Here is a 57,671-nt window from a genome sequence, read left to right on the forward strand (position 1 = left end):
TTTGCCGACATATCCATTGAATATTTCCCCGGAAGCCGTCAAAATAGCCAACTCCCCCAAACGTACAGCCATTAGGACAACATCCATGTGAGAACGGTGGAACCCGCCCACGGTCGGCAGCTTCACGATGCTTTGCGCCGTCTTCAGCGGTAGGGAGGAAACCTCCGACATTCGTCCCATCGCTTCGGCAATATCGCCGCGCAGCTTCCGTCCCGCCTCGACGGCAAACGGATAAGTATCCTCTTTCATCCCGCTGGTAGGACCGCATAGGAGCGGGCCGACATCCCCGGTGAATCCTTGCAGGAACAGCGAGACAAAGCCGTCTCCAAAATCGTTCTCGACCGAGTTCATCGCGAGTCCGACCATCTCCGAACTGATCCTATTTGCGCTATTCCACACCATCGTTGGATGCACGGCGCAATTGACGATGCTTGCAAGCGGTTTGCCGTCCAACGATTCGAAGAGGAGTACGTAGAGCGACTTGTCGACCGGAAGTTCAGGGTTCGCTTTTAGTCCGGGTCTGCGGTTCGCGGAGATGCTGCAACACCCTGAACCAACTTTCAGTCGCACGGGCACAAGGGATTGCGTTAACTCGCGAATCTTGTCGCGAATGCGGGACGTGTATTTCACGCTGAAGTGAACCGGGGCGCTATGCGTATGCGTCGCATTCACGGTCACGTGTTCTTCCGCAACGCCTGCGGCTTCCGCCCAGGACCGGCGGGTACCGGATGGAAACGTATTGCTGAACCCGCGATAAAGCCATGGACGTCCGGACGGATCGGGCACCTCCACGAAATCTTCATTGGACAGGCCGCAGTCCGGGCTGACGATCACGCATCGGTTTTGTCCATCGTCCAATATGGCGATTCTGGCATACAGCTCATCCAAAATATCCGTTGCCGGATCAGCCGCGAATTGCCTCGGGTCGTATCCTTGCAAAGGCATCGTTTCTTCGGGCGTAATATTTACTTTTCCGAAAGCGGCTTTCAACGTTCCGGTCATATCGATCACCCCTTCATATAATTTATTTATTTAAATATATTATGAATAAATGATGTTGTAAATTAATTATTTGAATTTAAATGCGAGCTTCCTTGCCTCCTCTCCAGATTTGAACGAAGAGAGGTAGTCGTGATATGCTTTATAGAATAAATTATATTGAAGGCCGGAAGGATGAACCGACACCATGCGTGAAGAGATCATGAACGATACTATGAAAGCATTAAACGAACGCGAAATCGAGGCTCTTCGATGGATTCGCCGGCATGACGGCATATCGCGCAAGGCGCTCGCCGAGGCGATGGGTTTATCGCAAGCCAGCATAACCAATATGAGCAAAGAGCTGATAGACCGGCAATATGTTGTGGAGGGCGAGCGGGTCGGCCAAGGCATGGGCAGAAAAGAAGTGATGCTGCAAATCAATCCAAACAAGTTTCGTTACTTGGGGATCGATATCGGAGGTTACCTTTTCCGAATAGCTTTATCCGACAGCAACCTTACGATCATTCGGGAGCAAGTTTGTTTAATTGAAGAGTTCAAGCGCGATAAGGACCCTCTACCGGCCATGCTCGATAAAATCAGCCGGTTTCTTGAAGATGCGGGCATATCGGCATCCGAGATCGATGCGGCGGGGATTGGAGTAAGCGGCATTGTGGATGCCGCTCGAAGACGCATCGTTAATGTGCCTAATATCGCAGATTGGGAAGAGCTGGATATCGTATCGGTATTGGAGCGCCATCTGGGATGCCCTGTTTTTTTGGACGAAAGCGGACGGGCCATGGCAGTCGCCGAGAAAGTGTTCGGGCAGGCCAAATTGGTTAACGATTTTATTATCGTACATATTGCTTACAGTATCGTAGCTGGAATTACGATTAACGGGCAACTGCTGCGGGGTTTTAACAACGTAGGCGGACTTCTGGGCCATATTACGGCGGACGAACGCGCCGGAAGATGCTTATGCGGCAACTACGGATGTCTGGAAAACCTTGTCACGTTTCCGATGATCGAGTCGGCGTACCAGCGTGAATCGGGCAACCAAGAGTCGGTTCTGGATGCGATCAAGAAGAACGACAAGACCGCGATCGACGTTTGTATCTCCGCCGGCAAAGCGATCGGAATCGCTTTGAGCAATACGGTCAATTTATTTAATCCCGAAGTCATCTATATAAGCGGTCCCGTATTCGAGAATCTGCCGATCGTCTTCGAGGAAACGAAACGAACGATTCTGCTGCGTGCCAATCGCTATGCTACCGTAAATTTACGGCTGCTTACCAGTTCTTACGGCCACAATCAAGGCATGATGGGCGCGCTCGCCTTGGCTGGTACATCGATTCTGGCGTAAGGGTGGAAGCTACTTCATACATTCCTGATCATGAAGGAACTTTTTTCGCTAATCGTTTATTCTCGAGCAACAGAATAGACGAAGTAACGGAAAGGAGTTCCTTTATTTCATCGTGGAAAAGGCCTCGAATAGAAGCTATTCTTTTAACTGCTGATAACGAACATATTTTTGAAGATATAATTTATATTTTGTATTTACTAAAATGATTATCTGTTATATAATTTAAAATATAAATTAAATTAAATCTTCTAGGAGTGATCCCGATGGAAGCGAGCAAATGTAATGACCGCAAACCCGTGCGGACAAAGCCTTGGTCATTCGGGCTGATAAGTTCAGAAGAGATTGGGGACTTGGAGAAAGACTACGTGCTGCGAGTCCTGCAGAAGAAACGCTTGTTCCGTTACGGCGGCAGACAGGATCAGTCGGAAGCTTACGCACTCGAGCAAATGTATAAGGAACGGACAAAAGTGAAGCACGGTTTGGCTGTTAATGCCGGCACATCCGCCCTCATCTCGGCTTTGATCGGGGCTGGAGTCGGTCCGGGGGACGAAGTTATAATTCCTTCCTATACGTATATCGCCACGGCAACAGCTGTACTGATCGCTCGAGCCGTTCCGATCATCGTCGAAGTGGACGATAGTTTGACGATGGACCCGCAAGCTTTCGAGGCTGCCATTACGCCGCATACAAAAGCTGTCATTCCGGTGCATATGCGAGGCGTTCCTTGCCAGATGGACGAGATATTGGCGATTGCGGACAAAGCTGGTCTGACCGTAATCGAGGATGTGGCTCAAGCGAACGGCGGATCGTATAAAGGAAGGGCCCTCGGTTCGCTAGGCCATGCCGGCTGCCTCAGCTTTCAGCAATACAAGCTGGTTACGGCTGGCGAAGGCGGGATGCTGCTGACGAGCGATTATTCGGTTTATGCCCGGGCGAGTATTTACCATGATTCGGCGTTTACGTTTTGGGGCAAAGACCGCTTCGCGCGCTGGGGGACAGAAAGCAGCGTCGACTTTGATCCGTTCCCCGGGGAGAATTACCGGATGAGCGAGCTGAATGCCGCTCTGGCCATGGCTCAATCACAGCGAATCGATTCGCTCGTAGATCGGCTGAAGAGGCTGAAAGGCCGGATCGTGGAAGGGATTCGCGATATTCCGAACATCCAGCTGCAACGTATACCGGACCCGGCAGGGGATGTCTCGTACAGTCTCGTGTTTTACTTGCCGACAGTGGCGCAAGCGCAGCGGTTCTCAAGTGAATTGCAGCAGGAAGGAATCCCGAACGGTACGATCGATAATAACGGCTTCGCAGACCGGCACATCTATAAAAACTGGACTTACGTGATGAATAAGGTAGCGATATCGGACAAAGACAATCCATGGACGAATGAGCATTATAAAGGCCATGTGGAATACGCTCCAGATATGTGCCCGCGTACGCTGGATTGGCTAAGCAGGGCGATATCCGTATCGCTTCATCAATCGATGACGGACGAAGATGCCGACGATCTGATCGAGGCTGTACGTAAGGTGGCTGCGTCTTTTTAATAGTTGGCGGAAATGAACTTCAACGAAATGACAGCCTGTCTGACAATGAGCTGCTCTTATAGAGGGAAGTGGATAAATAGATGGCTGAAAGCGCTGGAATCGTTTGCAGGGCCGCATTTGGATGCGGTTCTTTTTTTTCGTATGACGTAACTACCGCGGGAATCGCCGGTTATCCTTCTTGTAGCGGAAGAATGACTTCCGTTATTCGCGCAAGATGCGTAATTTTCACCATCCCTTCCAACGATCAAACGTGCAGGTTGACCATGCTGAAGGACCGTTCGGATGTTTCCCGGACGGTTTTCCTGATCGGACCGATTCGGCTGACAGGCTCTCCGATAACCCCCACCGTAAAAAAGGATAAGAACGGGTTAAAAACCGTCATATCCGAAAGGAGGTCATCCGAGGTATCCTCTTCTCAGGAGGGGACGATACTTATGAGGCAATTAGAGGAGCATATCGAACAGGGGGAGGGGAAGCGCAGTACACAACCAAAACAAAATCCGATACGTGCCGTTATTATCGGTGCCGGACACCGGAGTATGCTGTATGCGTCGTATTCCGTCTCGCATGCCGACGAGCTGGAGATCGTAGGGGTCGTTGAACCGGACGACGTACGGAGGAAGATGGCGATGGACGCCTACCGTCTCCCGCCGGAGCGCTGCTATACGTCGATCGAACAAATGACAGCCGGACCGCTCATTGCGGATGTCGCCTTTAACGGCACGATGGATTATCTGCACGTGGCGACGACGCTGCCTTTACTGGAAGCGGGCTACGATGTCCTTCTGGAGAAGCCGATCGGAGTGTCCGAGGAGGAAGTACGCGAACTGCAGGCGGCGGCGAACCGGTTGGGGCGCACGGTAATGATTTGCCACGAATTGAGATTCGCGCCGTTCTACGCGGAGATTCGCAAGCGGATTCTCGAAGGAGCGATCGGCGAAATCATCAACATGCAGTTTGCGGAAAACGTAAGCTACCACCATATTGCCAGCGCGTACGTGCGCGGCAAGTGGAACAGCCAGAAGAGCGGCGGTTCCTCGATGTTGATGGCCAAATGCTGTCACGATCTGGATTTGATGGTATGGATGAAAGCGGGCATCCGGCCGAAGCATGTCTCCAGTATGGGGGGGCGGATGTTTTTCCGCGAAGAGCAAAAGCCGGCCGGGGCGGGCACGAGATGTCTCGTGGACTGTCCGCTCGTCGACAGCTGTGAATATTCCGCCAAAAAGATGTATCTGGAACTCAACCTGTGGGGCGCCTATGTATGGCACGGGATTGAGCATCTGGGCGAGCGGCCTACCGAGGAGCAAAAACGGGAATCGCTTTGCACGGACAATCCGTTCGGAAGATGTGTATGGGCAAGCGATAACGATGTCGTCGATCATCAAGCGGTTGTTGTGGAGTTTGCGGACGGAGGGACGGGCACGTTCAGCTTGAACGGCAATACCGCCAAACCGTGCCGCCGCCTGCATCTGGTCGGCACCCGCGGCGAGATTGAAGGCGTGTTGGAAGACGGCTTTTTCACGCTCCGTTATCCGGACTTGTCGGCAACCCACGGTTACCGGGAAGAGCAGGTGAACGTCGATGTGACCGATAATATGCATGGCGGCGGCGATATGCGGCTTGTAACCGATTTCCTGCGCGTCGTCCGGGGCGAGGAGCCGTCCCTGTCTACGACCACTCTCGACGATTCGGTGTACGGCCATTTTGTCGGATTTGCGGCAGATCGGTCCCGAGTCGGCGGACAGCAGGTTCAACTGTAGATTAACCGTAGATTAACTGTACCGTTTCCCCCAAAGTGACGAATGTGTTGAGTGCTAACGCCGGGTCCTTTCGGGGGACTCCAAACTCCATAAGCTGAGAACGCTTTCATCTTTGCATTTTCATGCAGATTTACTTGTATCGCAAATTCACTTTGAACAAAACAAGGGGGATCAACCATGAAACTTTGGAAAAAAACGATGGTGCTCGGTTTGTGCTTGCCTGCTCTGGCTTTATCCGCATGTTCGTCCGGTTCGGGCGGCGGCAAGGCGGCGGGAGACCCGACTGCGCCGGAAGCGCCAAAACAAATAAGCAACGATCCGGTTACGCTAACGATCTACTATTATGGCGGAGACTTGACGGATGAAGAGTTTCAAACGTATTTCGTAAAACCAGTCGGCCAGAAATATCCGCACATCACGCTAAACCTGGTGAGAAATGCGCCGGGAACCAAGCTGGAGGATCTGGTCGCAACCGGAGCTTCGCCGGACTTGATCTATTCGCCGAAAGGGTACATGGAAGATTTCTTCAGCTTGAACATCGTGCAAGATCTGGACAGTTACGTTCGCGAGCAGAAGATGGATCTGGGCCGGTTCGAGAACGTGACGATCGACAGTCTCCGGTCGTATGCGCCGAAATTCAAATTGGCAGCGCTGCCATTCTCGTATAACAGCTCGGCGTTGTTTTATAATAAAGATATTTTCGATAAATTCGGTGTCGCCTACCCCGTCGACAAAATGACCTGGGACGATGTGATTGAGCTTGGTAAGCGGGTATCTCGCAAGGACGGGGACGTGTTCTACAAAGCGATTTATCCGTCATTGCTGACCCAATTCGCTTCGCAGCTGGCCGTATCGTATACCGATCCGAAGACGGGAGCGCCGGCGCTGGACCAGGACAGCTGGAAAAAAGCCGCGACCACGTTCAAGCAGCTGTACGACTTGCCTGAAAACCGGACGACGAAGCTGAACAACTTTTTCGTGGAGCGGGATGTGGCGATGTATGCCGGTGTAACGACGTATACGTTCGGTCAAGTGAAAGAGCTGGCAAGCAAAGGTACGCCGCTTAACTGGGACCTGGTCTCTTATCCGAACTACGCGGAGACCCGGGGACAGTTGATGGCGCTGGATTCGCTCGTGCTGATCATGACTTCCGCAAGCAAGCACAAGGATCAAGTATTCCGCGTGATGGACGTCGTGACGAGCACCGACAGCCAGCTTGCACTGAGCAAGGTCGGCCGTCTGCCTGCGCTGAAAGATCCGAAGCTGAAAGAAGAGTTCGGCAGCAGCAATCCTGCGCTGCAGGGCAAAAACGTCAAAGCGCTGTTCCTGAATACGCCGCCGATTCAAAATATGGGGCCGTACGATCTCGAGGTCGCCCGCCTGCTGAACTCGATCCAAGCGAAGCTGACCAACGGAGAAGAGGATGTGAACACGTTTTTGCGCAATGCCAGCGAGCAGGCGAAGCTGAAGATTGCCGAGAAAAAATCGACGGGCGGCTGAACCAAGCCGTATCCCGTAACCGTTCTTTTATGATAGATTGAAGTAACAGATCATCTATTATAGGGAAGTTGGCATGGCGCAGTCTGAAGTCGATACGGCACATGCGGACATGCACGGGAAGGGGAGACGGATGATTCATCTGAACGATCATGTGGAACCGATCCATTATCAGAGCGACTTGCTGGCGATCAAGATCATCGAGGTGAGGAACGACTGGGAGCTTGGCCTCTTGAGGTGGCATTATCACAAAGAGCTTGAGTTCATCTATGTCAAGAAAGGGTCCGTCGTGTTCCATACGGTCGATCAAAGCTATCGGCTGCATAAGGGGGACGTCCTGCTGATCGGCTCGAACCAGCTGCATGCCAACCAGCGATCCGATTGCGACGAAGCCGTCTATCTCGTGATGCATGTAAAGCTGCTTCCCTATTTTGAACCGGCGATTACGCCCTACTACCATTACTTCTCCGAGTATCATCGTCCGCTTAGCGAGCTGAATGTTATCTTTCGCGAAAGTGACGAAGTGAGACGTTTGGCCGGACAGAACATCCGGCATATTTTCAAGGAAATGCAGTCCCAGGCGGACGGTTTTGAAATCGCGGTTAGTCTGTACTTGAAGCAGATATTGCTCAGCCTGTACCGGAACGACCGAAAACGGGCCGATGTGCGCAACCGGACGGACCTGCACGCGCTCCAGCCTGTGTTCCAGTATATCGACCGGCAGTTGACGGACAAAATCGAGATGAAAGAGGCGTGCAAGCTGCTGAACATGAGCTACAGTTACTTTTCGAAGCATTTCAAGGAAGTCGTGGGGACGTCGTTCATCGAATACGTCAATTTCAAACGGATTCATATGGCCGAGCGGCATCTCGCGACGAAATCCGCCAGCATTAACGAAGTGGCACGTATGGTCGGGCTTGAGAACATTACCCACTTTTACCGGCTGTTCCAGAAGTATAACGGCTGTACGCCCAAACAGTATGTAGCGCGGTTAAGACAGCGCGGGTAGGCGAAGCGGGGGAGCGGCAGGCCGTATCCTCGATCTGGAAAAGTCCAAGACCTTCGCTGTTGTACGGGAATCTAAAAAAACCTCTCGGCACCTCAGATGAGCCGGGAGGTTTTTTGCCGTGCCCACGCCGGAAAGAGGGGTACAACTGCAAGGCGATACTTCGTCTAGAAGCTAATCTTACGATGAGGCAGATCGGCAACCGCAACCCGGTTTCCGCCGGGAATACGGCGATATGCTATGTTCAATCGGTACGGCATATCATTTGCCGAGATTGTTCGAGTTTTTTTATACAAGTTCGTAAGATTCCAGTATGTGCCAATACCTGGCATAATAACATTATCCAAGTACAAGGAGTTGAATAGAATGTCGAATTCGAAGCCGATTATTAGAGAGGTCCGGCAAGACGACGATTTTGAGCAGATGGCCAGCTGGTTAAAGGCAAACGGAAGGTCTGCGGCGCTTCATGCCGATCAAGTGAGAACTATGTTTTTCCCCAAAACATGGCCGTTCCCGCGGAAAAGTTATGTGACCGAGGTGGAGTCGAAGATTGTAGCTATGATGCTGCTTGACCTGAGGGATCGGCATGGGGTTATCACGTGTACAATCCAGGAGGCTGATGTCGATCATCTCGAAGTTCTGAACGGGATGCTGGAAAAGTGTGCAGACGATATCATCGAGCGGGGAGGCACGTATCTGGCGTATTTTGCCCAAACGGAATTCGGGCAGTTGCAGAACCGGGAGCTTTATCTGCTCGAACGGCTGGGCTTTCGCACAGCGGATGAATATATGCGCGTCTCCGCCCGTCTTTCCATGGACGAATGGGAGGCGCCTGAAGAACTGGACACCGCTTCTATTTGCGTCGATATATTGAGTTTGGAAGAGGTACATCGGATTTTGACCGATGACGGCAATGCTCCGAATGCGATCATTTTTCAACACCAGTTTCAAACGGTCGAGACCAGCAACGTGATCCTGACATTACGCAACGATCAGCAGGAGATCACCGCCATTGCCTATTATAAGGTGAAAAAGGTAGACCCGAGCAGCGACGTTTTGTCGGCGACTGCCTTCAACCTACACTTTCGTCCGACATTCGAATTGACGAAGCAAGAGAAAAGGCGGTTTCTGCAAGGTGTCTTGCACTCGATGAAGCAGCTGGATATTCGCAAGGTCAACTCCTTAATGTCTATGAAACATGTGGATGTGTTTACGCTAATGGTCCGGGAAGGATTCGACGAGATCCGCAGCAGTTTTTTTGCCTTAACCAAAGCGATCGGGAGCGGACATGAAACGGTATAAAAACGCGCGCGATGTGCTGCCGGAAAGTCTCATACGGGAGATTCAGAAATACGTCAGAGGCGCGCATCTGTATATTCCGCAGACCGAACGGAAGGGTTGGGGAGAAACAAGCGGAGCGCGGGACGAGATGGAGCGTCGGAACAAAGAAATATACCAGAAATATATGGACGGGATCGGAGTAACGGAGTTGTCTGAAATTTATCATCTGAGCGAAGAGCGGATACGAGGGATTTTGTATGAGCTGCATACGGAGTAGACGGTGAGAGTAACAGGGGAACAGGGGAAGTAGCGATACTTCAGGAGGCTGGCGATGCCCAGCAGCTTTTGTTGAAAAGCCTGGATGTATGAGCTCTTCCCCGTACTAATTAGGGGTGCGAACCGACTCTATTTGACAATGTCAGCCCAATAGGCCGAAAATAGAGGGTACCAGAAACTCTTATTTTGCTATAGAGCCCATACGCAGGTTTCGTTTCAGCGAAGCCGACTCGTTTTGCCCGCAAGAAAGAGAGGTACGGCCTCATCTGAAGTTGAAGAGTCTCCCAAAACCTCATCCATAAGCGGCTGGAGCCAAGGTACCCATTCTCTTCCACATACCAGAGTGCGGGCCGCACGTCAAAGGACCGTCCGGATCGTTCCGGACGGTTTTCTTATCATTCTTGTCCATGTCACGAATTTACGTCCTGATTTACAAAAACGAACGATTACGGAGAGTCTAATGTACAAAATTAAAGATTGACAGCGGTTTCACAACTCCTTTAAGATGTAATTAACACAATTTTACACAATTAACAACTATTGATGTACAAAATAACCATTGTTTGTACATCAGAAAGGAGGGGGAGTTATAAACCGACCATCCAAGGAACGGTTCCAGTATCAGCTGGACAACGTGATCGCTACGCTTCGTCAGGAGATTATCGATGGAACCTATGCGCCTCAGTCGTATCTGCCTTCAGAGATGGCCTTGTCGAAACGGTTTCAATTCAGCAACAAGTCGATCCGCAAAGGGCTTGAAGTGCTGGAAGAGGCGGGCTTCATCCGCAAAATCCCCCGGGTCGGCAATCAGGTTCAACCGCTGCATCCGCATACGACGTTACGTTTCAACTGCAGCCGGACCATATTGCGCGATTTGCAGCTGGAGAAGCTGATCGACGATTTTCACCAGTTGTATCCGCGCATTCAGATCGAAACGGTTCCGTACTACAGACCGGTACCGGAAGTATTAAGCAGCGAACATAGCGAGATGGATCTGATCAGCGTCAACAATCACCAATTCCAGGAGCTCGTCAAGCAAGGCTTGGCCGAGACGTTTGCGCCTTTGCCGGAGCCGGAAGAGACGCATCCGCTCCTGCTGGAGCCGTTTCGTGACGGGGGAACGCTTCGTGCTCAGCCGCTTGTGTTTGGTCCGGTCGTTCTCTGTTACAACAAGGCGCATTTTGAGGAATGCGGCATTCCGGAGCCGGACGGAAGCTGGACTTGGGATCAGTTGTTCCGCAGTGCGACAGCTTTATCGAATGGCGCCGGCCGTTACGGCTTTGGCTTCCATGCCATATCGGAAAACCGCTGGCCGATCTTTTTGCTGCAAAGCGGCAGCCGAAGCGAGTGGGAAGCTCCGTGGGAAAGTGAAGCGCTGCGGCGAAAACTCGCGCACAACATGAGCATCTGCAAAAACATTTTGCATGACCGCGCTATGTCGCCGCTGTACTTGTCGCAGGATGACAAGGAAATTAACCGGTTGTTTCGGGAAGGCAAAATATCCATGCTGCTCGCCAGTTATCCGCAGTTGAACGATTTTCTCGAATCCGGCTTGGATTTTGATGTATCTCCAGTTCCGTTCCAATACGATCCGGCGACTCTTTTCTTTTCCATTGGCGCCGCCGTTAACCGGTATTCCGAACATAAGGAAGAGGCTATGCTTTTTTTGCAGTATATGGCGTCGCAGAGAGCCCAGGAAATCATCCAGGCGCATTCGCTCAGCCTTCCCAGCTGCCGGCGGCTGTGGGAACGGCCTGTTGCGGGCCGGAAGAAGAGACCGGACCGCTATGCGATGTTCCGGGAAATCCTGTTTACGTTCCGGACGCATCACGATTTGTTTTTTTCGGAATCTCTTCGCCTGAGGCTGTTGAGCCATTTGAAGGAATATTGGGCGGACATGATCGATGTTGAGCAGCTGTGCGACCGCATATTCAGCGAAATTCGCGCCGATCGCGCGAACTAATGAGACCTGAAAGGTGATGGTTCTTTTGGAAAAGGAACAATCGACGGTATCGAATGGCTCGGACCATGAAGGGAAGGCTGCTCTGGCGTCTCCGTTGAGCCGAAGAACTTTATTAAGAACAGCGGGGATCGGCGGAATAACCGTTGCTGCGGGCGCTTGGCTGAATCACCGGTTCAGCGGCGGTTTTTCCGGTGACGTACACGCGGTTACCGGTGATGTATATGGCAAGAAGCCGATCCTGAACTGCTGCACGACGACGACGATCACGGAGCTTCGAACCGAAGGGAATCCGAGTACGGCTCGTCTCTACTACGTCCGGGATCCGGGACAAGAAGGAGTCTTTCTATATGACCCGGCGGATACGTCTACGGCGGACAATATGGGAGCGGTACTCGTATCGCCTTCCGTCGGGGCGAGATTCAAGCGGATGTATGACGGTTCCTTGAACGTCAAATGGTTCGGCGCCAAAGGGGACGGGGTAACGGATGACACGGCGGCCATCCGTCTTGCCATCGATGCGGCGCAGGGAGGTGCGGTCTTTTTCCCGGAAGGAACGTTCATCGTCTCGGCGGATAGCGCCATCACTCGTGCAGCCTTTCTACTGACCGCCGATCATTCCGGCACGATGCTGCATGGGGCGGGCAACGGGACGGTGATCAAGGCGGTCCACGACGGGTCCGTCACCTGGTTTCATATGTTCAAGCTGACGACCGCCAAACGGATCACGGTGCGCAATATGAAGTTCGACGGGAACGCCGATGCCAACTGGTTAACCGATCCGGAGGTTTCCCTGAACGCCCACCATATTTTCTACTTCAATCCTCCTGCGGACGGGGATGTGGACGATATTTCGTTTTCCGCATGTACGTTTCGCGGGTCGTTTAATAGCGCGGTGCAAAGCTACGGAAGCTTCGCCCACCCGTATCCCCATCCGGAGACGAGACGGATTCGGATCGAAAACTGTCATTTCGAGCAGACCGGCAACCATGGGGTCGGTATGAACGAATGGGTCGATAGTATCGTAACGGGATGTACGTTTTACGATTTGGGGATGAAGCCTGTATTGGCGAACGGATACGGCTCGGGCATGTGTGTGGACGTTTCCGGCGGCTGTCACAACATCGTCGTCTCGGACAACGTCGGCGAGCTGACCGGGATTTCGGCGTTCAAAGCCGAAACGCACGAGAAGCCGAACAACGGCGGAACCGTTCCTTCCTCGCATGTGACGTTCTCAGGAAATATCGTCCGCAATTTCAAGCTGGAGCCGAATCTGGGGACCCAGTATGCCATTCGGATTAACGGCATTCGGATTACCGCGATCGGCAACCAGTTTGAGAACTATTACGGCAGGGGCGTCGATATGTCGCGATATGCCAAAGAATGCACGATCGTCGGCAATCTGTTCGTATCGAACGGACAAACGGTCGGTTCCGGCATCTACAACTCTTCAAACGGCGGGCGAATGCGAATAACGAACAACGAGATCCAAAACTCGGGTGGCTCGGGCATCGAATGTTATGCATCGAACGATCTGGTCATCGAGGGCAATACGATCCGGAATGCCGCTTATTACGGGATCAGCTTGACATATTGCCAGCGTGCTGTCATCAATGCCAACGAATGCGTGGACAATTTGCGCGAGGGCATCCTCGTGTCCGTCGGCAGCGACCGCGTCAATGTGGCCAACAACTTAATCTGCGATACGCGGGCGGGAGCGGCCCGGACTCAGCAGTACGGCATTCGACTGGTGGACAGCGCCACCAACGTCGAGCTTGCGCACAATCAGTCGTACAACAATACGACAGCGGATATCGTATATGGGACAACACCGATCACAACGATCGAACACGGGTTCAAAACGTGGTATTCGAACAGTTTGCCGACGACAGGCGCCTGGAAGGAAGGCGACAAAGTGGTTTGTAACCTTCCCGGGGCGGCCGGCCATATCGGGTGGATCTGTGTATCGGCGGGGGCGTTTGGCGCGACTGCACCGGTGTTTCAACCCTATGGCGTTTTGTAAGCTGGCGCGAACATGGAAGAACGTTTCATGAGAGAAATACGGAAAGAGGGGCGAAGCATGAAAACGAAATGGTTTTTGCAGGTAGCCGTATGGGTTGTGATGAGCACGATGTTGATCAGCTGTTCAGGAAAGCCGGGCGTTACTACTGATCCGAGCGCGTCGAAGACAGAGGACGTGCAGGAGGCGAAGCAGCTCAGCTCCGAACCGGTTACACTGCGCGTGAACAACTGGAATACGGCGTTTCAGCAAGCGGAATTTGATACCTTTTTTGCCGAACCGGTCCGCAAAAAATATCCGTTCATTACATTGGAATATTTAGATTTTACGAAAAGTTCCGCCAATACGCTCGAAAATTTGATGGCCGCCGGAAACACGCCGGATATCGTATTCACGGATCATCCGAATCTGGCCGGCTTGCTGGAGTACAAGTATCCGCAGGACCTGAACGGATACGTGCTCGATTTCGGCGTTGATTTGAAGCAGGTGGACCTGCAGGTGCTGGAGGGAGGGAGATCGATCGGCAGCAGCTGGGAGCTGCTGGCGCTCCCGGTATATTCGGACCGGATGATGTGGTTTTATAACAAGGACGCGTTTGACCGGTTTGGAGTTCCTTATCCGAGCGACGACATGACGTGGGACGATGCGATTGCGACGTTCAAACGGCTGTCGCGGGTCGACGGCGGTGTGCAGTACTCCGCTTTCCGGACGATTAATCTGCTCATGACCGGCAGTCAATGGGGGCTTTCCCTGTTCGACAAGCAGACGGGCAGGCCGTCGTTTCAAACGGACGACTGGAAAAAGTCGCTCGCGCTGCTGCAGGAAATCAACAGCATCCCTGGGAATACCAAGCTGACGAACGAAGACTTTTATCAGAAGCAGACGCTCGCGTCGCTCATGCAAAGCTTCAATATTATGGTCAATCTGCTTGACACAGCGGAAAAGAACGGGCAAAAGATCAATTGGGACGTTGCTTCCTTGCCGCAATTCAAAGAGAAACCGGGCATCGCGGGTGCGAACAAGCCGCTATACTTTATGGTGTCTTCGGCAAGTAAGCATAAAGATCAGGCGTTTGCTGCAATCTCCTACTTAATGTCATCCAAGGAAGCGCAGACGATGTTATCGGAAAACGGAAAAATGCCGGTTCTCGCAGCTAAGGACGTGCAGCAGGCGTTCGGCAAAAAGCTGAACATCTTGCAGGGCAAAAATGTCGCCGCCGTTTATAAGCACAAGATGGCGGATCTTCCGTATACGAATCGCTATAACCGATTGGTTCTGCTTGAAATGATCGGGGCAGGCAACAACGTGCTGAACGGAACGGCCGACATCAACACAGCGCTGCGCGACGCCGAGGAACGAGCCAACAAAACCATCGACGCAAAAAAGAACTAATGGTTGTCCATTCGATCGGATTCATTTAGCAGCGAGCCGCAACGGAACAGCGAGCCGCAACAGAAAATCATTGACGATTCCCGTAGTGCGGATGTAAGATTTTTACTAAAGTGAAGAACGAAAGAAGTGAGGGCCATGGTTCATATCTACATCCCCTTGCTCAGATCACACAGAGAAAACGACCGCAAGCAGGGGATGAACTTCAGCGTGCTGCTGTTTCTTTGTGCCGAGACTTTGGGTGTACATGCCCGAAGTCTTTTTTTCTGCATAGGCGTATTTAACGATCAAATGTGCGACTCCATCGTTAAAAAAATCAAAAAAGTTGTTCAAATCGAGTTCGTCACCGGCATCTATCTTAGTAAGCCATAGAGAAACGGGAGGGAACATGGGAGCAGGTAACGACAGCACATTTGGGCTCGGCAAGCCTCCATTGGAAATTGAGGCATCCGGCGTTCGCGATCAGGACCTTGTAGAACGGGCGCAGCAAGGAGATACCGAAGCGTTCGGCGAGCTAATCGAGCAGTATCGCGGCAAAGCGCACGGCTGGGCGGAACGGATGACCGGGGACCCTCATATGGCCGACGATATCGTTCAGGATGCGCTTATCCGGGCGTTTCTGCACGTGGGCTCGCTCGCAGATACGAGCCGTTTTCTTCCCTGGCTGCACCGGATCGTGCGTAACCAGGCAAATATGCGGTTGCGCCGCGGCGGAGTTCACCGGAAAGAGCGGCCGTTTGCATCTATGGGCGTAACGGATGCTGCTGACGGTTCCAGGGTCGATTGGGAGGATCTGGACAGCATACTTTATCATTTGACCCGTACGGCGGCCGGTGCAGCGGAACAGGAGCAGGACCCGGCGGAGCATCTGATGCGCAAGGAACTTTACGAGACGATCCATACTTTACTCCATTGTCTGAACCGCAAGGAAAAAGAGATTTTCAAAGCTTATTTTTTCCGTCAATTGAGCCCTGACGAGATCGCCTCCATGTACAAGATGACAACCGGATCGGTATATACCTATATTCACCGTTCCCGTCAGAAGCTGCGCAAGGAGCATATCCGCATCTCTCTTGGTTTGGTACCGGAAAAGAAGGAGGGAAGCGGAATGTCATCGGCTAAGATGATTCAGTTGCCGGCGCGGCAGGCGGACGAATCCCTTCGTTTGACGTTCGTGGACGGTATCCGGCGTATGCTGGACATGCTCGGTGATCGGCGAGATGCGGCGGAGCTGATGGGGGTGTCCGCCTTTGCGTTCCGCATGAAGATTTCGGATCGAACGACTTTCGCCGATGGGATCTATATATTTGATTGGCGACTGAGTTTGCAGCGGCTGATGCAGGAGCTTGGCTATGAGGTTACGATGCTGTGCGGTCAGCGGGCGGATGCGCCGGTTCCGCTGCTGGGGGCGGTGGAACGGTTTCCGGTTGTGCTTCGGCTCGAGGAAGCTATACTTCCGTTTCTGCGGAAGTTAATTGATGCCGGGAAACCGGTGCTGATTTTCGATACGCAGGTATCCAAACCTTATGTGCACGAATGGGCGGTTGTCTACGGGTACGATGATGCGGTGCGCGTCCTGTATGTTACGGACCCGATACTTCCGGAAGGGAAAACGGTAACGTATGACGATGCTGTGAACAATCCGGTCCGATTTCTTGCCGGTATTAACGGCAAACGGAATTCGCCTGAAGAAAGAAGCAGTCCGCAGCCAGAGCAAGAATTGAAGCGGGAGCAGGCGCTGCGGACGATCCGTTTTGCGATCAACTATGCCAAGCAAGGCTGCGAATACAAGCCGCGGACCAACTACTTAACCTACTCCTCGGGACTCGCGGCGTACGATCGTTGGATCGGTCATTTGCGCAGCCCGCATGGTTGGCCCAACCGTTATGGGATGGGACAGCTATCCTCCGTTTATGCGGAAGCGAAACGATATGCCGCCTTGTACTTGCGCGGCGTGCCGTTCGAAGGGGAAGCGATGCGGCTGACGCTGCTGGCCTCGGAGGCATATGAGCAAGCGGCAGAGGCCGTAGGGGAAATCAGTCGTCAGGTTCCCTTCATTCGGACATCGGAGGTAATGTCGCCGGAGCTGCGTGAAGCTTGTGCCGTCCAACTGGGCAGAGCCAAGTCATTTGAAAGCGCCGCAATCGAATATTTGGAGAAATGCCGCTCGTTATCATTAACAAAAGCAAATTTGATCAAGCCGGCCTGTCCTATCCGACGGATGATTGGACGTGGGACGATATGGTGGAGCTCGGGAAAAAGCTGACGATCCGCGATGAACAGGGCAATGTGTCTCAGTACGGACTGGGGATCGGCATCGATATCGAATGGTGGGAGCCGTTCGTCCTGCGTAATGGCGGCCGTTATGTCGCACCGGACGGATCGGCGGCTCACGGATACGTGGACAGCCCCGCGACGATTGAAGCTTTCCGCCTGATAGTCGATGCCTTCCGGGTGCACAGCATCGTCCGGATGCCGAACGAGCCTTCCCGTTACAGGGAGGGACAGGAGTATAAGGAAGCAGCGATGAATTTTGCATTCGCCTGGCATTTCCATCATCATCCGGACCCGGATCAGGAATATGCCGTAGTCGGTTTGCCAAATATGCCGGGCGGGGTAAACGCGAATATGATCTATATGGCTGGCGCGCACGTGACGAAAAAATCGGCACACCCGCGTCTCGCGTGGGAATTTTTGCGACATTACCTTATGGCCAGCCGGTCCTGGATATTGCCGATTACGAAATCAAGTGCGGTTGAGCAAGGCTTGACGGAACATCCCGTCTGGTCGCGTTACCTTCAAGAGCTGGACGTTATCCAGCTCGGCGCCTTTTTCCTGAATCGAAAATGGAACGCCAGCCGCCAACTGATCAATGACGATATTCGCCGTATGATCGTTGACGGAGCGGATGTAGCCCAAACGATGCGGTCTTGGACGAGATTTGCCTGATAAACGCATCATCGCCCTCAGTCCGGATTAGTAGACGCCTCCCCAACCCCTTAGTCACTGGAGTGGAAGGCGTCTTTTCGCTTTTTGTGTAGCGTACGGCCGGATCAGCTATAGGGGGATTCCCGTATCCTTTTCCGGTATTGGTCAGGTGCGGTTCCGACTTGTTTTTTAAATACCCGGCTAAAATGGGAGGGGTGCTTGAAGCCTGCCTTATAGCATATATCGGTTACAGAGTCATCCAGACAGTGATGAAACATTATTTTCGCCTGATCGATTCGTCTTTTGAACAGGTAGTCGAACACGGTCATTCCGGTTACTTCCCTGAATACTTTCATCATGTGGAACCGGTTCATATGAAGATCCGACGCCATCCGGTCCAGCCCGATGTCCTCCATATACTTCTCTTCGATGTACGCCACGATTTTTTGAACGTACCGCTCCCAATCGGAGACGCCCTTTCGGGCGGATTCCATCTCGCTCCGGCATAACTCGTAGATCAGCATGAGCAGATCGTAAAAGGCGGCGAGCAGCCGGTTGCGGTGAACGGGGTCCTCTGAATAGTAGTAGCGGTTGATCCGCGATAAAATGTCTTCACACTCGGCCTTTGTCGCCGGACTTAATCGGATATGATGATTTTTCAACGTTTCAAACGGCTTTAACGGGTTGCAGGCAAGAAGGTTGTGCCCGAACAGCTGAACGAGGTGCGGGTCGAAGGAGAACATCGTCCGGACATACTCGGCAGACCGGTCTACCTGGGGACAATGCGGGGTCAATCCGTTCATAATGATCAGATCGCCCGGCTGCAGAGGAATGGTACGATCCCCCAGCACATAATCGCACCGCCCGCCGTGAAAATAGTAGATCTCGTACTGCACATGCGAATGAACGAGAACCTGGCCTGCCAATAGTTTATTCCACTTGTAGTAAAAATGGTCGAATATGCAATATGAATGCGGTATCATCCCAATTCCACCTTGGCTCCTGCCGATTTTTAATTAGTATACAACATTGCGGGAGAGGAGGGAGCCGGATTTTACGTCAGGTCGCCATAGCAGTCCGCCTAAAAAAACACTCACAGTCATATAGCAGCCAAAACCGCCCACCAACGGTCAAGAGTCTGCAAAAAAGCCGTGATATAGTAGGGGTATCCAATGGACTGAACATGGGGAGGGAATGGGATGAACAAAGATCAGATCGCACGCACAGCCGCCGCTTCCGGCGAAGGAATCGATTCAACCGGGACGACCGAACCGCTGTCGAGAAGAAAATTGCTGACCGCACTAGGGGTAACCGGAGCTGCTGCGGCGGCTACCGGGTTTCTGGGGCTGACGCCTGCCGTTTCTGTGGCGAAAAGTGTTTATGGGGAAGCAGATATTCAGGCGAAGGGGGTTAAACATCAGCTAGACGCTTTGACGGAGAGCGCCGTACAGGTCATTACGATCGCAGAGCTAAGGAGTCTGACCGGTTCAACCTATGCTTCTGCGTATTATGTAACGGATCACGACATGGAAGGCGTGTTCGGTCTCGATCCGATGGATACCGTATCGGCGGATAATACGGGCACGATTATTGTAAGCGCTTCCGGATTGAGGTATAAAAGAGGTTTTACCGGTCCGATTAGCGTCAAATGGTTCGGTGCGAAGGGCGACGGGGCAACCGACGATACGTCCGCGCTGCAAGCTGCCATCGATGCGGCCGCCGCAGAGGGAGGGGAAGTATTTCTTCCATCCGGCACCTATAACATCGGCACACGTTACACGTTCGCCGCTCCGGGAAGTATGAGTTTCGGGTATGCGCTGCGCGTTCCCGGCAACGTTACGGTCTCGGGTACGACCGGTACGCTTCTAACGCAGGCGATTACATATGAGAACCGCAGAGTGTTGTTTTATATCGCCGGCTCTAGTGTGGTATTCCGCAATCTGTCGATCGAGAACACTTATGTCATCACTCCGGGCGGTAATCTGTCGAGCATCGAGTTCGGTGCGGGCGACGGGTTCGACGCTTCTTTATCGGTACCTATCGAAAATGTGCGGATTGAGAACATCGTCGTTCGGAGGTCCTGGCATCCGGTGAAATTCCATTTCAGCGATGGTTCGGGAACGACCGCGAATAACATCCTGGTGCGGGGAGTCCGCTCGTATCATGATCCGGTCTCCAAAAGCAGCGGCGGCATCAATTTTCGATCCACTCCTAACGGCCGTATTACCCGAGTCACGATCGAATCCTGCCAGATCCACAATCCGGTCACGTCAGCGGGAATCGGTTTGTATGGCGTGCATGAAGCTACCGTTACGGGCTGTCTGTCCACAGGGTCCGGTCCGAGTGCTGCGGGTATTCAATTGGAAAACGGGGCCCGGGCAATCGCCGTTACCGGCAACACCTGCACGGACAATATAAACGGCATATGGGCGGACGACTCCGTCGATGTCACGATTTCCGGCAATACAGTGGTCGGGACGGGCAACGTCAAAGGAATCCGCGTGACGCACCAAGGTTACGCCGATGAGCCGACCAAGATCACGACCGGGATCGTCGTATTGGGCAACAGTCTGCGAGGCTGCCGGATCGTATCCGAGCCGTTCGGCGCTTCTCCCGCAGGCGGCTTCGGCAGCCTGACGATTACCGGCAACGTGATTACTGCGGACGGTTCCAGCATCACGACCGCCATCCATACGACCCGCGTAGCGCAGTTAAACGTAGTGGGGAATACGGTAGTCGGTGCGGGAACATACTCGCTGTACTTCTCTACGAACCCCGACGATTTGCTGGTCGTATCGATGAATATGACGGCCAAGGCGTCGAGCGAAAATTCCGTTGGCATCAGAGTGACCGGCTTAGCCTCGAATATTAATCTGGTCGGCAATACGTTTGCCAACGGGGTCGATACGTTGGGCGGAGAAAACGGATCAAGAGTAGCCAACGCCGGAATCGGCGGTCCGCTTCATTGGCAACTTGGAAGCACGCGCATTATGGCAGGGGCCGGGTCGCCTGAGCTGGTTCGAAGCGCGCCCCCCGGATCGATCTATCTGAGAACAGACGGTGGATCAACCTCCACGTTATTCGTCAAAGAGGTTGGAACAGGCACAGAAGGCTGGGCCGCCAAATAACGTATCGTTGGAACGCGTACGAGCTCGCCGCAGAGATGCGGCTTTTTTTGTGCTCGCTTTAGACCGGTTAAGTCTCCATGTTCCGGAGTGGCAACACTCGCTTATGAGAAGGAGAGAGCGAAGGAGTCTTGGGTGCGATCGAACAGGCGGTGTGGAGAGGGCTGGCTGGTAGGCGGGCCGGCTCGCTCGGGATGGATACGGAATGAAGCGGAATGAAGCGGTCCAGTCACTTTCAAATAACATATCGAGCGGCGTTCAATAATCACAGGCTGGGCGTAGCGGGCGGCCTGACAGCAATCCCGTCATATAGCGGAACATATCGCACCTGTAGCTGCACACAATGCGCCCACATTACTGGCCGTGGATCGTAAAGCGGAAGAATCATTTCCTTTATTTCCACAAAGTACACAACTTTCACATGATAGCGGAAGTTTGGTTTCCGTAATTTTGGATTTTTAAGGCGATAGCGGTGTGTTTACTGGAAATAACGGAACAAAAGTTTCCGTTAAACAAAGATATCCGGCTGCGCCCGGCCAATAACGGAAGTAAAACTTCCGATTAAGTTTACAGGAGGCGTTGGAGAACAAGCAAGTCATTGCCGAAGGTCCAGCCCCGTATGGAAACTTACGATAGGCGCTGTCTCAAAAGTGTTCGCATCACCTGGAAACATCCCGATTTGATAACGAGACAACTTCAGATTCCATCCTAAAGCGGAGCCGCGGTCCTTTTCTGGAGGGAAATTGGTCCTGAGGGGGGCGATATATCGCAAAATGGTTTTGAGACTGCCCCTTCGTCCGTTTCAATCTGCATTCGGTTATGTCGAATTCGTATAAATCGCGATCGTCTGTCGTTTCCTGCGTCTCCTGACAAATTCTTTTTCGGACCGCCGGTACTCATGGCTCATGCCGGCACCCCTTGAGTATGGTAATTTAAGGATATCTTATCCAGAATGGGGGCGAAATGATGATGGAAAAAGCGGCAGGGCAGGAGCGGGGGGCGTTATCGCGGGAAAGAGGCGGCGGGCAAGCGGTAAACGCGCAAGATCGCCGATATGCAGCGGCAGCCATGCCGATGTTAGCTGCAGGCGGGATTCCGCCGCGATCCGGAATGAACGTTCTGCAACTGCAACGCACGATCGGGAACCGCGCGGTCGGCGCTATGCTGGAGCGGTGGACAAGCTCCAACCCGGGTAAACCGGCAGCGTCCCGGACGGGTTCCACGGTCATCCGGCGCATGATCGACTCGGACGTTCCGGTGGCCACGAACTGGGAAACGCTGGAGAAGTACGTCTACCGGACGTTGATTAACCCGCGCAAGCAAACGTTCGAGCAGTCGGTCGTCGAATATATCAAGACGAAAGCCGCCGGGCACGGGCAAATATCCACCCTGTGGGAGCAGGTGAAAGCCGGTTTGCAAAGCAAGGCGGATATCGGGGACGTTTCTTCCAAACTGACGGATATCCGCACGGGCATCAATGCGGTCAAGGCGACAGAGCCGGATCATCCGAATAAACGCGGCATCGGCCCTTCGCAGGAACTGTACGAGACGATCCCGCAAAGCGAGACAAGCAAGACAGTTGCGGCGACGATCCGTCTAGCGCTGCTGAACGATTTTACCGCGAATGTGCAGTATAAAATAATCAGACCCAGAACTGGCCCGGCCAAAATGGTGCCTGACAAATACGGGGGCAATCCGATCGTCGGAAAATGGAGCGAGTCGTTCATGATGGGCGTGCTTGTCCTGCCGAACGGGGAGATTCATGTGAGCCACAGCGGTTTTATGGGGCAGACGCAACACCAGGTGTTCGAACAGATCGTTCAAGACAATGGCGGAATCGCGGTTACCCACGATACGTCGACAGAGCATGATGATTTGACCCGGACTTTCACCGACATATTGCAGCGTGAGATGCCGAAGCACACCCATCATCAAATCGTTCAGGACCATGGTCGGGACAAAGTGCAGCACGATCATCCGACACACGGTGCGGTAGTGGAAACCGGCAACCCGGTCGGGACCTGCGCCGCCCCGCAGGCCGTTCACCCGTTTAACGATCCGGACTTGCCCGATTTTCCGGCTAATCTGACCGGCGATACCGCGATGGGGATGACAGAGGTGCTCGTCCGATACGAATCGAAAGTCAGCGTCAGGGTGACGAATAAACCGAATAGGGGTTATATGGGCAATACTAAACCGGTCAAAGTGCTCGATATGAACGACGCCCCGCAATCGTACAGCGGAAATCAGGACGTCGTATCTTGCCTGACCTGCCAGTTCCAGCTGCGAGAGACGTTGAAGCGTATCGTCGACCGCAGACGGAACGTATTGAACAAGGAAACGATCGAGAACCTAGAGAAAGCATCAGGACGATACGGCCTGCTGGAGACGGCGGAGCAGTTGATCGCGGACTTGGGCGACAGTGACAAACACGATGCGCTGGTACATGCGATCGAATCCGGAACCGGTAAAGACGATTCGGGTGATGTGAGCTCGGAGACGGCGGAGCTTCGCGATGCGGTCACCGCGTACAAGGAAGCGATTGGAAGTCTGGCGAAGCAGCAGACCGAGCAGCCGGAGCATATCGAGTGGGACCGCGGAACCGAGCCGGACCGGGCGGCGACAGATTTCAAGGCTTTGACAGGCAAAGAAAAAAAGGTGCGTCAGGAGCAGGGCAAAATTGCGCTTGGCCGTCACAAGCTGGTCGGCAAAAGCATCGATATCGATAAATACGTGGAAGCTGCAGAGAGAAGAAGCAAGGAAGTGGAGAAGGCATCGCAAAGCGCCCGCAGCAAGAAGCACGCCGCTCCCGCAATAACCGATCCGGTAGCCGAAGTGGAGCGGGCGGAGCGAGCGCTAGCGGAGCTGCGCGAATTGCGGATACTCGGGATCGGCAGCGCGGAATCGTTGGCCGCTCAAATCGCGAAGCAGCTCGACCTGTACGTCGAGGCCGGTCGCAAACTGTCCGGTCTGGCTCCAGAAAAGACGGCTGAAGCGGAACAACAAAACGCGACAATCGACGAAATTGCCAAAGACCTGCAGCGGCTTGTGCGGCAAGTGCCGAGCAAGGAAGAGGCGTATGCCGCGCTAAGGGAGGAGAAGTCGCTTCAAGCGGCTGACGAAGCTAAGCAATCGAGCTTATCCCGTTATGCAGAAAGCAACACCCAAACGCTGGAAGCAGAACGGCAAGAGGCGATGCTGCGCCGCGGAGCCGAGATTGATGCCAACCAGGCGAGGGAGAAGCGGGAGAGTAAAGCGCTTAAAGAAGCGGAGAAGTTAGAGTCGCTTGCAGGCGATATCGCCAGAATGTATGACATGTCGCTCAGCGCCGCGATCGTCTATCTGGCCTCTCGGCTTCAAGCGGTTCCCGACGATAGTCCGAATCCTATGGAGGACGCTTATTTGTAGAATCGCTGCTGAGGACGAAAGCCCCTTCTTACACCGGAAGGGGCTTGTTTGTGTCGTCCCGGGAATCATACGAGGCTGCCGCTCGTCAAAGTCTGGTCACAAAGTCAATGGCAAAGCCGCTTTGCCTGGATCAATGACATTTGTCATCGCAACCTGGTGACAGTCGGCTCTAACCGCACATTCTCTAATTTCATATGCTTAGTAAAGTAAAGGATCTGGAGCTTCGGCAGCAGGATCGATACGGCATAGCAGCGAATGTAAAATAAGAGTAAGCGGAGAAGACTTGCCGGAACGGAGTGCCTCTAATGGTCGAGTGGTTAAATTCTATGATTACCTTGCCTTCCTTAATATGGATTTTTTGGCGGCCTTTATGATTCATGATTTCGAAGAGATTATCTGGGTAGAATCGTGGATGAACAAAAATTACAATAAGCTGCTGCATACCGTCCCCAAATCGTTTCAAAAACAGATCCAATCGTTTCATGGAATTAAATCGTCCCATTTCGCGATACCGGTTTTTATGGAATTTATCCTGTTTATACCGGCAACGTGGCTGGCGGCCGACCACAATCAATACGTATTTTTCGTCGGGTTTAATATGGTGCTGCTATTGCACGTATTTACCCATCTGGGGCAAAGCTTGTATCTGAGAATGTACACCCCCGGAGTCGTCACAGCACTTGTCGTTACACTGCCTTACTCCGTCTATCTCTTCTATCGATTGATTCAGTCCGGGGCCATAGATTGGAGATCGCTGCTCCTGTATCTCCCTGCGGGACTTATCCTGGGTCCGATTATCTTATGGGGTCATAAATGGGCCCGTAAGCTGCTGCCGGATCATTGAGACGCCCTTCCCATTGAGGTTTGGCTGTTGGTTGTGATCGGGCAACCGATGCAAGAATCTAAAAGTCACGAAAAAAGAAAGAAGAGCCGGAATTCCTCGTCGGAGGAAGTATTCCGGTTTTTTCTCTTTATATTCTCCTTATAGCGGGCGGTCCATCCCCATCTTCGACGGATAGATCAGAGTGGGAATCTTCGTTAGTTGACAAAGCTTCGTTCAAATCGATATAATTTAAATGAACAACTGTTCAATAAATCTTTCGGGAGGGGAAACCTCATGAGATTAAACGGTCAAGTTGCGGTCGTTACCGGAGCTGCGTCAGGTATGGGTAAAGCCATTGCCGAGCTGTACGCTAAAGAAGGCGCGAAAGTCGTCGTATCCGATTTGAACCTCGAAGGCGCGGAAGCGGTAGCAGCCGCTATTAAGGCTGGCGGCGGCGAAGCGATTGCCGTACAAACCAACGTCGCCGACCTGAAAGATATTCATATGATGATCGATACGGCCGTAAGCGAGTACGGCACACTCGATATTTTGGTTAACAATGCAGGCATTATGGACAATATGGCGCCGGTTGGAGACGTGGACGACGAGAGATGGGATATCATCTTCGATGTGAATACAAAAGGGGTTATGCGCGCGATCCGCAAGGCGCTTCCGATCTTTCTGGAGAAAGGAAAAGGCGTAATCATCAATACGGCTTCGACGGGTGGCTTCAGCGGCGCGCATGCGGGGGCGGCTTATACGGCTTCCAAGCACGCCGTTATCGGCTTAACGAAAAACACCGGCTTTATGTACGCGCAGAAAGGAATCCGCTGCAATGCGATCGCACCGGGTGCGACGATGACGAACATCGCTTCGACGATGAGCAATGTGAACGAGTTCGGCGCTTCGCGGACGAAAGTTACCCAAGGCGTTATTCCTCGCGTCGGACAAGCGGAAGAGATTGCGCAAGTGGCTTTATTCCTGGCTTCCGATGAATCGAGCTTTGTGAACGGAGCGGTAATCGCTGCGGACGCCGGTTGGACGGCAGGTTTTTAAGATCAGTTTTGCTTAGATAAGCTGCTAAATATCTTCGATGGTAAAACCCAATGTAGAGTTAGGCGACGTGGAAAAAGCTGTGGTTCGCCTTTTGTGAGCCTATGATCCCCAAGCGAGCAGACCTACCAAGCTGCAAACAGTCCTTCCGGCTGCTTGCGGCTTTTTTTGTGCCTGTAACTATCGTCTACAAAGTATACATTTGATCAATTCCGTTATATAATACAGTCCATAAATAGATGATGAACAATTGTGGATGATAATGTTCATTAAGGGGAACCTAAGCGAGGATAAACAAGGGGAAGCGGATATGAACGAAAACGATTTAAGAGTTATAAAGACGAAAAAAGCGCTGCATCAAGCGCTTCTTGCTTTGCTGAAAACGACATCGCTCGAATCGATCTCCATATCCGCCCTTTGTCGGGAAGCGGACGTGAACCGGGGCACTTTTTACTTGCACTATAAGGACGTCGGTGCCTTGTTCGACGAGCATCTTCAAGAGCTGCTCCGGGATTTGGAGGACTCCTACTATGAGCCTTACCGGCATGTGTCGCATCTGGTGACGAGCCATCTCGATCCGTCGACGATCCGGATTTTTCATCATGTGAAGAAATACCGGCCGTTCTATGAAATCGTCTTTCAGAAGCAGTCGCCTCTATCTTACTATTATTCGTTGCTGGACAAGATTAAAAGCTTAATGCAGCTGAGCTCCTCGGTTTATCCGTTAGGCGGGATCGATCTCTCCCTGCTGGTTGCGTATCAGGCCAATGCAATTATGGGCTTGCTTATTCAATGGAACGAGGACGGCTTTGCCCACAGTCCGGAAACGATGAACGAGCAGCTCACTTATTTATTGAAGATGCAAGGAAACGACCTGCCGTCTGAACAGTTGCCGAAAGATTGAGATTGAGATTGAAATGGACCCGCCCGAGCAGCGGGTTTTTGTTTATTTTTGGTGTAAACGATCGTCGTGTGGATGGATTGGAACGTCAGGCGAATTTATTTTCAAATATACCTTTACAGGAATATTCCTTGTGGTGTATATTTAACTTACAGAAAGTTGATTATAAGAATAAAGGAGCTGGGAGAAGCCAGACAGACCATCATGTAACGAGGTGAGCGGCATGTCGGGAAAAATTCCGGGCATGGACGTGACGATGCTAAGCGTACTGGCCGAGCCGACCCGCAAGAAGATCGTCGAACTTTTGCGCGACGGCCCGCTGAGCGTGGGAGAGATCACCGAGCGGCTGGGGCTTCGCCAGCCCCAAGCTTCGAAGCATCTGAAGGTGCTTAGCGACAACGGCATATTGGAGATGACAGCCGAAGCCAATCGCCGGATTTACAAGCTCCGGTCCGAGCCCTTTCAGGCGATGAATGATTGGGTGAAGTCTTTCCGGGGCGTTATGGAAGACCGGTTCGACAAGCTGGATCAGTACTTGCGGGACATGCAAGATCAGGATCAACGATAAACGATAAACGTTTGACTAAAGATGAGGAGGATTTATAATGTCTAACAATGCAATGGTATCTAGAGTGGAAAATGATCGGGTGCTGGTTCTGGAGCGTGTATTCAGTGCGCCGCGCGAGCTCGTCTACCGGATGTTCAAGGAGCCCGAGCATCTGAAGCACTGGTGGGGGCCGAGAGGCTGGGAGCTTACCGTTTGCAACATCGATTTCCGCCCGGGCGGGATCTGGCACTATTGCATGAAGTGTATGGATGAGAACCAGGGAACCTTTTACGGTATGGAATCTTGGGGGAAAGGCGTGTACAAAGATATTGCTGAGCCTGAGACAATTGCCTTTACCGACTATTTCTCCGATGCCGAAGGCAATTCGAACGACGAGATGCCAGCGACCGAGGTCACGGTGGAGTTTATTGACTTGGGCGGCAAGACGAAGCTGGTGAACCGTTCAGAATATGTGTCCGCAGAGGCACTCCAATCCGTAATGGATATGGGTATGCTGCAGGGCATCACCGAAACGTGGGATCGTCTGGAAGAGCGCTTGAACGAAGTCAAATAAGGAATCAAGCGAAAGGCCGTCCGGCTGCTACAGCGGGCGGTTGTTTTGTTGTGGCCGGACGCCATGATGGAAGCGCTTCAAAAAGTGCAAAACAATGAACCAGAATGATAAATCCTGCGGCAACAAGATCGTTTACAATGAGGGGAAAGCGGATCTTTGTTTGAACGGATACAACGCCGTTTTTTATTCCAACCTGCAGAAAGGAGAAGCGGTTACGTATAGGGAATGGAGCTAATTGGGATACCGGATTTTTTGTCAGGACAGCGGGCTGAATCGGACACGAGAGGACACTCACTTCTTTATTCGCCCTTACGGTGAATCGCAACGGGTAACGGAAGACCGGAGGACCCCGGAAATCACTTGAGCGGGAGTGGTTGTAGTGAAAGGAAGTCGAAGGTTTGCATTCATGGCTTTGGCTGCACAGATCGCGTTTGCAGCCGGTTGTTCGGGGGGACAAACTGGCGGAACAAGCGAACCGTCGGAGAAGTCCGGGGAGACCGTAACGAAGACGAATGTTCCGGAACCGGTCAAACTGAAGTTTCAGCCAGTCGGTGCCGGCTATTTGTACGAAGACGATTTTCAACTGCTGATGGTCGAACCGCTTAAGAAAAAATATCCGCATATTACGGTCGAATATGTCATGCCGGGTAAAGGAACGATGATTGATGATCTGGTTGCGGCGAAGGATGTGCCCGATCTGCTAATTTACGGAATCGGCAACTATACGCAATATCGCGATCTCGGCATCTTGACCGACATTACTCCGCTGTTGAATAAGATGAAGATCGACTTGGGCCGCTTTAAGCCTTGGGTGCTCGATAATATCAAGGTGGACGGCAAGCTGTACAGTTTGCCCTATGCGATGAATACGAACGCGATCTATTACAACCTCGACCTGTTCGATAAGTTCGGCGTCCCTTATCCGAAAAGCGGCATGACTTGGGACGACATCCTCGAGGTGACGAAAAGGCTTAGCCGATTCGAGGATAACACCCAATACAAAGGATTTATGTACTTGAACAGCTACTGGCTCGGCTACCAATTGTCGTTGCCGTTTACCGATGCTGCGAAAAAGAAGTCGATGATCCATACGGACGGTTGGAGCCGTGCCTTTCAGATGATGAAAGCGATCGATACGATCCCGGGTAACGAGCGGGGCAGTCCGGTTGCCGATTTTTACGACAAGCGCAATTTGGCGATGGTCGGAGCCTACAATCTCATCCCTACCCTGAAGCAGGAAAAGTACAGGACGCTGCGCTGGGACGTCGCCGGTTATCCGAGCTTCAAGGAAAAGCCGAACATCGCTCCACCGGTGGACTTGCATCAGATCACCATCTCGAACAGCACGAAACATCCGGAGGAAGCGATGCAGGTTATCGATCTACTGACCTCCGAAGAAGTGCAACTGATCAGCGCCCGAAGTACCGGACGCGCGTCTCCGCTGCTGAACAAGCGGGTCGAGCAAGAGCTGGGCGCAGATATGGAGCTGATCAAGGGGAAAAACGTGACCGCCTTTTTCGATACACAGCCGGCTCCCAACGTGATGTTTGCGAACGAGGACATTGCGGTACAGAGAAGCATCGAGAAGTTCTACAAAGAATATAGCGGCGGCTCGATGGACGTAAATGTGCTGATGCAAAAAATCGGGGAGGACGCAAACCAGGCGATCAGCGTTTTGAATAACAAGTAGTGAAGATAGAGGGACGTATGCGACAACTTAGACTGTGATTTGACCATAGAAGCCACTACCCTCGCTGGGTGGTGGCTTCCTTATGATTCGTTTGGAACAACCAGAGCCAGGGGAAAATTTGAAGAGCAGGTCCCCTCTGAGCCGAGACTATTCCAAAATCTCTCAGTAAATAAAGGGGAAACGCGATTGGCGAAGAAAGAGTTAGGAGTTGAGTTTCTGTTCTTTCTTACAAGGGTCGACCGAAGGAGCGTCAGGCAGAGAATTACATTCTAGCGCCAGTCCTGTCGGTCTATGTGCCAGAAGTAACTGATCTTTTGAGAGGGAGGGGTTCTTATGAAAGTCAAACGTATTGTCGCCAATATCCATACACCGAATATCAACGCCGCCATATCTTTTTACGAAGATGTGCTTGGTCTGGATGTCTGGATGGATCACGGGTGGATCACAACGTATGGGTCTAGCGAGGAGATGGGCGTCCAGATCAGCTTCGCTTCGCAAGGAGGCTCCGGTACGCCGACGCCGGATCTGTCGATTGAAGTTGACGATGTCGATGAAGCGTTCGAGCGGATGAAGGCCGCCGGTTTCCCGATCGAATACGGCCCTGCGGACGAGCCTTGGGGAGTTCGTCGGTTTTATGTGCGTGATCCTTTTGGCAAGCTTGTGAATATTTTGGCTCATAAGTTGTGAATGAAGATGGGATTTTGAAGCGGGGTTGGTAGAAATGGGAAATGAAGAAAACTGCTTCCTTCGCCGTTATAAGTGCAAACACCTGTCAATACTGGAAATAATGAGACCAGTAGAGGATGAGGTGTTTTCATATGTTTGTAGCAAATTTAAAGGAAGGCGGAGCACCCAACCAACCGATTCGAGATATAGCCAATCATAATCGTACATGGGGACAGCTGAGCTTCTTCGAGTACCCAAGTTACATTCATGCCAAGCTTCCCCGTTCCAACTGCGGCGAATGTAACACCATCACGCGGGTCAATGGGCCATGGGCCCTGGATAAACCCAAGCATTACTAGTGACATTAAAAAACAAATCTAAAGATAAGTGCTTAGTTCATTTTCGTATAAATCTTTATTTTTGCTATACCTGATCTCCTAACAGGATACCTTGAGCATACATACGCCAAGTAGCATAAAAGAACCTTCAAAAACGCTGAGAAAGCAGGTTTTGGAGGTTCTTTCTGTTTGTGTGCCCGGCATGGGCGATAACCAGGCGGTGAAGTCCGCTACAGGCTTGGCAGTAGGAACTGTGAGCTGAAGGCAAGGGTGTCGATCGCGAGGCCGAATCTGAAGGAAGCTGGAGGCAAACCCTCGGTCTGACGAACTGAAATCACATAGAAGGCATGATGAGACGGATTAGCTTGCATTACAAAGCAAAATCCAATACTGCCCGAATCTCATGATGTAGATGTGGCAGCTGGATGAGATTATGTGGCAAGTGCAACCTTCCAAAGTTTAGGGAAAGGGTGCTTTTACCCGGATTCTCTTTCAACCAACCGGAACGTGAGTAGTATTTTCTCTGGAGGAGAGCCCGGTTTGGCGATTCTGCGCTGTAGGGCTTCGATCGCCCGATATCCGAGCATCTCTTTACCCAAATCCACTGTGGTCAAAGGGGGGATGGAGTGCGCCGCTTTTTCGGTATTGTCAAATCCGACCACTTTGCATTGCTCCGGGACGGAAAAATGATATTTCTTAAATAAATTCAGGAGGTCGAAAGCGATCTCGTCATTGGCGCAAACGATGGCATCGGGCAGCATGTCTTGTTGAATTCCTGCGATTTTTTCCTCTAATACGGAGAGCCAGCGTTCGTATTTCGACGGAAGGCTCCATTTACGCAAGGTCAGCTGCTTTTTGGAGATCTGGTTTTCCTCAAAAACGGCGTTTTGACATCCCCACCATCGCTGTGTAAAGCTGACGGAATGATGGTCGGAGCCGATGAACAAGATCGACCTGCAGCCGGAATCAATGATCCGTTTGCATAGAGCCCTGGCCGCTTCAAAATTGGAATTGACTACACAATCGAGACCGGAGAGCGGTTCTTCATGATCCGTTAAAACGATCGGGATGTTCAGTTTCTTCAAAGATAACAAATAAGAAGCAGGCACGTCGCCGATGATCACAATCCCGGCACAAGCGGAACGGTCGGCATAGGCCGGAAAAATAAACTCCGTGTCTTCGCTGGAATTCGTAATCATCAGATGATTCCAACCTACTTCGTTACATCCGTTAATGATGCCAGCTAACACTCGGTTCCAAAAATAAACCTCATTCAGCTTGGAAGAATCCATCAGTACAAAAATGAAAGGTTGTGAGTCGGCTTCGGCGGCAGGACGTTTGTTTTTTTTGTTAGGTATTGCTTTGTCGACAGGGGCACTGGAAGTTTTCTTCTGTCTCCATCTGTAACCCATGGCTTTAGCTGTTTCGATGACTTCCAGTCTTGTTTCCATGCTGACTCCAGGCTTTCCGGACAATGCTTTGGAAACGGAGTATTTGGATACTCCCAGACGATCGGCAATTTGCTGCATGGATACTTTCATAAAGGAAGTTCTTCACCACCGGTCGGGATTTGTTAGCTTCGAAATAAACGAGCTAACAAAACTAATTTAAAATGAAAGCAGTGAAAAGTCAAACAAGAAATATTTTGTTTCTCACTCTTGACGGCTGTTGCGGAATGCATTACTTTAAAGGTGCGAAAATGCTAACAAGGTTACAAACATAACAAAATATAAGGAGGTATCGAAATGGATGTAATGGCGGATGGAGTATGGCCGACAATGGTCACTCCCTTCAAGGAATCGGGAGCCATCGATTATTCCGGTCTGGAACGATTGATTGCCTGGTATCTCGACCAAGGGGTGGACGGCTTGTTCGCGGTTTGCCAATCGAGTGAAATGTTCTTTCTAAGTCTGGAGGAACGGGTTGAACTTGCCCGTTTTGTCAAGGAGAGTGTTCATGGACGAATTCCGGTGATCGCCTCGGGACATATTTCGGATCGTCTGGACGATCAGATCGAAGAAATCGAAAGCATCGCCCAAGCGGGAATCGACGCCTTTGTCATGGTGACCAACCGGCTTGCGGCAGCGGATGAATCGGAAACAGTCTGGGTTCGGCATGCAGAGACGCTGCTGCAGAAGCTGCCGGGCATTCGTTTCGGATTATACGAATGTCCTTATCCGTATAAGCGGTTGTTAAGTCCCGAGCTTTTAAAGTGGTGCGCTTCGACCGGAAGGTTCTACTTCCTGAAGGATACGTCATGCAGCTTGAGCGATATCGGCGCGAAAATGAAAGCGGTTAAAGGAAGCTCGCTGAAAATATTTAATGCCAATTCCGCCACATTGCTTGAGTCTTTGAAAATGGGCGTGTCAGGTTTTAGCGGCGTGATGAGCAACTTTCATCCTGATCTGTATGTCTGGCTGGCGAAGAACTGGAAACAAGAGCCGCAGAAGGCGGAGGCGGTTCAAGCTTTTCTCAGCACGGCGGCACTGATCGGTTCACAACCTTATCCGGTGAACGCCAAGTACTATTTACAGAAGGAAGGGGTGCCGATAGGGCTGAACAGCCGAAGCCTGGACAGTCAAACCTTAACCGACGTACACAAGCTGGAAGTGGATTACTTGAATTCGTTAAGCCGCAAGTTCAGAGAATCAAGCATTTTTAATGTGTTGTACGTTTAATCTCAAATGGAATGGGAAGGGTTACATATGAATCGCAAATGGAAGTCGTTCATTGCTACGCTTGCCTTCGCTATGATCATGTCCGGATGCGGCGGCGGAAGCTCGGGAGGAAGCGCTGTCCGTACGGGCGAAGAGAGTCCGAAGCCTGGCGAGCCGGCAGACGAATTTGACCGGAGCAAGCCAGTCACGCTAAAAATTGTCGATACGGGATTGGTGACGGATGAGGAGTTTCAGCGATTCGTTGTCGAGCCGGTGAAAAAGAAGTATCCGAATATTACCCTGGAGCTGGTTCGGCAAAAATATTCCGTTGATCGTTATGAGTTGCTGCTGGCAAAAGGCGAAAAATTCGATTTGCTGTTCGAGGCGAACTTGCTGTTCGACGATGTGATCACGGCGAAACTGGCGGACAACATGGAGCCCATGCTCAAAAAGCATAAGATCGATACAAGCAAAATTGAGCAGGTTGCACTAGACTCGTTCAAGATCGCCAGCGGTGGCCAATATTTATCGGGCGTCCCATTCACGAGGCACTTTAACGTGCTTTACTACAACAAGGATTTGTTCGACAAATTCGGTGTGGCCTATCCAAAGGACGGCATGACGTGGCAGGAGACGATTGAGCTGGCACGCAAGCTTACGCGGACGATCGACGGCAACGCATACAGGGGCTTCGATCCGGATCACGTGTTCCGTGTGGCTTCGACACTCGGTTTGCCGATCATCGACGCAAAGACGCAAAAGTCAGCGGTTGCAGGCGAGAAATGGAAAGAAATTTACGAGATGTACAAGACGCTCTATGAAATACCGGGTTATAAAGAAAATTTCGTCAGCCCCGGCAATTATGGAGAGTTTACGAAAGGCAAGGTCGCCATGTTTGCCGGAATCAATCTCTTGCCGTATATTTCGAAAGTAAGCGACCAACTGAATTGGGACATGGCGGCATTCCCGAGCTTTAAGGAAGCACCGGGGATCGGTCATGAATTCGACGGACATGGCATCGTCGTCACGTCCATCAGCGAGAACAAGGATGCCGCCTATAAGGTGGTGGAAGTGCTTCTTTCCGAAGAAACGCAGCTTGACATGTCACAGAACGCGAAAATGCCTGTACTGAAAGATGCGAAGGTGAGAGAAGAATTTGGTAAAAATGTTGCCTATCTGAAAGGGAAAAACATTCAGGCCATCTACAAATCGACCCCGGCCAAATCCCATGTCTCGACGCTATTCGATAGCAAAGCGAGAACGGCGATGAATAAATACAATACGGAAGTACTGAAGGGTACGAAGGATATCAATACGGCGCTGCGACAGATGGATGAAGAAATAAACAAAATCATAGCTGAAGGAAAAAAATAACGGCATCCTCGCTGAAACGAGAAGCGTTTACAGGGGGCTCATAAAGGAACGGGGCGAACCTCGAACTGTACGGCAATATCAAATCCGGAACGGCCAGCTGGATGGGTCCGATCGATATGGAAGGAAAGGGTTGAAAGCAATGAAACTTCAACTTCGAAGCATGAAAAAACTCCTGCTCGTTCTTACTTTTCTAGCGGTTACGATTGTTACCTTATTCAATAATCAGACGCTCTGGTCTCAGAAGCCATCCGATAAGCCGAACGATCCCGGCATTCCAGCGGAAATCTACGATTCGGAGTTTTCCCGAACGCTTGTTTCGCAGATTGATTTCAGCGATGCATCCACTCGGGTTTATCTTGGCTCGCCGAGTATCGTGCGTGTGGACGAAAATACATTACTCGCTTCACATGATTATTTTGGTCCGAGCGACCCAAGTCAGAAGACTTCCATTTTCCGTTCGGAGGACAATGGGCAATCTTGGGTGAAGGCTGCTCTGCTCGACCAAATGTATTACGGCAAACTGTTTATGCACGAAGGTGCCGTTTATTTATTCGGTGTTTCCGGCAAGCCGTTCAAATCGATCGTCATCCGCAAATCCGTAGATCGCGGCAGCACCTGGACGACGCCGTCCGATTCGAAAAGCGGGCTATTATTTACAGCGAACGGAACGAACGGTACAGACGGGTACCAGACCGCACCTACTTCCGTCATTATCGCAAACGGTAGGATATACCGAGCTTTTGAAGCCGCAGGCCCTCCATACGAATGGCCGAAGCACTTCAAAGCGATGGTCGTTTCCGCGCCTGCGAATGCAGACTTGCTGGACGCGGCGAATTGGACGAAAACCAATGAGCTGTCGTACAACCCGGACTGGACACCCGCATCGTGGAACAGCACGAAGCCCGGATGGCTGGAAGGGAATATCGTACAAGCGCCGAACGGAGAACTGTGGAATGTTTTGCGGGTGAATTCGACTCCGATAAGCGGTAAAGCGGCGATCGTGAAGTTGTCGGCGGACAACAGCAGCGTCAGCTTCGATCCGGCCACAGGCTTCATCGATTTTCCCGGCGGGATGAGTAAATTCACATTGCTCTACGATGAACCGAGCGGGACCTATTTATCTCTTGTAAATAACAATACAGTTCCTTCCAAAGCGGATCAAAGAAATGTGCTTTCGCTGTATGCTTCGGCCGACCTTGTGCACTGGAATCATGTTCGGCAATTGATATCGGACGATTCAGGTCTATCTGATCTTAACTCGATAGCCAAGGTCGGTTTCCAATATGTCGATTGGCAGATCGACGGAGATGATATCATCTATGCTGTCCGTACTTCCTATGACGGCGCGGATACGTATCATAACAGCAATCGGATCACCTTTCACCGGTTCAAAAATTTTCGGAGTTATATGGATCCTCCCAGAGGCGCGTGGTCCTTTAATGAAGCATCCGGATCGCTCGTTTCGGATTCCTCCAGATTCGGCGTAACCGGAACCGTATATGGAGCGACGAGGACCTCGGGTTATATGGAAGGTGCGCTAAGCTTCAATGGAATCGATCAGTACGTGGATCTTGGGAATACATTGAAATCGGCGTTGAACAATGCTTCCGCCGTCACGATTGCGGGTTGGATCAACAATCGTTCGCTGCCTGCAGAAAGTGAAGGCGAGTGGATGTTCACAACAAATGCAGCCAATAAGAAAGCTGGAGCCGAAGTTCTACTGCGAGGCAATCACATCAGAGTCGGCGGCAGAAGCGGAGCGGACGAGAATTACGAGTATAAAGACTATGCCTTTACCTCTACGGCGCAATGGCATCATGTAGCGGGAATTATCGATTATAAGAACAATTCCATTCAGCTTTATATCGACGGCGTGCCGCAAATTCCAGTGAAAGATCGGAAGATCGCTTTCGGCAGCCAAGCTTACCATCCCGGATCTTCAGAACATCCGGATACGATCGGCAAAAGTTCGGCGAATGGCGGATTTTTCGACGGTCTGATCGATGAGGTGAAAGTATACGGGAGAGCTTTGTCGCCGAATGAAATTTATGAGCTGGCATACGACGGGCTGAAGGGATATTGGAAGTTTAATGAAGGAAGCGGGACGAAGGCACCGGACTCATCCGATTCCGAGTTGAATGGAAAAATCATGGGGGCATCGTGGCTTAGCGGGGAGCAAGGCCAAGGCTTGCGTTTTGACGGGAATGTCGACTACGTCGATTTGGATTACAAAATAGGGGCGGCCTTAAACGGCTCGCCGTCGATTGCTTTTTCCGGCTGGATTAACGAAAGGGTACTTCCCAATTCCGGCGGCAGAACGCTGTTCGGAACCAGGATTAATGGAGCGACTGCAGGCTATGAGCTTGTTGTATTAAGTAATTCCATCCGGGTTGCCGGAAGAAGTACACCTGCGGATCCGTATTCAAGCAAAGATTTTGCCTATCAGCCTTCGGGAACTTGGCGCCACATCGTCGGGATCCTGGACATTAGTGGGGAGGACATCAGGTTATATGTGGATGGTGTCGAACAACAGCCGGTCAGCGGTTCCGTCAGTTTCGGCCGAAGCGTTTATGAGCGTTTTCTGCCGACACAACCGGACGCCATCGGCAGAAGTCCTGCCGGCACTTCGTACTTCACCGGCATGATGGATCATGTGATGATATTTGGCAAAACGTTAACATCATTGGAAGTCGAGCATTTGTATCAACAGCAAAAAAACATTCATCGCATCGGTTCATTGGATGAATAACCTATGAGAGCAAGCGCTAACTTTCGAAAGTAATATGCTTACTAAATTTGCGAAAGATCCTTCAGTTTTAGGGATTTCATTTCACTTGTTATATATAGGAAGAAGAGATTAATCTAACGGATACAAAAGAAAATGAGCTCCTGCGCGGCCCCTGCGCGGCAGCTCATTTTCTTTTTGTGTACGCCCAGCATGGGCGTCATCTCAAGGGTGAAAGTCCCGAACGGGGCTGGGGGCAGAAAGATGACGTTCTTATCTGGGGAGGCCTGTGGAATACGCGAAGTCACTTCGTAACCGCGGCTGAGAAGCCGCGCTGAATCCACAGGCGGACCACTAAGCCCGCTGTAAGCGAACATTCTGCTGGATGGTTTGGACAAAGAACTAACCGAACGGATCGCGAGATCGTTTGAGGGGCTATTCGAATCGTCGCTTCCATGTTCCTTAGGAAACTGAATCCGAGGAACTTACGGTTCCCAAAGAGAAGTTGCGAGAGCTGACGAACCGAACACGGTCAATGACTATGGAAAACCGGATGCCGGAGCCGAGCCAGGCGAATCTGGGAGAGCAGTCCCTCTTTGACCGAGGACTATTACAAAATCTCTCAGGAAAAAAAGGGGAAACGCGATTGGCGAAGAAAGAGTTAGGATCTGAGTTTTTTTCCCAAGGGTCGACCGAAGAGCGGCGGATTGCCGGGAAACAAGGGGAGAAGGAGCAGGCAGGCAGAGCTTCACCTTCTTAGCGCCAGTCCTGTCAGTCCCTGTGCCAGAAGTAACTGATCTTTTGAGAGGGAGGGGTTCTTATGAAAGTCAAACGTATTGTCGCCAATATCCATACACCGAATATCAACGCCGCCAAATCCTTTTACGAAGATGTACTTGGTCTGGATGTCTGGATGGATCACGGGTGGATCACAACGTACGGGTCAAGCGAGGAGATGGGCGTCCAGATCAGCTTCGCCTCGCAAGGAGGTTCCGGTACGCAAACGCCGGATCTGTCGATTGAAGTTGACGATGTCGATGAAGCGTTCGAACGGATGAAGGCCGCCGGCTTCCCGATCGAATACGGCCCTGCGGACGAGCCTTGGGGAGTTCGTCGGTTTTATGTGCGTGATCCTTTTGGCAAGCTTGTGAATATTTTGGCTCATAAGTTGTGATTGAATATGGGATTTTGAAGCGGTTTTGGTAGAAATGCGGGGTGTGAAAACTAATCATAATGGAGATGTATATGAAAGCAATCGGGTTTGACCTAGGTGAAACACTTATTTGTTACCCAAATGTTCCTTTAAACTGGAGCACTTTATACAAGGATGCAATTTCGAGAGTTCAAACCGAACTTGGTGTAAGTGCCAGCAGTGAACTGCAAAATCAAGCATTGGAGATTTTATCTCGTTATAACACAAGGGAAAACCCTAGGGATTTTGAAGTTACAGATACCGAAATTTTTCGCGAGATCCTCAAAGAGTGGGGCATCTCAGACGATACTCACCTTTCGCATGCAATTGAAACTTTTTTTAGTTACTTTCAGAAGGATTCTCATCTCTATCCGGATACGTTAAGCACGCTTAAAACATTAAAAGAACGAAATGTAAAGATTGGGGTACTGACAGATGTTCCTTACGGTATGGACAAGCAATTTGTATTTCGGGATATTCGTTTGATTCAAGCCTATATAGATGTGATTGTTACGTCCGTAGATGTCGGATATCGTAAACCCCGTATGGAAGGGTTTTATTTTCTATCAGAGAAAATGGGGATCGATCCGCATGATATGATTTATGTAGGAAACGAAAACAAAGATATAGTAGGCGCTAACTGTGCTGGCATGAAATCCGTATTAATCGACCGAGACGGGGGTAGGAATCAATGGGGCCAAACCAGTACTATCAGGAATTTAAGAGAGCTAATAATTGGGCTGGTCTGATTGCGGATCTTTTCACTGCAAAATGGAATCGGTTGAGCGGGATGATGAAAGCGAGATCTCGTTCGACAGACTGAGTTTACAATCAGGGGATCAACTATATATACTTTGTTTAATAGTAACAATTTACCAGGTCAGGAGCGATCCCAATGTCCGCAATAGCGATTGAAGGTTCTTCATTCGTAATGGTAGTGAAGAACTTGGAACAAACCGTTGAATTTTACTCCAAGTTAGGTTTTATATATGAAGTGAACGGTTCCAAAGTAAAACATCATCATATATCGAGGGATAGTCTCACACTAATTTTAGTTGAAGCCTTGCAAGAGGAAGAAGTGAGCCCGATCAGTTCCCGTTATGAGGAGCAGTATTTTGACGTTTTTGCCTATACCAATGCCGTAGATGAGTTAGCCAAAGAAGTGATGGAACAAAACATACCGATCGTTAGAGAGCCGCATTACACCAAAAGATTGGAGCGAGTTTACATTCCGGGACATTAACGGCTATCAGATTGCGATTGGCGGCGGGGTTGTTAATAAGGGACTGATTAAATAGGGGAACGTATCCGGAGGAATAATGAGCACACATATAAAGTTTCACGTCGGAGACATACCTTGCCTAGAATTTACGCCAACCTCTCCGTCCAAAAGCACCATCCTGTTGTACCACGGCTGGGCCTCGAATATCGAGAATTATAACTTTTTCGGCTCTTTGGTTGCTAGTTGGGGTTACCGAGTCATAATTCCTGAATTGCCGTATCATGGGGAACGAGGAGAACTTAATTATTTTGACGATACGGTATTGGAAGACTACTTCTGGGAAGTTGTGTTACAAGGGATACAAGAAGTTGGAGTAATCGCAAGTGAAATATCAACAACACAAGATCAAATAGGGATTGTTGGACACTCGTGCGGCGGCTTTATTGCTGCAGGCGCTTTTTCCAACTTCTCCAGAATTGCACCAGCTGTCGTGATTAATGGCTCTTGCGCCTGGACCACGTTTGAGGATTTATATCGCGAAAAAAAAGGGATAGATCCGATGTGTCCCCGAAAACGGCTGCTAGTAGAAACTCACGATCCTGTATCACACCTAAAAAATATGAAAAGTAAGGCCCTCCTTATGCTTCATGGCAAGGATGATACGACAATTCCAATAGATAGCCAGCGACACTTTATGAGTGTTATGCCCAACAAGTATGCCGGGAATTTAGAATTAGTGGAATACGCTGGAGTGAATCATCAAATAACAATCGGTATGTTACAAAAATGTAAAGAATGGTTTGACAATCATTTAAGCGGAGCAATTTATTAGAAAAGACTTCAAAGTGAAAATAACACTTTTGCTATGCGGACCTATCGCCTCTACTTAAAGTGGAAAGCAAGGCATTCCAGACGAAGAAAAGCTGCCGCTATTGCAGAGCCACTCATCATGGAACAGGCTTCGTATAGAAGTTAGTGATAGTGCCCGCAAGTGTGTTGCAGACCGTTCATGATAAGCAGGAACGACCCTGGTTGACCGTCACTATGCAACGGATAAGAGCGGTTCGTACCTCTTAATTTGTCCAAATCCCACTCCGAATGTGAAATAAGAGCGGTTTGGGACTACTAAAATCCGCGAAAAAGGTACATACCCGGTTAGATGGTTGAAGTAAGGGGTGCAAACCGATTCTATTCGTAGTTGTCATCCCGATACGCCGAGAATAGAAGGTGCAAGAAACTTTTATTTTCAGGTTCACATCCCGAAGGATGAAAACTTTCAATGAGTCACGACCTTCCTTCACCAGCCGCATGGACTTTCTTCGACACCCGTTTATTTTCATCCTGCTACTGTGCTGCCCTGCGGCATGGACATCTTATTTATTTGGTTGCTTACACTTAGCCCAAATCCTTGGTTACCTCCTCGATAACCGGGGATTTTTTTTATGTTGTTCACTTGTGAGAAATCCAAACGATCATTCCTTCGTTGCGTATTTTTAACTTGTATGGTAGTATACTAGTATATCAGAAAGACAGAGGGGGTTATGCAATGAGTCAACCACAACAAAGGCAAGGCTCGAGCCGGGATTACGTTTACGATATCGTCAAGAAAAATATTTTGAGCCTGAAGCTGGAGCCGGGCACGATGATCTCGGAGAAGGAGATAAGCGACAAGCTGGAAGTAAGCCGCACACCTACGAGAGAAGCGTTTATCAAACTGGCGGAAGAGGACTTGATCGTCATTTATCCGCAGAAAGGTTCCTTTATCTCGTTGATTGATATCGATCAGGTTGAAGAAGCCCGATTCGTCCGGGAAAACATGGAAGTAGCCGTGTTGAAAATCGCTTGCGAAACGTTCACCGAACGCGATGTCGTGGAAATGGAAGCGCTTCTCGCCGAGCAGCGCATCTACAGCGGACATAATAACTACGAGAAGATGCACGAACTGGACGAGCTGTTTCATGAAACGATATTTAACAAATGTCATAAGCAAAGAACGTGGTCGGTCATTCAACAGATGCTCGCTCATTATAAAAGGTTCCGCAACCTGCTGCTTGCCGTTTACTTTGATTGGGAGACGATTATCGCCCAGCATACCCGGATAGTGGAAAGCATTCGTTTGCGCGACCCGATCATGGCTGAGCAGGAGCTGCGGCAGCATGTGAAGTCCCGCTTTGAGAAAGCCGAGCTGTTGGAGAAGTACCCGAATTATTTCAAGAAAACGGAAGCCTCTTCATCCATCACCTTATCGTAAGCGGCTACCGGGACACAATTGACAAGAAGGGTGATGTTATGGTTTCAAGTTGGGTTGATCGTAATATCCGTTACCTGTTCTCTCTGCCGGCGGTGCTGTTCGTTGCATTGATGGTTGTTTTCCCGCTTGGTTATACGGCGTGGCTCAGCCTGCACGAATGGAGCATGTCGGGTACGTCGGCGCCGCAGTGGATTGGGCTGCGAAATTATGCTGAGCTGCTTGCGGATTCGCGGTTTTGGGAATCCGCTTGGCACACCATCTATTTTTCCTTTGGTGTCGTGATCGCTGAGACGATTCTCGGAGTGCTGATCGCGGTGCTGCTAAATCGCAGTTTTCGTTTTAAAAGTGTTGTGAAAACGCTCTTTTTACTCCCGATGGTGTCGACGCCCGTAGCGATTGCGATGGTCTGGATGCTGATTTTCGAACCGACGGTCGGCTTCGCCAATTACTTGCTAGGAATGTTCGGCATCGCGCCGCAGGCATGGCTGACCTCCTCCGAAACGGTTATGCCTTCCTTGATGCTCGTCGATGTATGGGAGTGGACGCCGATGATTACGCTTATCGTGCTCGCAGGAATGACAACGCTTCCGCATGAACCCTATGAGTCGGCGGTCGTTGACGGGGCGACACGATGGCAGATCTTTTGGCAAATTACAATTCCGATGCTCATTCCGACGATCGTGGTTGCGATGCTGCTGAGAATGATCGACGCCCTGAAAACGTTTGACCTGATCTATGCAACGACGCAGGGCGGACCCGGCAATTCATCCGAGACTTTAAATACGTACGGTTATGTGCTGGGATTCGGGTTCTTCAAAGTCGGACTTGGTTCGGCGCTCATCATGCTGTTTTTACTGTTGGTCGCTTTGATCAGTCTGATCTTCGTGTATGTAAGGAAAAAGGCGGGTGACGCTTTATGATCCAGACGGTTCAAACGAGCGGAAAGCGCGCGTCGTCGATACGGCCGGCCTCCATTCTGTTTTACGCAGGATTAGCGGCGATTTTATTAATCGTATGTTTTCCGTTCATCTGGATGGTTTTAGCTTCTTTCAAAACACAGGTACAAATCATGTCTATGGATAAGCTGTTCGTATTTGAGCCGATTACGGGCAATTACAAAACCGTCTTTAACGACTACGAATTCGTGAAGCCCATTCTGAACAGTCTGATCATTGGGGTATCCTCGACTTTGCTGGCAATCGTGTTGGGGTTACCGGCCGCCTATTCCATCTCCCGGTACAAGCAGACGATGCTGGGGCTGGTCATCCTGATGGTGCGGTTTATTCCCGGCATTACGTTTCTAATCCCATGGTACGTTATTTTTTCCAAGCTTGGGCTTGTCGATACCCATTTTGCGCTATCGCTCAGCCATTTGTTGATTAACTTGCCGTTTATTATCTGGATCATGATCCCGTATTTCGACTCCTTGCCCAAAGAGCTGGAGGAAGCGGCGATTGTCGACGGTTCTTCGATTCTCGGCCTGTTCTTGCGGATCATATTGCCGCTTTCCGTTCCGGGCATCATTACCGCATCGCTCTTGTCGTTTATTTTCTCCTGGAACAATCTCGTCTTCTCAATGGCCTTGGCAGGGGGCGAGACGCAGACGCTGCCGCTCGCGATATTCAACTTCATCTCCTACGCATCGATCGATTGGGGTGCGCTGATGGCGGCCGCCGTGCTGATCACGGTACCGATCCTGGTGATTTCGCTGCTCAGCCAACGTTTCATCATCCAAGGCTTGACAGCCGGAGCGGTTAAAGGCTGAGATGTAAGCGCTATAGTAGCTGGATTCCAAAAGGGAGGTGAGAACCGGCATAGAGCGTGCGCAAGCGGAACAATGTAAAGGTAGAGTCAAACGTAAACTCACGGTTCAAGGCAATGGGGGAAACAGGCAAAACAATACGAAGCTGGGGGTAGGGCTACTATGAAATATACGTGGAAAAAAACTTCGTCGGTTATGCTGGCATCGGTTATGCTGGCGGGCGCTTTGTCGGCATGCGGCTCGGGAGGAAGCGGACAGACGGGCGAGACCAACACCGGGAGCGGAGCCGATAAGGACAAGCCGTATGCCGGGAAGGAAATCCGATTCGTCATGGCTGTCCATCCGTGGCTGGATACAATCAAGACGATGCTGCCGGAATTCGAGCAAAAAACCGGGATCAAAGTAAAAATCGATTCGTTCAGCCAAGAGCAGACCAGCAACAAGCTGGCAGTCGAGCTGGCGGCCAAAACCTCCTCGCTGGACGTAATGTTTATCCGGCCGCTTGACGAGACCAAGCTGTTCTCCAAAAACGGCTGGGTAGAGCCTCTCGATCCGTTCGTAACCAACGATGCCGGCTATGACGTGAAAGACTTTATCCAATCTTCGCTCGATTCGTCGACCTATGACGGCAAGCTGATCGCGATCCCGATTACGACCGAGCGCGAGGTGCTTTACTACCGCAAAGATTTGCTGGAGAAAAACAACATCGCCGTCCCGAAAACGATGGACGAGCTGATGAAAGCTGCGGAGAAACTGCATGATCCGAAAAACGGGATGTACGGCTTCGCGGCGCGCGGCAAAAAGGTCGTCGCGGTAACTCAATTCTCCGGCTTCCTGTACAGCTTTGGAGGCAAGTTCCATGATGGGGACAAGGCGACTCTGAACACGCCGGAAGCGATGGCCGCCTTCAAATATTACGGCGACATGCTGAGCAAGTACGGTCCTCCCGGAGCTATCAATATGCATTGGACGGAAGCTGCCGCCGCTTTCGCTCAAGGTAAGGTCGCGTTGTTCACCGACGCTGACGCGATCTATCTGAACGTGGCAGATCCGACGAAATCGACCGTCAGCGATAAGGTGGGTTATGCGATGTTCCCGGCAGGTCCTGCGGGAGCGCGTCCGTATAACGTCAGCTCCGGTGCGCTTGCGGTAAGCAAATTCTCCAAAAATAAAGAAGCGGCAGCCGAGTTCGTCAAATGGGCGACCAGCAAGGAAACCGTGCTGAAAACCCAGTCCGCCGGCAATCCGGGGGCCAGACAGTCCGTCTGGAGCAATCCGGAATCGACGAAGAGTTACCCGGCCGATCTGGTCAAAGTTATTAACGAAAGCTCGAAGATCGGTGTTGGGGTAGACCGGCCTCAAGTGATTGGGGTAGCCGAAGCGAGAGACATCATCAGCGCGCCGATGAGCGCCGCAATCGAGGGCAAAGATTTCACCGCCGCGGCCGAGAAAGCGCAAAAAGATTTCCAGGCGTTAATCGATAAAGAAAAAGCGTCTCAGTGACGACAAACGGGGGCGGCGAAAAACGACCGCCCCCTTATCATTCGGAGAAGGAAGGAACGGATATGAAAACGATCGGGTTCATCGGTTTGGGGAGAATGGGCAGCGGGATTTGCCGGCAATTAATCGAAGGGGGCTATACCCTGACGGTATTCGATATTAATGAGAGCAACAGCAGTGCGTTCGCGGACAAGGCGGCCGTCGCTTCGACCGTCGAGGAAGTGCTGGATGCAAGCAGCCTCGTATTCCTATCGTTGCCGGGATCGCCCCAGGTGGAAGCAATCGTAGAGCAATATATCGCCCATGGAGTAGAGGGCAAAACGATCGTAGATTTGAGCACCAGCTATCCGCTGTCTTCCAGCAAGCTGCACGCGCAAGTGAAAGCGGCTGGCGGCCGGTTCGCCGACGCATCGCTCACCGGTACGCCGATGCATGCCGAGCAGGGCAGTTTAATCGTTACCTTCGGAGGCGACGAGGACACATTCGCGGAGTGCAAGCCGGTTATCGACACTTTTGCTTCCCGCGGCGTTCATTATGTCGGCGGGCCGGGGGCAGGCAATATCGCCAAGCTGGCCAACAACTATTTGTCGATCATGTATATCGCGCTTTACTCGGAGATATTCCCGCTGGCGGAAAAACTCGGATTCGATACCGCCAAGCTGTTCGAAATTATCGGCAACAGCGGAGTCAATTGCCCGATGTATCAGAGCAACGCGGCCAAAATCGTCAACAAAACGTATGACCCGTCATTTGCCCTCGATTTGGCCTTGAAAGATTTAAGTTATGTAAAGAAATTGTTCGATGAACACCAGTTCCCGTCCTTCGTTCTGGACGGCGGCCTGAACCTGCTGCGAATCGGACATCAACAAGGCTACGGCGCCAACGATTGCTCGGAAATGGCCCGAGTTGTCCGGGACATGATGGGGGCGGAATAAGGAGATCGGATATGAACGAAACATGGGAGGAAGGAACGCTCCGCACGTTTTATGAGGATCATCTGAAGCGGGTTCTGCTGCCGTTCTGGCTTCGCTCCGCGGATGAGGAATACGGCGGTTTCTTTAACTGTTACGACAACACGGGAGAATGTCTCGTCTCTACGGACAAATATACGTGGTCGCAAGGCAGATTCGTCTGGATGTATGCCAAGCTGGCTTCCCTAAGCACGGATACGTTCGATACCGATGAACGGGACCGTTTCCTGCGGCTGGCTGAGCGGGGAGCGAAGTTTCTTATGGACCATTCCGTTCTGGAGAACGGAAATTGTGCCTTTGTGCTGAACCGCGCCGGCGAGCCGAAGCTGAATCCGCCTAACGAGCGGTACGATTCAAGCATATTCGCGGATTGTTTCGTCGTGGCCGGACTGGCTAAATACGCCGCAGTATCGGGTGACTTCGTTAGCCTGGACTTTTCGCGAACATTGTACCGATCGATCGTCCGGCGCATCGAAAACGGTTCATACGAAATGGTGCCTTATCCGACCCCGAGCGGGTACCGTTCGCACAACATTCCAATGATCTTGCTTAATGTGACCCAGGAGCTGCTGGAGGCGGAAGAGGCGCTTGGAGCAGCAGAATGGGAAACCGGCGACGACGGAAGCAACCGGGCGGAATGGTTGAGAGGCAGCATGAAGGCGTTTTTGCTGGAGATTATGGACCATTTTGTCGATGCGGACGGGGTGCTGAACGAAATGATACGTACCGACTATTCCCGTGCCGACACGCTGTTGGGCCGTTATTGCAACCCCGGTCACTCGATCGAAGACATGTGGTTCGTCATCCATGCAGCCGTCAAGCTGGGGATGGAGGACTACGTCGGCCGGGCGGTCCGGACGGTGAAAAAGATGGTGGAACTCGGCTGGGACGACGAATACGGAGGTTTACTGCTATTTGTTGACCGGGACGGTGGGCAGCCTCGGGGATCGCGGAACGGCCTGGAACATGAAGCCATGGTCGGGCAGATCGAGCAAAACTGGGACAACAAGCTGTGGTGGGTTCACTCGGAGGCGCTGTATACGACTATGCTTGGCTACAGTTTGACGGGTGACGAGCGGATGCTTGCTGATTACCGCAGCATTCACGACTACACGTTCCGTACGTTTCCGCATCCGGACGAGCGGATCGGAGAATGGATTCAGATCCGGCGGCGGAGCGGCGAACCGATCGATAAAGTGGTCGCTCTGCCGGTAAAAGATCCGTACCATATTATCCGCAACGTCGTATTGATCATCGAGCTTCTGGATCGGATGAAGAACAGCCCCGGAACGAGGGGGTTACCGCGATGAGCATCATCCGCAAGCTGCTGGACCCGATTCCGCTGCCGCCGATGGCCCGGATTCGGCAAAAGTTCGACAGTACCCGGATTGACGACATTCCCGGCCATATCCGCTGCGAGCTGGAGAAGCCCGGGACGGTCGATCGGCTGAAGCCGGGGCAGCAGGTCGCGGTGGCGGTCGGCAGCCGGGGGATTCAAAATTTGGCTGTCATCGTCAGAACGACGATCGACCGGATCAAAGAAACGGGCGCTGCGCCGTTTATCGTTCCCTGCATGGGCAGTCATGGCGGAGCGACGGCCGAAGGTCAGGTCGAAATACTGAAGCAGCTCGGTATTACGGAAGCGGCTATGGGGTCACCGATCCGGGCCTCGATGGACGTCGCCGTTATCGATACGCTGGATAACGGTTTACCCGTATATGTAGACCGGTACGCCTTGGAGGCCGATGCGATCGTTGTCATCAACCGAATCAAGCCTCATACGGCTTTTCGCGGACCTTATGAAAGCGGCGTAATGAAAATGATCGCCATCGGTCTCGGCAAGCAAAAGGGAGCCGAGGCGATCCATCAGCTTGGCTTTAAACATATGGCCGCGAATATGCCCGCTGCGGCACGCGTTATGATCCGCAAACTGCCGATTGTTTTCGGCATCGCGATCGTGGAGAATGCATACGACCAGACATGCCGGATCGAAGCGCTTCCGATCGAACGAGTGGAGGAGCGGGAATTAGAACTGCTGGTGGAAGCCAAGGAACGCATCCCGAAGCTGCTGTTCGAACAAATCGACGTACTGGTGATCGACTGGATCGGGAAAAACATTAGCGGCGACGGGATGGACCCGAACGTGACCGGCCGCTTCCCGACCCCGTACGCTTACGGAGGGCCGGATGTCACCAAGATCGTGGCGCTTGACCTGACGCCCGAATCGAAGGGGAATGCCGCCGGAATCGGGTTATCCGACTTTACGACCCGCCGTCTGGTGGAGAAGATGAACGCGGAGGCGACCTACGCCAACGGCCTGACCTCAACCGTTTGTTTACCCTGCAATATTTCGGCGACGATGGAAAACGACTTTTATGCGATCAAGGCTGCGGTCAAGACGTGCAATATTTTCGATTATAACACTTGTCGTCTGGTGCGGATTCGCGATACGCTGCACTTAGGGGAGATCCTGATATCTGCTTCGATGCTGGAGGAAGCCCGGCGCCATCCTGATATCGAGGTGCTGACGGAACCCGGGGAATGGATGTTCGATAACGGAGGATACGTACCGAAAGCGTAGACTTTTCGGGAGGTACTAATTGGATGAAGGAAGAGCGGGGCGACTGAGAATTTGTCGTCCTGCTCTTTTGTTGCTTTCTCCCACAGTTGACTTTGCCCTTAGGGGAAGGTGTAAGGTGAAGATGAACCCGGTAGAACGAACGACGCAGGGGGCAATTGATGAAGAATGGGAGTGACCGTGTGCTGTCGATCGGAGAGTTCTCGAAGATTTGCGGAGTATCTGCAAAAACGCTCCGGTATTATGATGAGATCGGGTTAATTAAACCGGATGAAATTCAAGCGGAGAACGGCTATAGGTATTATTCCATCGGGCAGTTATATCAGATGCTCTTTATTAGCCGGTTGAAATCGTATCAGTTTTCTTTGGAAGAAATCAAAACGATGTTGGACCTGGAAGACGATCTGGCCGAGGAGAATCTTCACTCCATCCTGAACCGAAAGAGAAGAGAATTACAAGAGAAACGAAAGGCAATTGAATGTTCGTTAAACCAATTGAACACCGACATCTTTAATTTGGAGGCGGGTATCCCGATCATGTCCTATCTGGACCGGATCGAAGTGCAGCTCGTCGAGACCCGGACGTTGAATGTGCTTTACATGCGCCGGATGATGACTAGTGACGACTATGCGGCAGGGTATGATCCGTATTTCAGCAGGCTGTATGAAAAGATCGCCGAGGAGAAGCTCACCTTGCTGGGTAAGCCGATTACGATCTACCACAGCCCCGAGTACGATCCAACCGGCAACGATACGGAGTTTGCGATTCCGATCCGGGAGATCGGGGAAGGAACGAGAGAGTTGAACGGCGGCCCATGTGCGAAGGCCGTCCTGAACGGCTCCTATTCGGAATTAACGTCGGTGTACGCGAAGCTGAGGGGATGGATGGATCAGGAAGGATATGTATTGGTGAACTCCCCTTATGAGATTTACCTAACCGCTCCTGATCGGGCTGCAGCTCCTGGGGAACTGTTGACTGAGGTATTTTTTCCTGTTGCGAAAAAGCATCGATTGAACACAAATCGTGAATGGGCGGGGGATCGACTGTGAGAACAAACAGAACGAGCAAGAGAAGCTACTGGCCGACTACGGAGTGGCGGCCCGGCGACCCGGCGGACTTATATATGGATGCGGGGCGGCTTGCGGATCTTGAACGAGTCCTCATGTCCGAGTACAGCAATATCAGCGGTATCCTAGTGGTGAAAAACGGATTCGTCGTCTATGAAAATTACATGAACGGCTACGGTCCGGACGATGCTCACCATGTGGCCTCGGTAACGAAAAGCATCCTATCGGCCCTCGTAGGCATTGCCGTAGATGCGGGATATATTCGGAGCATAGACCAGAAGTTGCTTGATTTTTTCCCCGAATACGGATCTGGTGAAGGCAATAGTCAGAAGGGGGAAATCACTTTGCGCCATCTTCTTACGATGACGGCCCCTTATCCGTTCGAGGATTGGCGCGAACCGCTGGATCGGATGTGTATGCAGCCCGACTGGACGACGTATGCCCTGGACATGCTCGGTCAAAAAGGAAGGGTCGGCGACTTTAAATATTCTACGGCAGGGGCGCACCTGCTATCCGCCATCCTCACCCGCTGTACGGGAACGACGGCCCGGGAGTTTGCCAACGAACGGTTATTTAAGCGGATCGGTATGAAGGCGATCCCGGATTACGAGATGAGCGCGTTCGGTTTCGAACAATTATTCGGCAGCGAGGTGAGAGGGTGGGTAAAAGACCCGAACGGCAACTCGGCAGGAGGATGGGGGCTTACGCTGACGCCTCGCGATATGGCGAGGTTTGGATTTCTGTATCTGAATGGCGGCATGTGGGACAATGAGCCGGTTATTCCCGCGAGCTGGATAAACGAATCGATAGCGATGAACCCCAATCATTACGGTTACTTATGGTGGCTGCGGGAGGAAGACGGCATGTTCGCATATTCCGCGGTGGGCGACGGCGGGAATATGATTTGTTGCATGCCGGATCAAGATCTGGTCGTAGCGATGGCCTCGGCATTCGTCATGAATCCGCGCGACCGGTGGACATTGATCAAGGAACAGATTCTGCCGGCGCTCCGGGACTGACGGATTAACGCCTTGTCTGCCGCTGGCCCGGGAGCAGCTTCTTCACGATCGTTAATATGCACAACACATATACCGGCAAGCTTGCCGAGAAGGTGACGAACGGCCAGGACAGCAGCACTTCATTAAAGGCCGCTTCCTGCTTGACGGTCACAAGCGACAATAAAAACCCGAGCAGGGCTAGAGGGGCGACCGGCAGCAGCTGATCCCGCGCTTTGATCAGCTTCACGACCGTTAGGTTGAGCGCGTACAAAGCAAGCGCCGATTTCATATAGGAGCCGGCAAGCAGCGAGATGCCGATGACGGACTCGCCCCGTTCCACGATTTCCTGGATACTGATCAATCGGGCGACAATATAGATCGGATACCGGAATTCGTTCGTCATCGGCCCGAGCGCCATCAGCGTGCACAGCGTAACCAGCAGCAGAACGGACCAATTGCACAGATAGGCGATAAAAATTGGTTTAAGCCGGATGCGGTTGTTCTGGACGCGAATATACGAGAACAACATGGCAAATACGACGAAATCCCCATAAAGAAAACCGGATACCAAATATACGCCGTGCAGTTGAGGTTTAAATCCGTCCGGCATGACCGGGAGCAGGTACTCTGGATGGTAGTTCGGAATTCCCAGCAGCAGCACCAGTATAATCGAGCATGCCAACACCAGCAGCAGCAGCGTAAACATTCGCGCCATCACTTCGATCCCCGCCCTTACGGTCATGGCGGATACGAGGGCGATGAATCCGTTGAACACATACATCGGCGTTTCTTTCATCATGGTAGTCGTAAAAAAGAAGCCGACCGAGAAATAAATATAAGAGGACAGCAGCAGCGCAAATACCAAATAAGGGAGCAGGAGGACGACCGTCAACCCGTAACCTATCATCTGCGTACTGTAATCCACCAGCGATTGTCCGGGAAATTGCCGGACCAGAAACAGCATGCACGACAGCAGAAGGAGTCCGAAGAGTCCGGATAAAAACCAGGACAGCCATGCGCCGCCACCCGCCGCCGCCAGCAGCGGATTCGGAATGTACAAGATGGTGGAGCCGGTTGTATAGACGAACAGCAGGGCGGCCATTTGCCAGGAGCTGACGGATTCGTGATTATTCATCCCCGTTCTCCCCTTCGGGCACGGGTGCTTCCGGCTTGTTTTGCGGCTTTAAATACGTGTCGAGGCGATTGGCCGTCTGATCGAACAACAGAGAGACGGCGCTATGCAGATTAGGCAAGGGCTTGTCCGTCACGTAGCCGTATCCCGTATAAGCGGCAAAAAGGAAAACCAGGACATAGACGACCCGGGTTTTCCTGGAGGCCGGCTTCCAATCTCTCACACCGGCGATTAGAGCGGCCGCCACTGCCAGCGTGAACACGATCACTTTTTCTCCCATGCCTGATCCCTCCGTTTATTCGTAATAAGGCTTCGATATAAGCACGCCGGAATTCACCACCTCCACGTCGATGTGCAGGTCGAAATCGGCCTTTGCATAACGGTTGTCCCAGCTCGGCTTCCATTTTTTCCACAACTCGGGGCGATGCCGGTACAGCCAGTCCCCGATTCCGAGGAGATCGAGTTTTTTCTGCTGGGACAGGCGGATCGTCTTGCGCAATTCTTTCTCCAAATAAACGCGAATCCGTTCCACAACCTGATTCTCGGCATCCGTATTCAGGGCGGAGGTGCAGCGGATCTCGCTGAAGCTGCCTTTTATTTTCGTGTCCAACCGGACGGATACCGACTCCGCTCCCGTTGTGACGCGTTTTTTCGTATGCAGCGAGGTGACCTCGATCGTTTCTTTTTTACTGGAATCGCTGCAAGGAATTTCAAGAATACCGAAGTCGAATTCGTCTCGCAAAATGACGAGGCTTTCCACGTTGGCCGAGTTCATAAAATCGTTTACCAGCTTGCCGTCCTTCAATATGGCTAATTTGGACAGTGATTCTCCCGGGAATCCGTTGCTGTACAGATAAGGGAGCAGGGCAATCCCGGTTTGGCTTTTGAACTGGATGGCCAGATTCAGCATATCGACGTTTTTCGTTTTGCTGGCCAGTCTGGCGGCGGAGCGCGACATCTCCCGCAGTTGCTGACCGATCGTGCTTTCGATGAACGGCTTCTCGGTTAAATAGTCTTTGGCCGTTCCTTTCGCTATCACTACCGTAACCGTATCCCGGGGCTCATGATCGCGCATAAAAAAGTCGGTCAGCTCCTTAATATTCCGCGTCTTTCCCAGTTGATCGCTAATGATAATGATCCGCATATGACTCCACTGTGCTTTGCGGCCAAGCCTCAGCGGGATGTCGCGGATCGCTTCGAACACCGTATCCGCTTTGGTCGTGATATTAAAGGCGGACGGCCCTTGCTGTCCTCCCTCTAATGAACCGCCCCCACCCGGTTTGTAAAAATGAGTGGTCAACTGCACCTTGCCGTCCGGAGAGCCGTCCATGGCGATGGCTTGCACAAAAGCCCAATCGGTTAATTCCAACTTATTCCAGCAGCCGGATAAAGAAAAGAGGCAGCATATGCATAGGGCGAATACGAAAGGGCGCTTCATGGGTCACTTTCCTTTCGGCCGGTATTCGATCTTCGGCTATTCGTGGTACGGACGTTTTCGGGGAGAGCGCATCAGCAGCTTCACGGGAGCCCGAAATATAAAGTCGCGCATAAGCTGGCCGGGCTGCATGGGCATGAGAGACGATAAATAAGGCACTCCGAGAACGCGCAGCTTGCTGACGTGCAGCAAAATCCAGAAATATCCGATCATAAGCCCGAAGCCGCCCAGCGTCGCCGCCAGCAGCATAAGCGGAAAGCGAAGAATCCGCAAGGCGATCCCCAGGTTGTACTGCGGCAAGGCAAACGAAGCGATACCGGTCAAGGCTACGACAATGACCATGATCGGGGAGGAGATTTTGGCCTGGATGGCCGCTTGACCTACCACGAGAGCGCCGACGATACTGACGGCCGAGCCGATCGGCCTGGGCAGCCGAATGCCCGCCTCCCGCAGCAGCTCGAAAAAAAACTCCATAATAAGGGCCTCGACGAACGCCGGAAACGGGATTTTCTCTCTCGTATCCAAGATGGCGAGCAGCAACACGGTTGGAATAAGCTCCGGATGAAACGTAGAAAGGGCAATGTACAGGCTGGGCAGCGTAAGCGCTATTACAAAAGCCGCAATGCGAAGCCAGCGAACCAGCGAAGCATAAATCGTCCGCTGATAATAATCCTCGCTTGCTGTAAAAAACTCCACGAACAAGCCGGGACAGATCAGAATGCTGGGCGTTCCTTGAACGAGTACGATAATTTTCCCTTCGAGAAGAGCGGCGTTCGCGACATCAGGCCGTTCGGTGTAGCGGACTTGGGGGAATGGAGAGTAAGTCGACTCTTCCAGCCATTCCTCCAGATAGCTCGTATCCAATATTTCCTGCTTGCCGATCCGGGACATTTTCGTTTTGAAATTGGCCAGCGTTTGCGGATCGACGGCGCCTTCCAAATAGCCGTAGACGATTTGCCGGTCGCTCTCCGCTCCGCTGTAGAACGATTCGAACTTCAGTTTGGTCGTCCGCAGCAAGTTGCGAAGCAGACCGATATTCGTATGCAGATCTTCAATCGTGCTGTTATGCGGGCCGAAGACGACGGATTCGGTCACAGGCTCGGAGACCGCTCTCGTCGGAATCCCCGGCATCTCATAGCAGATCACATGATCCCAGCCATCGATGAAAATAACGATGCCACCCCGCAAAATTTGCTTAACGGCACGCTCGAAGCTGTTCAATACCGACGGCGGGTGTGTCGTAATTCCCCGGCCTTCAAAGTAGCGGCTCACCTCATCGGGTGTTATCCTGGCGTCAAGTCCGGCCAATAACGGGGACAGATCGCGGAATGTAGCTTTCATATAGCTTTCTTGTCCGCTGTCCGTTAACGTATCCAAATAAACCGAAAAGGCCGAGTGCTCCAGCCCGGAACCATAATTCCAAGGTTGCAGCTTAAGATCGTGACAATGGCGGAACAACTCCTCGATCCGTTGCCGGTTATCCGTCAGACGAATTGAAACCAGATCGGAAGTTGCGGGCAGATTCCGGTCATCCATACAGGATTTCCTTTCCAGTTTTTGTGGTTAGTATGCGGCCGCGGCAAAAAAAGTATGCATTCGCCCACGCTCCGGCTTCTTGCTGCTGAACCAAAAGAGGCCATCCGAATGGATGGCCCTGAAGCTTGCGGGATGATTTCTGCCTTTGGACGATTTCCTGAGACACTTTGGGATGGGGGGACAGCGCTTTGGAGAAGGTTGTCCGATCGATCCCCAAATAAGCCGGAAACGTCCCGAGCGAAACCGGTAAACCGTGTATGTTTGTATTATTATTTATAGATTTCTCTCATTTCAAGCGCTGCTCCCAAACGGTAACATGTTGAATACAAAGCGAATCAAGCTATTACCGAGCTGGGAGTGACGCAGATGGAGCACATACGTCGGATAACGAAATCCGGTGGGGGCAAATGGAGCAGGTGGTCGGAGCCGTTATGGGGGTACGCGTTTATATCGCCTTGGCTGATCGGCTTTTTCGTACTGACGATCGGACCGCTGTCGCAATCGTTTTATTTATCGCTTACCCAGTACAACTTGCTGGAGCTGCCGAATTGGATCGGGCTGGACAATTACAAAGAAATTGTAACGGAGGACGGTGAGTTCAGGAAGTCGCTGCAAGTGACGCTGACCTATGTGGCGCTGTCCGTGCCGCTGAAATTAATTTTCGCGCTGCTGGTCGCTTTGCTGTTATTCCGCGCGCTCCGGGGCATGTCGCTGTTCAGGGCGGTGTTTTATTTGCCCTCCTTGATCGGGGGAAGCGTCGCGCTGTCCGCCATCTGGCGCAACTTGTTCGGCATGGACGGCATTCTGAACCGGATCGCTGGCTGGTTCGGATTTCAAGGCATGGACTGGATCAACAATCCCGGGACGGCGCTGTACACACTCGTGCTGCTGGCGGTATGGCAGTTCGGTTCGTCCATGGTGATCTTTTTGGCGGGACTGAAGCAGATTCCGCGGGATCTGTACGAATCCGCCTCGGTGGACGGCGCCTCGAAGATTCGCACTTTTTTTGCGATTACATTGCCGATGCTGACGCCGATCATTTTATTTAACTTGGTCATGCAAATTATCGGGAGCTTCCAGATGTTCACCCAAGCGTTTATCGTTACCAAGGGCGGACCGATCAATTCGACGCTCGTCTACGCGCTTTATTTGTACCAGAAAGCTTTCGCGTACTTCAATATGGGCTATGCCAGCGCGCTTGCCTGGATCTTGCTCGTCATTATCGCCATCTGTACGGCTCTGATTTTCTGGTCGTCCAGACGATGGGTGCATTATGAAACGTAACCGATCGACGCCAAGGAGGAGACCCGGATGAAACAAGCTGTTTTATATCGTTATATCGTACTGATTCTGGCAAGCCTGGTTATGATTTATCCGATCTTGTGGCTGGTCGGCAACTCGCTGAAGTCGAACGAAGACATTCCGAAGCCGCAGCTGTTCCCGAGCGAGTTGCAGTGGAGCAACTTTTCCGAAGGCTGGACAGCCATCCCCGGCTTCAGCTTCGCTCATTTTTTTTACAATTCGTTTTTTATCGCGACGCTATCCGTTGCCGGAACGCTGGTATCGAGCGCTTTGGTCGCCTACGGCTTCGCACGGCTGCGCTTTCCGCTGCAAAAACTATGGTTCGGCATTCTGATGATGACGCTGATGCTGCCTGCCCAGGTTACTTTGGTGCCGCAGTACATTTTGTTCAAATCGTTCGATTGGGTAGGGACGACGCTGCCGCTGATCGTTCCGCACTTTTTGGCGGTCAGCCCGTTTTTCGTTTTTCTAATCGTCCAGTTCATCCGCGGTATTCCTAAAGATTTGGACGAATCCGCCAAAATCGACGGCTGCTCGACCATCGGGATCGCGTTCCGAATTGTGCTGCCGTTATGCACGCCGGCTTTTATCACAACGGCGATCTTCAGCTTTATCTGGACATGGGACGATTTTCTCGGGCAGATGATCTACTTGACCGATACGGCTAAATATACGGTGCCGCTGGCGCTCCGGCTGTTCCTCGACAACACGTCGGCGGTCACATGGGGGCCGATGTATGCGATGGCGCTGTTGTCGGTCATCCCCTGTTTCGTTATTTTTCTGGTCGCACAGAAATACTTTGTGGAAGGAATTGCAACAACGGGGATTAAGGGATA

General features: G+C 51.7%; 47 protein-coding genes and 1 pseudogene (2 of these 48 running past the window's edge). 41 read left to right on the forward strand and 7 right to left on the reverse strand.

Going from position 1 to position 57,671, the window contains the following annotated elements:
* On the reverse strand, positions 1-1,002 hold the 5' portion of the coding sequence (locus PV433_RS06540; protein WP_332071378.1) for a hypothetical protein. Its footprint begins 195 nt before the window's first position; the window shows 1,002 of its 1,197 coding nt (coding positions 1-1,002); the start codon lies at positions 1,000-1,002; the stop codon falls past the left edge of the window.
* A 184-nt stretch (positions 1,003-1,186) separates the two neighbouring features.
* On the opposite strand from PV433_RS06540, the gene PV433_RS06545 reads away from it, so the two are divergent.
* The 13 genes from PV433_RS06545 to PV433_RS06605 all read left to right on the forward strand — a co-directional run bounded on the left by PV433_RS06545 (position 1,187) and on the right by PV433_RS06605 (position 18,029).
* The gene (locus tag PV433_RS06545) at positions 1,187-2,341 is read left to right on the forward strand and encodes an ROK family transcriptional regulator (RefSeq protein ID WP_332071379.1); all 1,155 of its coding nucleotides are present in this window, start codon (positions 1,187-1,189) and stop codon (positions 2,339-2,341) included.
* Positions 2,342-2,691: 350 nt separating this feature from the next.
* Positions 2,692-3,888 (forward strand): DegT/DnrJ/EryC1/StrS family aminotransferase, encoded by a 1,197-nt coding sequence (locus tag PV433_RS06550; protein WP_332071380.1) that lies wholly within the window; start codon positions 2,692-2,694, stop codon positions 3,886-3,888.
* 434 nt (positions 3,889-4,322) lie between these two features.
* On the forward strand, positions 4,323-5,651 hold the full coding sequence (locus PV433_RS06555) for a Gfo/Idh/MocA family protein (protein ID WP_332071381.1): 1,329 nt from the start codon (positions 4,323-4,325) through the stop codon (positions 5,649-5,651).
* Between the two features lie 177 nt (positions 5,652-5,828).
* Positions 5,829-7,151, forward strand: coding sequence for an ABC transporter substrate-binding protein (locus tag PV433_RS06560; RefSeq protein WP_332071382.1), 1,323 nt, complete (start codon positions 5,829-5,831; stop codon positions 7,149-7,151).
* A 73-nt stretch (positions 7,152-7,224) separates the two neighbouring features.
* Positions 7,225-8,157 carry an AraC family transcriptional regulator gene (locus PV433_RS06565; protein WP_332071383.1) on the forward strand — a complete coding sequence of 311 codons (933 nt, stop codon included), beginning with the start codon at positions 7,225-7,227 and terminating at the stop codon, positions 8,155-8,157.
* Positions 8,158-8,520: 363 nt separating this feature from the next.
* The gene (locus PV433_RS06570; RefSeq protein WP_332071384.1) at positions 8,521-9,456 is read left to right on the forward strand and encodes a hypothetical protein; all 936 of its coding nucleotides are present in this window, start codon (positions 8,521-8,523) and stop codon (positions 9,454-9,456) included.
* Positions 9,443-9,712: a CD3324 family protein gene (locus tag PV433_RS06575; RefSeq protein WP_332071385.1), complete on the forward strand. Its 270-nt coding sequence runs from the start codon at positions 9,443-9,445 to the stop codon at positions 9,710-9,712. Before PV433_RS06570 ends, PV433_RS06575 begins: the two co-directional genes overlap by 14 nt.
* A 558-nt stretch (positions 9,713-10,270) precedes the next feature.
* Entirely contained in the window at positions 10,271-11,674 is a 1,404-nt protein-coding gene (locus tag PV433_RS06580) for an extracellular solute-binding protein (RefSeq protein WP_332071386.1), read from the forward strand.
* Between the two features lie 25 nt (positions 11,675-11,699).
* Entirely contained in the window at positions 11,700-13,694 is a 1,995-nt protein-coding gene (locus PV433_RS06585) for a right-handed parallel beta-helix repeat-containing protein (RefSeq protein WP_332071387.1), read from the forward strand.
* Positions 13,695-13,751: 57 nt separating this feature from the next.
* Positions 13,752-15,083 (forward strand): ABC transporter substrate-binding protein, encoded by a 1,332-nt coding sequence (locus PV433_RS06590; RefSeq protein ID WP_332071388.1) that lies wholly within the window; start codon positions 13,752-13,754, stop codon positions 15,081-15,083.
* A gap of 135 nt (positions 15,084-15,218) precedes the next feature.
* The gene (locus PV433_RS06595) at positions 15,219-15,452 is read left to right on the forward strand and encodes a hypothetical protein (protein WP_332071389.1); all 234 of its coding nucleotides are present in this window, start codon (positions 15,219-15,221) and stop codon (positions 15,450-15,452) included.
* A 16-nt stretch (positions 15,453-15,468) separates the two neighbouring features.
* Positions 15,469-17,346 (forward strand): sigma-70 family RNA polymerase sigma factor, encoded by a 1,878-nt coding sequence (locus PV433_RS06600; protein WP_332071390.1) that lies wholly within the window; start codon positions 15,469-15,471, stop codon positions 17,344-17,346.
* Positions 17,241-18,029 (forward strand): extracellular solute-binding protein, encoded by a 789-nt coding sequence (locus tag PV433_RS06605; RefSeq protein ID WP_332071391.1) that lies wholly within the window; start codon positions 17,241-17,243, stop codon positions 18,027-18,029. The genes PV433_RS06600 and PV433_RS06605 overlap by 106 nt, the downstream gene beginning before the upstream one ends.
* Positions 18,030-18,133: 104 nt before the next feature.
* Here the strand turns inward: PV433_RS06605 and PV433_RS06610 are convergent, their stop codons facing one another.
* The gene (locus PV433_RS06610) at positions 18,134-18,991 is read right to left on the reverse strand and encodes a helix-turn-helix transcriptional regulator (protein WP_332071392.1); all 858 of its coding nucleotides are present in this window, start codon (positions 18,989-18,991) and stop codon (positions 18,134-18,136) included.
* A gap of 216 nt (positions 18,992-19,207) precedes the next feature.
* On the opposite strand from PV433_RS06610, the gene PV433_RS06615 reads away from it, so the two are divergent.
* The 10 genes and pseudogenes from PV433_RS06615 to PV433_RS34025 all read left to right on the forward strand — a co-directional run.
* Entirely contained in the window at positions 19,208-21,136 is a 1,929-nt protein-coding gene (locus PV433_RS06615) for a glycosyl hydrolase family 28-related protein (protein ID WP_332071393.1), read from the forward strand.
* Positions 21,137-22,096: 960 nt separating this feature from the next.
* A complete protein-coding gene (locus PV433_RS06620; RefSeq protein WP_332071394.1) occupies positions 22,097-24,541 on the forward strand; it encodes a hypothetical protein in 2,445 nt (814 codons plus the stop codon).
* Positions 24,542-24,911: 370 nt separating this feature from the next.
* On the forward strand, positions 24,912-25,385 hold the full coding sequence (locus PV433_RS06625) for an HXXEE domain-containing protein (RefSeq protein WP_332071395.1): 474 nt from the start codon (positions 24,912-24,914) through the stop codon (positions 25,383-25,385).
* 273 nt (positions 25,386-25,658) lie between these two features.
* On the forward strand, positions 25,659-26,420 hold the full coding sequence (locus tag PV433_RS06630) for an SDR family oxidoreductase (protein ID WP_332071396.1): 762 nt from the start codon (positions 25,659-25,661) through the stop codon (positions 26,418-26,420).
* Positions 26,421-26,727: 307 nt separating this feature from the next.
* On the forward strand, positions 26,728-27,321 hold the full coding sequence (locus tag PV433_RS06635) for a TetR-like C-terminal domain-containing protein (RefSeq protein WP_332071397.1): 594 nt from the start codon (positions 26,728-26,730) through the stop codon (positions 27,319-27,321).
* A gap of 220 nt (positions 27,322-27,541) precedes the next feature.
* Complete coding sequence (locus tag PV433_RS06640; protein ID WP_332071398.1) at positions 27,542-27,886, forward strand: ArsR/SmtB family transcription factor; 345 nt, start codon at positions 27,542-27,544, stop codon at positions 27,884-27,886.
* Between the two features lie 37 nt (positions 27,887-27,923).
* Positions 27,924-28,439 carry an SRPBCC domain-containing protein gene (locus PV433_RS06645; RefSeq protein WP_332071399.1) on the forward strand — a complete coding sequence of 172 codons (516 nt, stop codon included), beginning with the start codon at positions 27,924-27,926 and terminating at the stop codon, positions 28,437-28,439.
* A 406-nt stretch (positions 28,440-28,845) separates the two neighbouring features.
* The gene (locus PV433_RS06650) at positions 28,846-30,129 is read left to right on the forward strand and encodes an ABC transporter substrate-binding protein (RefSeq protein ID WP_332071400.1); all 1,284 of its coding nucleotides are present in this window, start codon (positions 28,846-28,848) and stop codon (positions 30,127-30,129) included.
* A gap of 333 nt (positions 30,130-30,462) precedes the next feature.
* Positions 30,463-30,816, forward strand: a complete 354-nt coding sequence (locus PV433_RS06655) for a VOC family protein (RefSeq protein ID WP_332071401.1) — start codon at positions 30,463-30,465, stop codon at positions 30,814-30,816.
* Positions 30,817-30,974: 158 nt separating this feature from the next.
* A pseudogene (locus tag PV433_RS34025) lies at positions 30,975-31,151 on the forward strand (ISL3 family transposase); the annotation flags it as partial.
* 458 nt (positions 31,152-31,609) lie between these two features.
* Here the strand turns inward: PV433_RS34025 and PV433_RS06660 are convergent.
* Positions 31,610-32,674 (reverse strand): LacI family DNA-binding transcriptional regulator, encoded by a 1,065-nt coding sequence (locus PV433_RS06660; RefSeq protein ID WP_332071402.1) that lies wholly within the window; start codon positions 32,672-32,674, stop codon positions 31,610-31,612.
* Positions 32,675-32,878: 204 nt separating this feature from the next.
* Here PV433_RS06660 and PV433_RS06665 point away from each other — a divergent pair, with 204 nt between their 5' ends.
* From PV433_RS06665 to PV433_RS06740, 16 genes are all read left to right on the forward strand, one after another.
* Positions 32,879-33,811, forward strand: coding sequence for a dihydrodipicolinate synthase family protein (locus PV433_RS06665; protein WP_332071403.1), 933 nt, complete (start codon positions 32,879-32,881; stop codon positions 33,809-33,811).
* A gap of 27 nt (positions 33,812-33,838) precedes the next feature.
* Positions 33,839-35,164: an ABC transporter substrate-binding protein gene (locus PV433_RS06670; RefSeq protein WP_332071404.1), complete on the forward strand. Its 1,326-nt coding sequence runs from the start codon at positions 33,839-33,841 to the stop codon at positions 35,162-35,164.
* Between the two features lie 139 nt (positions 35,165-35,303).
* The gene (locus PV433_RS06675) at positions 35,304-37,913 is read left to right on the forward strand and encodes a sialidase family protein (RefSeq protein WP_332071405.1); all 2,610 of its coding nucleotides are present in this window, start codon (positions 35,304-35,306) and stop codon (positions 37,911-37,913) included.
* A 796-nt stretch (positions 37,914-38,709) separates the two neighbouring features.
* The gene (locus tag PV433_RS06680; RefSeq protein WP_332071406.1) at positions 38,710-39,063 is read left to right on the forward strand and encodes a VOC family protein; all 354 of its coding nucleotides are present in this window, start codon (positions 38,710-38,712) and stop codon (positions 39,061-39,063) included.
* Between the two features lie 71 nt (positions 39,064-39,134).
* Positions 39,135-39,830, forward strand: a complete 696-nt coding sequence (locus tag PV433_RS06685) for an HAD family hydrolase (protein WP_332071407.1) — start codon at positions 39,135-39,137, stop codon at positions 39,828-39,830.
* Between the two features lie 146 nt (positions 39,831-39,976).
* Positions 39,977-40,324: a bleomycin resistance protein gene (locus PV433_RS06690; protein WP_332071408.1), complete on the forward strand. Its 348-nt coding sequence runs from the start codon at positions 39,977-39,979 to the stop codon at positions 40,322-40,324.
* Positions 40,325-40,400: 76 nt separating this feature from the next.
* Complete coding sequence (locus PV433_RS06695) at positions 40,401-41,135, forward strand: alpha/beta fold hydrolase (protein WP_332071409.1); 735 nt, start codon at positions 40,401-40,403, stop codon at positions 41,133-41,135.
* Between the two features lie 714 nt (positions 41,136-41,849).
* A complete protein-coding gene (locus tag PV433_RS06700) occupies positions 41,850-42,554 on the forward strand; it encodes a GntR family transcriptional regulator (RefSeq protein WP_332071410.1) in 705 nt (234 codons plus the stop codon).
* A 38-nt stretch (positions 42,555-42,592) separates the two neighbouring features.
* Complete coding sequence (locus tag PV433_RS06705) at positions 42,593-43,474, forward strand: carbohydrate ABC transporter permease (RefSeq protein ID WP_332071411.1); 882 nt, start codon at positions 42,593-42,595, stop codon at positions 43,472-43,474.
* Between the two features lie 149 nt (positions 43,475-43,623).
* On the forward strand, positions 43,624-44,319 hold the full coding sequence (locus PV433_RS06710) for a carbohydrate ABC transporter permease (RefSeq protein WP_332071412.1): 696 nt from the start codon (positions 43,624-43,626) through the stop codon (positions 44,317-44,319).
* A gap of 159 nt (positions 44,320-44,478) precedes the next feature.
* Positions 44,479-45,819, forward strand: a complete 1,341-nt coding sequence (locus PV433_RS06715; protein ID WP_332071413.1) for an ABC transporter substrate-binding protein — start codon at positions 44,479-44,481, stop codon at positions 45,817-45,819.
* A 62-nt stretch (positions 45,820-45,881) separates the two neighbouring features.
* The gene (locus PV433_RS06720) at positions 45,882-46,751 is read left to right on the forward strand and encodes an NAD(P)-dependent oxidoreductase (protein ID WP_332071414.1); all 870 of its coding nucleotides are present in this window, start codon (positions 45,882-45,884) and stop codon (positions 46,749-46,751) included.
* An 11-nt stretch (positions 46,752-46,762) separates the two neighbouring features.
* Positions 46,763-48,097, forward strand: a complete 1,335-nt coding sequence (locus tag PV433_RS06725; RefSeq protein ID WP_332071415.1) for an AGE family epimerase/isomerase — start codon at positions 46,763-46,765, stop codon at positions 48,095-48,097.
* Positions 48,094-49,368 carry a lactate racemase domain-containing protein gene (locus tag PV433_RS06730; RefSeq protein ID WP_332071416.1) on the forward strand — a complete coding sequence of 425 codons (1,275 nt, stop codon included), beginning with the start codon at positions 48,094-48,096 and terminating at the stop codon, positions 49,366-49,368. The genes PV433_RS06725 and PV433_RS06730 overlap by 4 nt, the downstream gene beginning before the upstream one ends.
* Positions 49,369-49,547: 179 nt before the next feature.
* The gene (locus PV433_RS06735; protein WP_332071640.1) at positions 49,548-50,414 is read left to right on the forward strand and encodes a MerR family transcriptional regulator; all 867 of its coding nucleotides are present in this window, start codon (positions 49,548-49,550) and stop codon (positions 50,412-50,414) included.
* Positions 50,415-50,488: 74 nt separating this feature from the next.
* Entirely contained in the window at positions 50,489-51,451 is a 963-nt protein-coding gene (locus tag PV433_RS06740; protein WP_332071641.1) for a serine hydrolase domain-containing protein, read from the forward strand.
* Positions 51,452-51,455: 4 nt separating this feature from the next.
* On the opposite strand, the gene PV433_RS06745 is transcribed toward PV433_RS06740, so the two are convergent.
* The 4 genes from PV433_RS06745 to PV433_RS06760 are packed head-to-tail and all read right to left on the reverse strand — an operon-like array spanning position 51,456 to position 55,533.
* A complete protein-coding gene (locus PV433_RS06745; RefSeq protein WP_332071417.1) occupies positions 51,456-52,565 on the reverse strand; it encodes a GerAB/ArcD/ProY family transporter in 1,110 nt (369 codons plus the stop codon).
* Positions 52,558-52,842, reverse strand: a complete 285-nt coding sequence (locus PV433_RS06750; protein ID WP_332071418.1) for a hypothetical protein — start codon at positions 52,840-52,842, stop codon at positions 52,558-52,560. Before PV433_RS06750 ends, PV433_RS06745 begins: the two co-directional genes overlap by 8 nt.
* Before the next feature lie 15 nt (positions 52,843-52,857).
* Positions 52,858-54,000, reverse strand: a complete 1,143-nt coding sequence (locus PV433_RS06755) for a Ger(x)C family spore germination protein (protein WP_332071419.1) — start codon at positions 53,998-54,000, stop codon at positions 52,858-52,860.
* A gap of 36 nt (positions 54,001-54,036) precedes the next feature.
* Positions 54,037-55,533: a spore germination protein gene (locus PV433_RS06760; protein ID WP_332071420.1), complete on the reverse strand. Its 1,497-nt coding sequence runs from the start codon at positions 55,531-55,533 to the stop codon at positions 54,037-54,039.
* 366 nt (positions 55,534-55,899) lie between these two features.
* Here PV433_RS06760 and PV433_RS06765 point away from each other — a divergent pair, with 366 nt between their 5' ends.
* Both PV433_RS06765 and PV433_RS06770 read left to right on the forward strand, forming a co-directional pair.
* Positions 55,900-56,817 (forward strand): carbohydrate ABC transporter permease, encoded by a 918-nt coding sequence (locus PV433_RS06765; protein WP_332071421.1) that lies wholly within the window; start codon positions 55,900-55,902, stop codon positions 56,815-56,817.
* Positions 56,818-56,844: 27 nt separating this feature from the next.
* Positions 56,845-57,671 carry the 5' portion of a carbohydrate ABC transporter permease gene (locus PV433_RS06770; RefSeq protein ID WP_332071422.1) on the forward strand. The gene runs 1 nt beyond the window's last position, so 827 of the gene's 828 nt are visible here — the first part of the coding sequence; its start codon is at positions 56,845-56,847; only part of the stop codon is in view: it crosses the right edge, with 2 bases visible at positions 57,670-57,671.

Source organism: Paenibacillus sp. GYB004 (assembly GCF_036577605.1).
Classification (GTDB): Bacteria; Bacillota; Bacilli; order Paenibacillales; family NBRC-103111; genus Paenibacillus_AB; species Paenibacillus_AB oceani.

Bases quoted from the DNA above. Each gene is read 5' to 3' on its own strand.
- PV433_RS06545 (WP_332071379.1), top strand. From the start codon at position 1,187: ATGCGTGAAGAGATCATGAACGATACTATGAAAGCATTAAACGAACGC.
- PV433_RS06555 (WP_332071381.1), top strand. From the start codon at position 4,323: ATGAGGCAATTAGAGGAGCATATCGAACAGGGGGAGGGGAAGCGCAGT.
- PV433_RS06560 (WP_332071382.1), top strand. From the start codon at position 5,829: ATGAAACTTTGGAAAAAAACGATGGTGCTCGGTTTGTGCTTGCCTGCT.
- PV433_RS06565 (WP_332071383.1), top strand. From the start codon at position 7,225: ATGGCGCAGTCTGAAGTCGATACGGCACATGCGGACATGCACGGGAAG.
- PV433_RS06570 (WP_332071384.1), top strand. From the start codon at position 8,521: ATGTCGAATTCGAAGCCGATTATTAGAGAGGTCCGGCAAGACGACGAT.
- PV433_RS06575 (WP_332071385.1), top strand. From the start codon at position 9,443: ATGAAACGGTATAAAAACGCGCGCGATGTGCTGCCGGAAAGTCTCATA.
- PV433_RS06590 (WP_332071388.1), top strand. From the start codon at position 13,752: ATGAAAACGAAATGGTTTTTGCAGGTAGCCGTATGGGTTGTGATGAGC.
- PV433_RS06595 (WP_332071389.1), top strand. From the start codon at position 15,219: ATGGTTCATATCTACATCCCCTTGCTCAGATCACACAGAGAAAACGAC.
- PV433_RS06600 (WP_332071390.1), top strand. From the start codon at position 15,469: ATGGGAGCAGGTAACGACAGCACATTTGGGCTCGGCAAGCCTCCATTG.
- PV433_RS06605 (WP_332071391.1), top strand. From the start codon at position 17,241: ATGCCGCTCGTTATCATTAACAAAAGCAAATTTGATCAAGCCGGCCTG.
- PV433_RS06610 (WP_332071392.1), bottom strand. From the start codon at position 18,991: ATGATACCGCATTCATATTGCATATTCGACCATTTTTACTACAAGTGG.
- PV433_RS06615 (WP_332071393.1), top strand. From the start codon at position 19,208: ATGAACAAAGATCAGATCGCACGCACAGCCGCCGCTTCCGGCGAAGGA.
- PV433_RS06620 (WP_332071394.1), top strand. From the start codon at position 22,097: ATGATGATGGAAAAAGCGGCAGGGCAGGAGCGGGGGGCGTTATCGCGG.
- PV433_RS06625 (WP_332071395.1), top strand. From the start codon at position 24,912: ATGATTCATGATTTCGAAGAGATTATCTGGGTAGAATCGTGGATGAAC.
- PV433_RS06630 (WP_332071396.1), top strand. From the start codon at position 25,659: ATGAGATTAAACGGTCAAGTTGCGGTCGTTACCGGAGCTGCGTCAGGT.
- PV433_RS06635 (WP_332071397.1), top strand. From the start codon at position 26,728: ATGAACGAAAACGATTTAAGAGTTATAAAGACGAAAAAAGCGCTGCAT.
- PV433_RS06640 (WP_332071398.1), top strand. From the start codon at position 27,542: ATGTCGGGAAAAATTCCGGGCATGGACGTGACGATGCTAAGCGTACTG.
- PV433_RS06645 (WP_332071399.1), top strand. From the start codon at position 27,924: ATGTCTAACAATGCAATGGTATCTAGAGTGGAAAATGATCGGGTGCTG.
- PV433_RS06650 (WP_332071400.1), top strand. From the start codon at position 28,846: ATGGCTTTGGCTGCACAGATCGCGTTTGCAGCCGGTTGTTCGGGGGGA.
- PV433_RS06655 (WP_332071401.1), top strand. From the start codon at position 30,463: ATGAAAGTCAAACGTATTGTCGCCAATATCCATACACCGAATATCAAC.
- PV433_RS06660 (WP_332071402.1), bottom strand. From the start codon at position 32,674: ATGAAAGTATCCATGCAGCAAATTGCCGATCGTCTGGGAGTATCCAAA.
- PV433_RS06665 (WP_332071403.1), top strand. From the start codon at position 32,879: ATGGATGTAATGGCGGATGGAGTATGGCCGACAATGGTCACTCCCTTC.
- PV433_RS06670 (WP_332071404.1), top strand. From the start codon at position 33,839: ATGAATCGCAAATGGAAGTCGTTCATTGCTACGCTTGCCTTCGCTATG.
- PV433_RS06675 (WP_332071405.1), top strand. From the start codon at position 35,304: ATGAAACTTCAACTTCGAAGCATGAAAAAACTCCTGCTCGTTCTTACT.
- PV433_RS06680 (WP_332071406.1), top strand. From the start codon at position 38,710: ATGAAAGTCAAACGTATTGTCGCCAATATCCATACACCGAATATCAAC.
- PV433_RS06685 (WP_332071407.1), top strand. From the start codon at position 39,135: ATGAAAGCAATCGGGTTTGACCTAGGTGAAACACTTATTTGTTACCCA.
- PV433_RS06690 (WP_332071408.1), top strand. From the start codon at position 39,977: ATGTCCGCAATAGCGATTGAAGGTTCTTCATTCGTAATGGTAGTGAAG.
- PV433_RS06695 (WP_332071409.1), top strand. From the start codon at position 40,401: ATGAGCACACATATAAAGTTTCACGTCGGAGACATACCTTGCCTAGAA.
- PV433_RS06700 (WP_332071410.1), top strand. From the start codon at position 41,850: ATGAGTCAACCACAACAAAGGCAAGGCTCGAGCCGGGATTACGTTTAC.
- PV433_RS06705 (WP_332071411.1), top strand. From the start codon at position 42,593: ATGGTTTCAAGTTGGGTTGATCGTAATATCCGTTACCTGTTCTCTCTG.
- PV433_RS06710 (WP_332071412.1), top strand. From the start codon at position 43,624: ATGTCTATGGATAAGCTGTTCGTATTTGAGCCGATTACGGGCAATTAC.
- PV433_RS06715 (WP_332071413.1), top strand. From the start codon at position 44,479: ATGAAATATACGTGGAAAAAAACTTCGTCGGTTATGCTGGCATCGGTT.
- PV433_RS06720 (WP_332071414.1), top strand. From the start codon at position 45,882: ATGAAAACGATCGGGTTCATCGGTTTGGGGAGAATGGGCAGCGGGATT.
- PV433_RS06725 (WP_332071415.1), top strand. From the start codon at position 46,763: ATGAACGAAACATGGGAGGAAGGAACGCTCCGCACGTTTTATGAGGAT.
- PV433_RS06730 (WP_332071416.1), top strand. From the start codon at position 48,094: ATGAGCATCATCCGCAAGCTGCTGGACCCGATTCCGCTGCCGCCGATG.
- PV433_RS06740 (WP_332071641.1), top strand. From the start codon at position 50,489: ATGGATGCGGGGCGGCTTGCGGATCTTGAACGAGTCCTCATGTCCGAG.
- PV433_RS06745 (WP_332071417.1), bottom strand. From the start codon at position 52,565: ATGAATAATCACGAATCCGTCAGCTCCTGGCAAATGGCCGCCCTGCTG.
- PV433_RS06750 (WP_332071418.1), bottom strand. From the start codon at position 52,842: ATGGGAGAAAAAGTGATCGTGTTCACGCTGGCAGTGGCGGCCGCTCTA.
- PV433_RS06755 (WP_332071419.1), bottom strand. From the start codon at position 54,000: ATGAAGCGCCCTTTCGTATTCGCCCTATGCATATGCTGCCTCTTTTCT.
- PV433_RS06760 (WP_332071420.1), bottom strand. From the start codon at position 55,533: ATGGATGACCGGAATCTGCCCGCAACTTCCGATCTGGTTTCAATTCGT.
- PV433_RS06765 (WP_332071421.1), top strand. From the start codon at position 55,900: ATGGAGCACATACGTCGGATAACGAAATCCGGTGGGGGCAAATGGAGC.